The organism is Corynebacterium frankenforstense (assembly GCF_030211955.1).
In the GTDB taxonomy this organism is placed as follows: Bacteria; Actinomycetota; Actinomycetes; order Mycobacteriales; family Mycobacteriaceae; genus Corynebacterium; species Corynebacterium frankenforstense_A.
On the sequence record NZ_JASODI010000007.1, the window covers coordinates 56,691 to 114,361 of the forward strand.

Genomic DNA, 57,671 nt, shown 5'->3' on the forward strand with positions numbered 1-57,671 from the left:
CCGGGGCCAGCCCGCAGGCCAGGGAGCTGACGGTGAACAGGCACATGCCCGCGCAGTACATCGTGCGCGGGCCGAAGCGGTCGCCGAGGCGGCCGGTGAACAGCAGCGGCACGGCGAAGCAGAGCAGGTAGACGGAGGTGACCCAGATGACCTGGTTGTAGCTGGCGGACATCTCCGCCTGGATGTGCGGGGTGGCCACCGCGACGATGGTCTGGTCCAGCAGCATCATGAAGAAGCCGACGCAGAGGACCACCAGCGCCGGCCAGCAGCGCTCGAGCGGCAGGGGCAGGTCCTCGTCACGGACGACGTCGCGGTGGGTGGGGCTCACCCGGCACATTGTGCCAGGCGCGGGGGCGACGGGAGGCGAACGGTCGCGCGGGGTTTCCCTGAGGGGCGGCGGTCTGGGCGGGGTTCTCAGGGGTGAACAGGGGAGGCGACGACCCAGGATCAGTGTGAGCAGAACGGTCACGCGGCGAGTCGAACGTGACGGGCGGCCGCGGCGGAATCGGTCGTAGGAACGGCGGTGTCCAGGGCCCTGAAGCCTCACTTTGGCTGGGAGAAACCGCGCCGAAACTTAAGAAAGCTAGGACCTATTGAGAGCTACCTGAGTCATAAGTTGAGAAAAAAGAGGAAAAACCTGCGACTTAGATAAGAGAAACGCCGCAAAAACGTGAAAAACGTGGAATGTGCAGGGAAAAGCGCCGATTTTCGGCCTTCGCTCTAGCGGTTGCAGGCCAAGAAGGCCGTTGTTACCTTGCCACGCGTCACCCCAGGGTGAAAGGGCGATCCCCGCCACTTCGTACGGTTCAAGCAACACCTGTCACACACAAGCATCCAGCCATCTTCTCAAGCACAGCAAGGAGAATTCATGTCCACCCTCGAAAACCAGATCAACGCAAACGCCGCCTTTGAGGGGCCCATCCAGGCCGAGCGAAACGCCACGCTCGCCCCGATCACCGCGACGCCCGCCATCGTCCTGACCGCTGCGAAGGTCGCGGGCTACGTCGCTGGTGCAGGTGCCGTCACGGGCGCGGCGTACGCGGCCTACCGCCACGTCGCCAACTAACCGACTTCACGCAAAGACTGTCCAGGAGCAAAAGAAGCTCCAGTATCACAAAGCTTCTCCAGAATATTCCGTTTCAAAAGTTTCGTGGAGAATCTTAACTGTTCATCGAGACGGAGGAAGTAGAAAACATGTCCAAGCAGTTCAACACCAACATGACCCGCCTCGAAGAGCTGGTCAACGATAGTCTGATCGATCGCAACGAGCTCCACACGCCGATTCTCGCGACCCCCGCCGCCTTCGCCGCTGCTGCTGTCGCGGGCGCCAAGGGTGCCGGCGCCCTCGTGGCGGCCGCCGGTGTCGGTGCCGCGGTCGCTAAGGCGGCCGGGAACTAACAGCAACTAAGGGGAATAAGCGCTCGAGCGGAATTGCGACGATAATGGTAAACATCCTTTCTAAAGCTTCAAACGTGTACGACCGATACCTAAACGCCGACCCGCTAGTTTCGGTGGAGCGTGCGTGCGCGATCACTGAAACTGTGGCATCGGTCGAGTATCTGAGCACCACCGCCAGCAGGAAACACGGAGGCCTAAACGATTGGAAATACCTCAAGTCGCAATTCCCGCCTGGGGTGGCCACCATCTGGAATAAACTTTCAGAAGAACAGGCCGAAACGATCTTCAAGACAATTCAATGCCTGAGGATCGGTCATAACTTGATTCTAGCATCGCCGATCAAGAACAATAAGATCAGAGCTTGGTGCAATGTCTTTGAAGCAGGTACACACCTGTTCCTTCAGCCCAAACTTCTATATGGAACTGACGGCTCGGACCAGCTGTCGTTCCTAGGCAACGCGGCAGCCGCACTAGGACGAGTCGGAGGAAGTGAGACCACCCGAAAAGCCGCGAGCGACTTCTTGGCTCTACAGGTGATCCTGAGCTACATCGTCGCAGGACTCGCAAAGATGCCTGGAAGCAGATGGGCGAACGGCGATGCGCTCGAAAAAATCATGGGTACCCAGACGTACGGCGACAACAAGCTGTACGGCCTGCTCAGGAAATATCCCAAGCTAGGAAAATCCATCACCAGATCAACGGTGATCATCGAAAGCGCAATGCCTCTGGGGCTGGCGACGAAGGGGAGCACGAAGTTGACGTTGCTTCTATTCGGAATGTTCCACTTGGCTAACGCGAAGTTCATGGGATTGGGCCGCTTCGTGCTGCCGTTCATCTCGACGTATCCTGCAATCTGGTCTCTGCGGACACGACGATGAATTCGCGTAAAACATTGGCCATTGAAGAAAAATACGAAGGCGGACGTTTATGAGAAGTGTCACGGAACCAAAGGTCCTTAAAGCTGCAACAACACTCCTTCTTGGGTGCACGGCATTGGGCACGGGATACGCGGCATTCCAAAACAGCCGCCATGCTCGACCGTATAACGGTTACGAGGTCATCGAAACCAGATCGTCGACCGGAAATATCATCCACGACGCGTACCATCCCGCCAAGAGCGCCGGAAGTCCGCTATTTGTCATCATTCCCGGCCTTTCTTCGTCCGTATCGTCGGTAGCTGGCCTGGGAGACGCCTTGGCGAGTCTAGGCGGCGCGGTGCTGCTGCATAACCGGGCGGGCTACGGAGGATCTCAGGTCTTCAACGAAAAGCCGTTCCACATGGGAGAATGTGTCGAGGACCTCAACGCAGTCATCCGTGACATTCGCGAAAGCCACGATACTTCCTGGAGCGGAATTTGTCTCGTGGGGCATTCATACGGAGGCTTCGTCGCCCATGAATTCGCGAGGCAGAACGAGAGCCTAGTCCACAGCGTCGGCTACATCGATCCTCTGCATCCGAAGGAACTCGTGGACTCTGAAGCGCAAAAGCAGGGCAGTGACGCGGTAGCCCTTGCGCTACGCACTATCCCCCCGTTCATCCGGTTCGGTGTAGCTGCTCTCTACCGTAAGCAGGCAATTGAGTATGCCAGGGAATACAAATATTTCTCCCGGATCAGGGCTGATCTGTTCAGCTCCGACGTGTGGACCGCTTCAAAGCGTGAATGGTCCAGCATCCACCCGTTCCTTCTCGAAGGTCATGCCTTGGAGCCCCTACGCGACGGAATCCGTACCAAGCTGTTTGCCGCGCAGGAAACGGTGGACGCCGAATCGTCGCAGGACAATCTCTACCATGAATACAGCAACGATGTCGTCGTGGTGAAAGAAAGTAACCATCAAACGATCCTCACCGGCCGTAAGGCCGCAAAAGAAATCTCTGAAGGACTTTGGGAGCTGGCAACACGATGAAATCCTATTGGAGACGAGCTTTCGATCATCTCGTCGTAGGGACGTTCGGTGCGTGGCTGGTTGCGACGGTACTGAGCCAGCACCCGGATTCGGCGCTCGATCGCGTCCGTCGATGGGACGACGGCGTGGGGAATACGGTCATCCCGAACTGGAGATTCTTCGCGCCGAATCCGGCTGTCGAGGACGTACGCATTATGTATCGATTCGCTAACAAGGAGCGAACAGAGCATAGTGCTTGGAAAGAATTGCAAACGATATCTCCGCGTTCGATTGCGCAAGTACTTTGGTTTCCGGGGCGCCGTGAAGAAAAGGCCGTGTTCGACGCTCACCAGACGATCATGGTCGGTATGGGTACACTAGCGAGCGGAAAAGATGTCGGTGGCCGACTCGAAAAAGCGGTGAACGATTCGATCACTCTTCTCAACGAGTTCGTCTTGCGGAAAGCCGAAGTCCCGACGACGGCTGACTGCCTTCAGGTTATGCTTGTTCGTTTCGCAGGCAACGACCCTGAGGCAAGGCCAATCTGCGATGCCGTGCTCGATTACTTCGAGATTGAAGATGAGGCCGAATACATTTTAAAGGTTAAGGCGTGAGTAGATTGAACAAGCTAAACCAGGATCCATTTTACTGTAATACGACGATGGTCAAGTTGTATGACGAACTAATGGAGACCGTCGACCCCGATGTGGATCATGTGGGATGGCTGCGCGGAGCCGTCGGCTCCGACTGGCCGCGAGAGATATTGGATTACGGTGCTGGCTCCGGCCGGGTTTTGAAGAAGCTGAGGCGGTCCGGCTGTACATCCACTTTCCACGCGGTCGAGCCTGATGAGAGCTTTGCGAAGCTATTATCCGACGACTCTGAAATCGCCCCGGTCCACGTGGAAAACAATCTTTCGGCGATTGACGCTACAAACATCGGCCTCGTGTTTTGTACCTATGGGTCGCTGCAATACGTATCGGGAATCGAGGCGATTGTCGAAGAGTTGACTGATATACACCGAATCGTCGAGTCCGGTAGCGGCGTTTGCGCGCTCGAGTTGTTTTCGAGCGAGGCTTACGACGAAATCGAAGAGCCCATGACCGTGCCGATCTATCTGGCTGACAAGATGTGGCAAATGACGCTAAACGTCGAACACTTCGACGATGGCCTCATGACTTCAACGACGGAACTGCGGGACGGCGAGGAATTCGCGGTGATGAGGGAGACGGTTCTTCCGGTCTCTGTTGAAACGACTCGCGATTTGTTCGCCGAGGCGAATTTCCAAAATATCTCAGTCAAGCGTCATGGTGCATACAATCGGTGCGTTGCATCATAAGCGATCAGGCTTTCTAGGCCCGTCCACGGCTAGCCGTCGCGTCGGGCGGTGGATACGTGATCCACGCTTTGACAGTCAGGTTAAGGTAAAAGGGGTAATATTTTGAAACAAGTTTGGAATTTGGGCATCGAGGGCCGAAGGGGCCTTTTCGCAATACTGCTGCTGTTCGCTGCCGTCGCCGGCGTAGTCACTGCAACGCAGCCGTTCCTCACCGGCAAGGTGCTGGATGTAGTCGCGAGCAACGACCCCTCTCGAACGCGGACGGTGATCGTTCTACTTGTATGCGTCTTTTTGGCTGACGTGTTTCTTCAAGTCGTTTGTACCTTCCTGAAGGCGCAGCTGGGGGGATCGTTCGCGCAGAATCTGAGGCGCGAAAGTTTGAAAAAATTCGGTTCGAGCCAGATTCTGGGCAAAGGTGCGCTGGAGGGTGCGGACGTTCAGAACCGTACGCTCGCGGATACGGCCTTGGTTGCGGCGCCTTCCATCAACATCCTGCCTGACGCTATTCGGAGCCTGGTGCTGGTCCTCGGTTGTGTGGTCGGTATGGTGGTGCTCTTGCCGGGTACCTTCTTCATTTTGCTTGGAGCCATCGCCGTTTGCGCGGCGTGCGCGTTCCTCGTGGGCAAATGGATCAAGGCTACGACCTACGATGTGCGCAAGACGTCGTCAGCCTACGCAGAGACGATCCTCAACTTCATCACCGGCATCAAGGTCCTGAAATCCCGGAACCTGGTGGGCTGGGCGCTCGGTCGGTGTGAATCCGATTCGGAGAAATTGCGCAAGTCGGGCATTAAGGCGGATATCGCCAACGGGATGCTGATGCCAACCTTGAACATCGGTACTCAGTTGGCTTTGGTGCTGTCGATTGCCCTCGTGACTACCGCGATGTTTACCGGTAAGGCTAGTGCCGGTGAAGGCACTGCATTTCTGATGTTCCTGCTCTACGCCATTTCTCCCTTGGTGGAACTGGGGCTGGCCATCGCTAGTTGGAACGCTGCCCAGGCCTCGAGCGGGCGCCTGCAGGAGCTGTGGTCTGTGCAGCAGGAAACTTCCGGGAACGTAGTTCTTGAAGCCGAGGGAGAAGCAAGCCTGGAACTCCGTGATCTGAATTATCGGTTCCCTGAGGCGGAGGGCTACCTTTTTGAAGACTTCAACCTGAAACTTGATCACCCCGGCCTGTATCTGCTGCGCGGCCCGAATGGATCGGGTAAATCGACCCTTCTGGAGATCGCCAACGGTCTGCTTCCCTCCTCGGAGATGGTCTTCGTCGACGGAACGGACAGCGAGGAAATCGACAAGAGCTCCTTGCGCACGAACGTCCTCCTTGTCGACCAATACCGCGAACCTATTAAGGGCACCCTGCGGGACAACATCGGGGCCGGACTTCGAATCTCGGATGAGGAGCGCCTGGAGGCTTTGCGCAAGTCCGGCTTCGCGAATCACTTTTCCGACCTCGATATGCGTGTCGGCGGGGCCGGCGTCCAACTGTCCGGTGGACAGAGATCGCTGTTGGCCTTGGCCGACGCGTTCGCACGGAATCCGAAAATCCTTTTACTCGACGAGGTGATGGCGGGCGTCGACCGGTCTACCGCTGAGGACGTGCGAGACGCGATCGAGGATTTTGCCGCGGACCACATCGTCGTGGCCGTCGCGCACGACGATTCGTTGGATAGGGTGGCTGCGCGATCGATCAGCATGGAAGAATGCAGCCGATAACCGCATGAATCTAAAGGTGTAGGAGGAATCGAAGTGATCGAATTCCAGTCTGTTTGCAAGAATTTCGGCGAGCGCAGGGTGCTGAACGACCTGAGTTTCCGGGTCGATGCCGGTGAAATCGTCTGCCTACTGGCAGCTAACGGCGGCGGGAAAACTACTGCGATGCGGATAGCTATGGGTTTGATAAGTTCAGTCAACGGGAGAGTGATCCTCGGGGAGAAGACCTCTACTCTCGGTCGAGTGCGTGGCATCGGCTACATGCCCGAGGAGCGTGGTCTCTTCGACGAGGAGAAGGTGCGCCCTCAACTCGAGTATTTGGCGGAATTGCACAAGGTTCCGCGCGGGGATATCAGCGAAAGAGTCTCGGCTACGCTGGAGCTTTTAGGCGCCACCGAGTACGCGGAGACGAAAGTCAAAAACCTGTCGCTCGGGAACAAGCAGCGCGTCCAGCTGGCCGCAGCAATCGTCCACGACCCCGACATCCTGATTCTGGACGAGCCGTTTTCCGGTCTCGACCCGATAGGCGTCGACGGGCTGTTGAAGATTTTTGCCATGTTCGCGCAGCGAAAGAAGACGGTGCTCTTTAGCTCACATCAGCTTGACGTGGTTGATCGCGTAGCGGACAAAATCGTTCTGATGCAGCTAGGCGCGATAACTTTCGAGGGCAACGCGGATGAACTTCGAGGCCTTTCTAATTCCAATCGGATTAAGTTGATCGTTGAATTTGAGAACGGTCGAAGCTTTTCGGATGTTGATTTCTCTCGCTGTGCCGGCGTAACCGACGTCGAGATCGTCGGAAACCAGGTGGAGATGAAAACGTCGGTTGCGAGCCTTCCTCTGAAGACCATCCTGGAGTCCGGGCTTCTCGCGTCTGAGATTGTTGATATCGCCAGGGAGAAGGGCTCCCTGTCGAGTTCAGTGGCCGAGATATTCAGCTCGTCCGACAGACGGACAGGCGATTAGATCCTGGAGAAGCATGCAGCGGCTCCGCCCAGAATATTAGATTGAGTTTCGCTGTCGAGAAGGAGTAGTTGACGGTGGGTTTAAATATAGATGGTCAGTCGATCCGTACGGTCGCGTTACGAGAAGCTCGTCTCGCGTTGGCCAGTCCCGCGGTACTGTCGGTACTGGCGTTGATCATTGTCGGCATGATCGGGTTGGTAATTTTCACTGAACGGAAGGTGGGATCGGTCGATAGTGGTGACGCTGCTGATTTGTTTTTGAGTTGTTTTATTTTGGTCGCGACTTCGATCGTGATCATGATGAACACGACCCTCGTCGGTGCCTCGATTTGTGACGAGAAGGATAAGCGGGTAACCGAGATTCTTCTCTCGGCCGTGAATCCGGCAGAACTGTTCCTGGGTAAAGTTCTTGGTGCGGGCTTTGTCGGTATTATTCAAGTCGCCGTCGCGTGGTTGGCGGTGGTGGTTTCACTGGGCGCTTCAGGCCTGGTTGATTTTGCGGACATGAACTGGTCGATAGCGGCTATCCTTCTGCTGTCGATGGGCGTCGCATATTTCGCTTTCACGGGACTTTTCGCCTTCGTAGGCGCGATGGTGTCTAAGAACGACCAGTACACCGCGGCCCAGCTTCCTGTGTTGATTGTCCTCTTCGGGGCTATGGCGGTTCCGTTTGCTCCGATGCTGGGATGGGGATCCTTTGGCGAAGGGTGGGTTCAGAATATTTCCTGGATTCCTCCCCTTTCGATGGCTGGCGGGCCTATGGAGTACTTTTTCGGTGATGGCCGGGTCTGGCTGTTGGTGGTGTCACTCTTGGGGCTGTTCGCGTTCGCCTGTGTGACGCTTAAGGTGGCCGAGGTTCAATATCGGCGGCGGGTGTTGACCTAGTAGCGTCTTTTTGGGGGATTTTTCGCCGGAAACGGGCTTGGTCTCCGAGGGGTACGCCGCCGTCGTCCTCGCAACGGGCCGGGGTCGGATGACTGTGTTCCCCCCCGTGCCGTTCCCCTGAAGAGGCACGATCGCTGCAGGGCAAGCTTTTGTGTCGGCGATTTGTGTACCCCCGTGTGGGGGTGTTCTCTAAATTGCCGTGAAGGTCGGTAAGCCCGATGTTATTCTTCAGTGGCCCTCAATCATCACTTCTGCCGTAGCGATCGGTTTCATCTTTTAGAAAGGATCTTTATCTTGTCTCCTTACTTCAACGCGTGTCTTACTTTCATGGTGGTCCTCATGATCGCCGGTGTGGGTCTCGATGCATTCGATTCGACGAAGGGTATCGTTGGCGTCGTGATCGGCTCTCTCGGTGCCGCGGTTCTGGTTTATTTTCTTTCGAAGAAGGCTTAGGCGAGCACCGCTGGCTTCTCGCGGAGTGCTTTAATTTCTATCCGTAGGCGCGCTCCTCGTTTTGGCGCACGCCGATGGGGCTTTACTTATCGGCGGCCTAGGGCTACCTCGTTCCCGCGTATTTGGGCGGTTCCGGTTAGCTCCTTTGTCTTGTGGAGGGGTAACGGTGTTCGACTCCGGCGGGCCCGCATGATTTTGAGACGCGTCGTGCGGACGGGAAACAGGCCCTCGAGGTTTTGTCAGGTTTGTCGAGAGGTGAGGGTCGTCGAGCCGCGTCACAATTGATTGGTCGGTCTATATCTGCGAGTGGGTGTGTTTTAAGTGACGAGCTCTGCGGTCGTGGTCGGTTCGGGTCCCAACGGGCTCGCTGCCGCGGTGGCCCTCGCCGATGCGGGTGTGCGGGTAACCCTGTTGGAGTCTGCCGAGTCGGTCGGTGGCGGTCTCCGGAGCGGGGACTTCCTCGTCGACGGGGTGACTCACGATATCTGCTCCGCCGCTCATCCGATGTTGCAGGCGAGCCCTTTTTTCCACCGTTATCGCGACCGGCTATCGGGCCTGGGGCTCAGCTTCGCTTCTCCCGACTACGACATGGTCCATGTTCTCGACGACGCAAGATCGGCGACGCTCTTTTCGGATCTCGATCAGATGCACCGGGGGATTCCTGACAGGGGAGACGCAGAGAGATGGCGTAGCGGCTGCGAGCGACTTTCGGCGAACGCGGACGCTGTCGCCGGGGATTTTCTGCGGCCCGTTTTCGGCGTGCCGTCTTCTCCCCGTTCATTCGCGGAATTCGGCCTAAAGGCGGCCCTGCCAGCGTCGTGGACCTGGCGTAGGTACAGCTCCGACGAAGCTCGCGCGTTGTTCGCCGGCATTGCGGCCCACGCGTTCACGCCGCTGTCCTGGCCCGGTTCCTCGGCTCCGGGCTTTCTGATCGCGGTGGTCGGACATCGGTACGGTTGGCCCGTTGCGGTCGGCGGCTCACAATCGATCGCCGATGCCATGCTGCGGTTGTTCTTGAGTTTGGGCGGGGAGTTTGTCCCAGGAACTCTCGTTGAGTCTTACGAGGAGATCCAGGACGCGGACGTCGTCATGCTGGACACCTCGGTGGAAGCCGCGAGGAAGATTCTGGGCCCGCGCCTCCCTTCGCGCGTCGAGCGGGCGTGGTCGCGTTTCAGGCGAGGTCCTGGTGTCGCGAAGGTCGACTACGTGATCGACGGTGATGTGCCGTGGATCAGTGAACCTGCGCGATCCGCCGGTACCGTTCACCTGGGGGGTAGAGCTGAAGAGGTTGCGGCAGCTGAATCGGAGTGTTGGAAGGGGAGGCTGCCGGACAGCCCCTTCACCCTCGTGGGCCAGCAGTATTTGGCGGACCCGTCTCGGTCGTACGTGGGGGGCGGACGGCGTCTGAACCCGTTGTGGTCGTATTCCCATGTGCCGGCAGGCTGGGGCGGCGATGAGAAGGCTTGTTTTGAGCTGGTGACAAGCCAAATCGAGCGGTATGCCCCGGGTTTCAGGGATACCATCGTGGAGTTTAAAGCGAGCCCTCCTTCGAGGGTCGAGGAGTACAACCCGAATAATATCGGCGGGGACATATCCGGCGGTGCCAACGACCTGGTTCAGTTGATAAAGCGCCCCAGGGTTTCCTCGGATCCCTATTTCACCGGGGTACCGGGCGTGTTCTTGTGCTCTTCTTCTACGGCCCCGGGGGCCGGCGTGCACTTCATGTGTGGCGCAAATGCCGCCCGCGGTGCGTTGAAGCATCTGCATCTGGCCTGACAGGAGCGTTCCGTTCGTGATCCGGGCGGTCTAGGGCAGCGACGTCTCTTGGTCGTGTCGCCGACGCGCGGGTGTGAGGTCGTGTCGCAGCGTCGAGGTGCGGTGTCGCGGAGGTGGGTTTGCGCCTCGAGCTCCGAACGCGTCGGTATTTCAGGCCCGCTCGGCGGTGTAGCCGGCCTCCTCGACGGCGGCGAGTACGTCGGCGTCGGCGACCTCGGTGTCGGCGGTAACGGTCAGGTGGCCGTCGGTGCGCGAGACGTCCACGGCGGTCACGCCGGTGAGCTCGCCGACCTCCTCGCGCACGGCGTTCTCGCAGTGCTCGCAGGTCATGCCGGTGACGGTGTAGTTCTGGGTGGCCATGGGGATCCTTTCCGGGTGAGGGGCCGATTACTTTCTCCACCTGTGGACTATACCCCCTGGGGGTATGTCTCGCCACGGGGAGGGGCGCACCGAGGGGCGCGGCGCGACGTCGGCAATTGAAAGGGCGTCAGCCCTGCATGGGCCAGGAGGTGGTCACCCCGGAGGCGTCGCGCCCGCGGGACTCGAGGTAGGTGCGGAACTCGGTCTGGATCTCGTGGTAGCCCACGGCCTGGAACTCCATGAGCTCCTCGGCGTCCATCTCGACCAGGTCGGGCCAGATACGCACCTGCTTCCAGGCGATGCGCGCGGCGGCCAGCGCGTCCGAGGTCGCCTCGTGGGCGTTGTCGATGCGCACCCCGTAGTGCTCGCACAGGTCGGAGAGCCGACGGCGGCCCTTGCGGTAGCGGTCCTTGATCTTGTCGATGACGAACGGGTCGTAGACCGTGCCGGTGACCGTGAAGTCCCCGGTCAGGTGGCGCAGCACCGTCAGGTCGTAGGTGGCGTTGTAGACGATGAGGTTCAGCCCGTCGCGCCAGCCGTCCTGGATCGTCTCGACGGTCTCGGCGAGCACCTCGTCGTGGGGACGGCCGTGCTCGCGGGCGTACTCGGTGGTGATGCCGTGGACCTTCTGCGCGCCCTCGGGGATCTCGACGCCGGGGTCGGCGAGGATCTCGCTGGGGTGGGCGCCGGAGGAGTCGATGCGCACCATGGCGGAGGTGACAATGCGCGCCTCGTGGGGGTTCGCCGAGGTGGTCTCCAGGTCGAAGGAGAGCATGGCCGCCGGGTCGAAGTTCGTCATGTCGCCCACCCTAGCGGGCGGGTGCGACAGAGCCCGCGGCGCGGCGCAGGGCACGCGTCGGGCGGCGCGGCCCGGTGTGCCCGCGCGGCTAGACTCGGTGCCCGTGACTGAGACAGACACCGACATCCGCGCGACCTGGCAGCGGCTCGCCGACGAGGTGCGCCGGCACCGCGAGCTCTACTACAACGAGCAACCGGAGATCCCGGACGCCGACTTCGACGCGCTGTTCCGCCGCCTGCAGGAGCTCGAGGCCGACCACCCCGAGCTCGCCGTGCCGGACAGTCCGACCATGCAGGTCGGCGCGCCGACGCCCACCGACGGCACCTTCGCCGACGTCGAGCACCCCGAGCAGATGTACTCGCTGGACAACGTCTTCTCCGCCGAGGAGCTCGACGACTGGCTCACCCGCACCCCGGCGGAGACCTACCTGACCGAGTTGAAGATCGACGGGCTGTCGATCGACGTGATCTACCGCGACGGCGTGCTCGAGCGCGCCGCCACCCGCGGCGACGGCCGCGTCGGCGAGGAGATCACCGCCAACGCCCGCGTGATCGAGGACATCCCGCACGAGCTGGCCGCCACCGGGGAGTTCCCGGTGCCGGCGATGGTGGAGATCCGCGGCGAGGTCTTCATCGCCGTCGAGGACTTCGCCGAGATCAACGCCGAGCGTGTCGCCCGGGAGAAGAAGCCCTTCGCCAACCCGCGTAACGCGGCGGCCGGCTCGCTGCGCCAGAAGAACCCGGAGGAGGTGCGCAAGCGCCGCTTGCGCATGATCTGCCACGGCATCGGCGCGCGCGAGGGCTTCGCGCCTGAGTCCCAGCACGAGGCCTACCGGGCGCTCGAGGCCTGGGGGCTGCCCGTCTCGCCGTACACGCGCCCCGTGCACTCGCACGAGGAGGTCCAGGAGCGGGTGGCCTACTGGGCCGACCACCGCCACGACGCCCTGCACGAGATGGACGGCCTGGTGGTCAAGGTCGACTCCTTGGCTGAGCAGCGCTCCTACGGGGCGACCAGCCGCGCGCCGCGATGGGCGATCGCCTACAAGTACCCGCCCGAGGAGGTCACCACCGAGCTGCTCGACGTCCGCGTCGGCGTGGGCCGCACCGGGCGGGTGACCCCCTTCGCCGTGATGAAACCGGTCAAGGTCGCCGGCTCCACGGTCGCGATGGCCACCCTGCACAACCAGACCGAGGTGCGCCGCAAGGGCGTGCTCATCGGCGACACCGTGGTCATCCGCAAGGCCGGCGAGGTCATCCCCGAGGTCCTCGGGCCCGTCGCCGACCGCCGCGACGGCACCGAGCGCGCCTTCGTCTTCCCCACGCTGTGCCCGGCCTGCGGCACGCGCCTGGCCCCGCAGAAGGAGGACGACGCCGACTGGCGCTGCCCGAACACCAGGCACTGCCCGGCGCAGCTCTCCGCGCGCCTGGAGTACCTGGCTGGACGCGGCGCCTTCGACATCGAGGCGCTCGGCGAGCGCGGCGCCCAGGACCTGATCCGCAACGCCGTGATCGCCGACGAGTCCGAGCTCTTCGACCTCGACGAGGAGGCCCTGAAGCGCTCGCAGGTCTACACGAAGAACGACGGCTCGGTGAACGCGCAGGGCGAGAAGCTGCTGAGGAACCTCGCGACCGCGCGCGGGACCGACCTGTGGCGCGTCATCGTCGCGCTGTCCATCCGCCACGTCGGCCCCACCGCCGCGCGCGCCCTGGCTTCGCGCCTGCACTCGCTGACGGCGATTGACGACGCCGCGGTGGAGGCGTTGGCGCAGATCGACGGCGTGGGCGGGGTGATCGCCCAGAGCGTGAAGGACTGGTTCGCCGTCGACTGGCACCGCCGCATCGTCGAGGCGTGGGCCGCGGCCGGGGTCACCGTCGAGGAGGAGCCAGCCGAGACCGCCGAGCAGACCCTCGAGGGCCTGACCGTGGTGGTCACCGGCACCCTGGAGAACTACTCCCGCGACTCCGCCAAGGAGGCCATCATCTCCCGCGGCGGCAAGGCGGCGGGCTCGGTGTCGAAGAAGACCGACTTCGTCGTCGCCGGGCCCGGTGCGGGCTCGAAGGAGACCAAGGCGCGCGAACTGGGCGTGCCGGTCCTCGACGAGGCCGGCTTCGAGAGGCTGCTCGCCGGCGGCGCCGAGGCCGTGGCCGGGGCCGGGGAGGCCGTGGCGGAGGACGCCGAGGCCGGGAGCGAGTAGCCGGGCCGCCTAGTCGGCGGCCGAGAGGATCGCGCCGCAGACCTTGGCCAGGTGGCCGAGCTGGCTGACCTCGCCGGCCAGGTAGTCGGGGCCTGCGGTGCGCGCGACCACGACCACGAAGTCGGTGCCCGGCAGGGGAGCTGCCGCCAGCACGGAGTCGAGCAGTGACCAGGTCTCCGGGATCCAGTCCTCGGTGTCGGGGTTGAGGATGCGCGGCGCGCTGACCGGGATCGACTCGTGTGCCCGCCCGTCGTCGGCGGGCGCCGCCTGCGAGGCGGCCACCCGGGTCACCGGCGCGCTCGCGCGCAGCACCAGCGCCCAGGTCGAGCTCATCGAGCGCGGCAGCACGCCCACGAGCACCTCGAGGGCGCGCCGCGGATTGTCGGCGTGCTCGGCGACCTCGGAAAGCATCACGATCTGCCCGCGGCGGTCCACCCGGCCCGCGAACGGACGGATCGAGTCGACCAGCACCCCCTCGGCGTCCTGCGCGGCGGAGACGATGACGTCGGCCATCACGTCCTTGGGGACCGTCACCACGATGTCGTCCATGACGGTGCCGTCGGGAAGCGTCTCGACGACGTCCACCGAGTTGATGTTGGCGCCGGAGCGGCCGAGCGAGCGGGCGAGCTCGCCGAGGCTGCCGGGCTCGTCGGGGAGGAGCACGCGGATCAGGTAGGACATGGGGTCGACCTTTCGGTCTGTCCCGGGCGCGGGCGCGCCGGGACGCACAGATAAGAGGAATCGTTCGGCCCCCGATCATAACGGAGCGCCCGGCGCCCCGGCGGGATTTGTCCACGGCCTGTCCCGGCACCGGCGGCGGGGTGCATTAGGATGGCCAGGGTCAGAAAGGGACCGGCGCGGCCGGTCAGTCGAGCGAAGGATGGGATTGCACGTGCCTGACATTTCCCGCGAGGAGGTCGCCCACCTGGCGAAGCTCTCGCAGCTGGCGCTGAGTGACGAGGAGATCGAGCACTTCGCCACCCAGATCGACCAGATCGTCGAGACCGTCTCCAAGGTGCGCCAGGTCGACACCGAGGGCGTGGAGCCGATGAGCCACCCCCAGTCGATCACCACCGCGATGCGCCCCGACGAGGTCAAGCCCTCGTTGACGGCCGAGCAGGCCGTCGACCAGGCGCCCAACGCCGAGGACGAGCAGTTCGTCGTCCCGCAGATCCTGGGGGAGGAGTAGTCAGATGAGCGAAGCGACCAACCTGACCGCCATGACCGCCGCCGAGCTGGCGGAGAAGATCCACAACCGCGAGGTCTCCTCGCGTGAGGTCACCCAGGCCCACCTCGACCGCATCGCCGAGGTCGACGGGGACATCCACGCCTTCCTGCACGTCGGCTCCGAGGCCGCCCTGGCCGCCGCCGACGCGGTGGACAAGGCCCTGGACGCCGGCCAGAAGCCGGCCTCCCCGCTGGCCGGTGTGCCGCTGGCCCTCAAGGACAACCTGGTGACCACGGACGCGCCGACCACGGCCGGCTCGAAGATGCTCGACGGCTACCTGAGCCCCTACGACGCCACCGTGACCGCGCGCCTGCGCGCCGCGGGCATCCCGATCCTGGGCAAGACCAACATGGACGAGTTCGCCATGGGCTCGTCGACGGAGAACTCGGCCTACGGCCCGACGAAGAACCCGCAGGACACCACCCGTACCCCGGGCGGCTCCGGCGGCGGCACCGCGGCGGCCCTGGCCGCCAACGAGGCTCCGATCGGCATCGGCTCGGACACCGGCGGCTCGGTGCGCCAGCCGGCGGCCCTGACCGAGACCGTGGGCGTCAAGCCCACCTACGGCCAGGTCTCCCGCTACGGCCTGATCGCCTGCGCCTCCTCGCTGGACCAGGTCGGCCCGGCCGCGCGCTCGGTGCTCGACGCCGCGCTGCTGCACGAGGTCATCGCCGGCCACGACCCGATGGACGCCACCAGCGTCGACCGTGCGGTCCCGGACGTCGTCGCCGCGGCCCACCAGGGCGCGAACGGCGACCTGAAGGGCGTCAAGGTCGGTGTGGTCGCCCAGCTCAACGGCGGCGAGGGCTTCCAGCCCGGCGTGGTGGAGAGCTACCGCGCCGCGCTCAAGCAGCTCGAGGGCCAGGGCGCCGAGCTCATCGAGGTCGACTGCCCGCGCTTCGCGGACGCGCTCAACGCCTACTACCTGATCATGCCGTGCGAGGTCTCCTCGAACCTGGCGCGCTTCGACGGCATGCGCTACGGCCACCGCGGCGGCGACGACGGGCGCCACTCGGCGGCCGAGGTCATGGCCATCTCGCGTGCCGAGGGCTTCGGCCCCGAGGTCAAGCGCCGCATCATGCTGGGCACCTACGCGCTGTCGGTGGGCTACTACGACGCCTACTACCTGCAGGCCCAGCGCGTGCGCACCCTGGTCGCCCGGGACTTCGCCCGCGCCTACGGGCAGGTCGACGTCCTGGCCACCCCGACCACCCCGACCACCGCCTTCAAGCTGGGCGAGAAGGTCGAGGACCCGCTGGAGATGTACGCCTTCGACCTGTGCACCCTGCCGCTGAACCTCGCCGGCCAGGCGGGCATGTCGCTGCCGGGCGACCGTGCCTCCGACACCGGCCTGCCGGTCGGCCTGCAGCTGATGACCCCGGCCTTCGCCGACGACCGCCTCTACCGCGTCGGCGCCGCCTTCGAGGCCGGCCGCAAGTAAGAGATTGCCGACGTCGCGCGTGACCCCGGGGAGCACACCCCGGGGTCGTCGCGTACCCGGCGTGTGTGCGGCGCGTCCGGCGGCCGGCCGGGCCCCACGGGCGCTTTCTAATTTGTGAGGGTAGGGTGGCCTTCCAATCGAAAGGAGGCTCCCGTGAGCGAGACCCAGTCCCAGGCGAGGGCCCAGGCGCCGCGGCCGGGCGGTGCCGGCCGGAGAAGGAAGAGCAGGCGCGCGACACCGGCGACGGTGACCGGGCGCGAGCGCCTCTCGCCGGAGATGATCCGGCTGAGCTGCGCACCTACACGCTGCGCAAGATCGACACCGACAACGGTGCCTTCGACATCGACTTCGTCGTCCACGGCGCGGACGGGGTGGCCGGGCCCTGGGCCGAGCGCGCCGAGATCGGTGAGGTCATCCCCTTCGCAGGCCCCGGAGGGACCTGGGCGCCGCGCCCCGGCGCGGCGCGTCATGTCTTCGTCGGGGACGAATCCGCACTGCCGGCGGTGGCGGCGGGCGTCGGAAATCTCTCCGACGAAGACGTGGCGGATGTCTTCCTGGAGGTCTCCGGTGAAGACACCCACGTTGCCCTGCCGGTGAGAGAATCTGTGCGCGTGCACTGGGTGCACCGCGGCGACGCCACGCCCGGCACCCGCCTGGTCGAGGCCGTGCGCGCCGCCGGCGCCGACGCGGGCGAGGACTGCGAGTGGTTCGTGCACGGGGTCGCCGAAATGGTGCGTGAAATGCGCAGATTCCTCTTCGTCGACGCCGGCGTGCCGCGCGGGCGGGTGAGCATTTCCGGCTACTGGCGCCTCGGCATGGTCGAGGACGAGTGGCAGGCCTCCAAGCGCGAGTTCACCGCCGCGGCCGAGGCCGCCGAGGCGGCGGGCGTGCCGGGCAACCGTTAGACTGTGAGCCATGCGTATTGCCACTCTCACCTCCGGCGGTGACTGCCCCGGACTCAACGCCGTCATCCGCGGAATCGTGCGTACGGCCAACTCCGAGTTCGGGTCCACGGTCGTCGGCTACGAGGACGGCTGGGTCGGCCTGCTCGAGGACCGGCGCGTCCAGCTCTACGACGACGAGTTCATCGACCGCCTCCTGCTGCGTGGGGGCACCATCCTGGGCACCGGCCGTCTGCACCCGGACAAGTTCAAGGCCGGCATCGACCAGATCAAGGCGAACCTCGCGGACGCCGGCATCGACGCGCTGATCCCGATCGGCGGCGAGGGCACGCTCAAGGGCGCGCAGTGGCTCGCCCAGAACGGTATCCCCGTCGTCGGCGTGCCGAAGACGATCGACAACGACGTCAACGGCACCGACTTCACCTTCGGCTTCGACACCGCCGTGGCCGTGGCCACCGACGCCGTCGACCGCCTGCACACCACGGCCGAGTCGCACAACCGCGTGATGATCGTCGAGGTCATGGGCCGTCACGTCGGCTGGATCGCGCTGCACGCCGGCATGGCCGGCGGCGCGCACTACACGATCATCCCCGAGGTGCCCTTCGACATCGCGGACGTGTGCAAGGCCATGGAGCGTCGCTTCCAGCTCGGCGAGAAGTACGGCATCATCGTCGTGGCCGAGGGCGCGCTGCCCGCCGAGGGCACCATGGAGCTGCGCGAGGGCGAGATCGACCAGTTCGGCCACAAGACCTTCACAGGCATCGGCCAGCAGGTCGCCGACGAGATCCACAAGCGCCTCGGCCACGACGTGCGCACCACCGTGCTGGGCCACATCCAGCGCGGCGGCACCCCGACCGCCTTCGACCGCGTGCTGGCGACCCGCTACGGCGTCGGCGCGGTTCGTGCGGTCGAGGCCGGGCAGTTCGGCAAAACCGTCGCTCTGCACGGCGAGAACATCGAGCTGGTCGACCTCGAGGAGGCCGTCGGCCACCTGAAGAAGGTGCCCGAGGAGCGCTACCGCACCGCCCAGGCGATGTTCGGCTGAGTGGCTGAGCTGATTGGCTGATCCGGATCAGCGGCCGGCGGAGCAGGACCCGAAGACGCCGGAAGAAGGGGCCTCGGGTAGAGGTGACTCAGGGCGTGCCCGCTCGCGCAGGCGTGGCCGCGGCCGCCGGGGGAGACGCGGTCGTGGGCGCGGCCGGGCTTCGGTGACTCCGGAGAACGGGGGTCGCGGGTGGCCCGGGGCGCGGAAGTCGGATTCGCGCACGTCTGATCCGCAGCGCTCCGGGCGTCGGAAGCCCGAGCGGGCCCGGGGATCCGGGGATAAGCCCCAGGCCGGCGAGCTGCACGGCGGCTCGCGCGGGCGCGGGGGAGTCAAGAGACGCACCCCCGTGCCGGAGGCCACCAGCGGCGTGCCCGAGGAGGCCCTGCCCGTCGCGCTCACCGGAGGGCCCGCCGAGGGCCCGGAGGGCACCGTCTACTCCGTCTCTGCCGGCTTTGCGGTGGGCCGTAACCGCCGCGGCAAGGTCGAGATGCGCTTTAGCGCCGTCACGCTGATCGACGGCGACGAGTGGTGGTGGTCCACCCGGCGCGTGTGCGACCCCTCGCCCTACCGCTTCCGGCGCGGGCGCCGGCTCAACGTGCTGCGCATCGACGAGTGGCGCAGTTCGCGCAAGCGCCGCCGCGACGGCGAGCCGATCTGGGCGAGCCTGACGTCGATCCTGGCCGAGTGGACCCGGGCGTGCGACCAGCTGCGCGCCATGGGGCTGCGCGTCCACCAGATCGTGGGCAACCTGCTCTACGGCTACACCATCGCCACCCCGGGCGCACTCGAGCGCGGCCGGGCCGCCGCACCGGCCCTCGCGCTGGCGGTTGCCCGCATGCCCGAGCAGGACCGGAGCCTGAGCGCCCTGAGCGGAGGGCGACGCCCGCGCGGGGCGGCCGGCAAGGTCACCTACGACGAGTGGGGCTACCCCGTGGGCGTGACCGGCCTGGAGGAGCGCTACGAGGGCCGCGTGGTCGCCGCCGTGGACGCATCGCTGCTCGACGAGGGCAGCCCGCAGGCCATCTTCGGCGCGGTGGTCAACTCCGAGGGCTGGTGCCGGGTCAAGCAGTTCCCGCACGCGCGCACCAGCAACCGCGCCGAGAAGGAGGCGCTCAGCTGGGCGCTGACCGTCATGCGGCGCCGCTCCGGCACATCCGCCCCGCTGCTGCTGGCCGACAGCGCGGACACGGTGGCCACCACCGCCCCGCCCAAGGGCACCCGCGGCAAGGCCGTCGTTCGCTGGGTGCCCGGGCACCTGGGCCACCCGCTCAACGAGGGCGCCCACCACCTCGCCTTCGGGGCCAACCGGGCGTTCCTGCTCGGCCGCCTCGACGAGTTCCACCGCGAGATCCGCCCCCTGATCGCCGCCGAGGCCAAGCGCCAGTGGCGCCGCTACCGTCAGGGCCAGCCGGTCTCGGTGACGCCCTACCGGAAAATCCTGGAGCGCGCGGGCCTGGTCGAGAAGAACTGAGACCCGCGGGCGCCGGACAGCAGCCTGCCCGACCGGGCATCGCCCGCACCGCAGCGGGGGTGGCCCACCCCCGCTGTACCTTGGGCCGGCAAAATTGTTTTAGACCAGGGGAAACGGCCGCGTGTTGAACAATGACCGCCCAGGTCACCGGGGTCGAAAATTCCGGAAACGCACAGCGCGGAATTAACATCGGCACATGGCTACTCGGAACAGACCAAGCGAGGATCGCGCGGCCTACGTCGCCGCGCTCGGCTTTCCCGTCCTCGTCATTATCGGGGGTCTGGTCGGCTTCGCCTTCCCCGAGGCCGCCCGCACCCTGGCTCCGGCGACGAACTACCTGCTCGGCGTGATCATGTTCGGCATGGGGCTGACCATGCGCGGCGTGGACTTCATCCTCGTCGCCCGCCGCCCCCTCCCGGTGCTCATCGGCGTGGTGGCGCAGTTCGTCATCATGCCCGCCGTCGCCGTGATCGTCGTCCACCTGCTTGGTCTGCCCGCTGAGATCGCCGCCGGCGTCATCCTCGTCGGATGCGCCCCCGGCGGCACCTCCTCCAACGTCGTCAGCTACCTCTCCCGCGGCGACGTCGCCCTCTCGGTGACCATGACCAGTGTGTCTACGCTGCTCGCCCCGGTCTTCACCCCGCTTCTGACCCTGTGGCTGGCCGGTCTGTACATGCCGGTCGACGCCGGCAAGATGGCCTGGTCCATCGTCCAGGTCGTCCTCGTGCCCGTCGTGCTCGGCCTGGTCGTGCGCAAGCTCGCCGGCGGACTCGTCGAGCGCGTCCTGCCCGCGATGCCGTGGGTCTCCGTCGCCGCGATCTCGACCATCGTCGCCATCGTGGTGGCCGGTTCGCGCGACGCGATCACCACTGCCGGGCTGACCGTGCTCCTCGCCGTCGTGCTGCACAACGGCCTGGGCTACCTGCTCGGCTGGGCCACCGGCCGTCTCACCGGCCAGCCCGAGCGCGCCCGGAGAACCATGGCCATCGAGGTCGGCATGCAGAACTCCGGTCTGGCCGCCGGCCTGGCCGCGCAGTACATGAGCCCGCTCTCCGCACTGCCCGCCGCCGTCTTCTCCGTCTGGCACAACCTGTCCGGCGCGCTCGTGGCCGCACTGTGCCGCCGCGTCGACCACGACCACGCCGCGCACACCCCGGCGGAGACCGAGGCGCAGCCCGCGCCCGTCGTCGCCGACTGACCCGTTGAATTTCCGACGCCGCGCCTGCCTCGGGCGCGGCGTTTTCCTTGCGCGCCTGCCCTGCCTGCGGCGGGCGCGGGGTGCGGGGGCGGGGTACCGCCTCAGCCCAGGTTACGCAGGGCCCGGCCGGTGGCCCCGGCCGCGAAGAGCCAGTTGGCGGCGAGCAGCACCAGGGCGATCACGGAGTAGACTTCCCAACCGGCCGCGCCGGTGACCAGGGCGAGCTGGTGGCTGCCCATCACGCAGGTGCCCACCGGGAAGGTCAGGCCCCACCAGTTGGGGTGGAAGTCCATCCCGTGGCGCAGCCCGCGGGCCACGGTCACGTGCGCGTAAGTCCCCAGGACGACGGCGAGGGTGAGCATCACGGTGCCCCAGACCAGCGCCGGGCCGTGCCAGGCGTCGTGGACGGCCGAGATGTGCTGGGCGGCGAAGGTGGACTGCCCGCAGACACCCAGGGGTATGAACGCGGTGCACGAGGCGCCCACCGGCGGAAAGCCCGGCAGCGTGCGCGCGTAGACCACCGCGAACAGCGGTAGGGCCACGCCCGCGGCCACGATGAAGCAGATCACCGCGACCACGCCCATGAAGGCGGGGAAGACGGTGTGCTCGGCCAGCCCCGCCGCCGCGGCCGCGGAGACCATCGGGGTCACCGGCACCAGGCCGTGGGCGAAGACCGGCGGCTGCATTCTCCTGAAGTTGATCGCGATGAGCGCCAGGAAGCCGAAGCCGACCGCCGTGCCCCCGACCCAGCAGGCGAAGTCGACCCACCAAGCCCAGCGGTGGTCGATGATCAGCCCGGTGGCCTGGCCGAGCGCCATGACGCCCATGCCGAGCATCCCCCAGGAGGACAGCGCGGCCGGGGCGAGGTCCTCGGCCAGCTCGTGCGGGCGGCGGGCCAGCCGCCAGCCGAACCCGCCGAGGAGCACCACGGCCACGACCCAGGCGAGCACGAGCACCGGCCAGGCGATCACGGGAAGCCCGTGGGCGTAGGTGGCGGAGGCGAGGATCGAGGTGCCCATGAGCATGCCGAACCATGCGGGGCCTACGGCGGGAAGGTGCATGCCGACCAGTATCTGCACGTGGCGCAGGAATTGGAACGAATGAAATTTTGGGCACCCACAAGCACCCCTTGTGGCTAGACTGCCTGGCATGCTTGACGCCATCCCGGACCTGCGCTCGCTGGCCGTGCTCGTCGCCGTGGCCGACGAGGGTTCCTTCGGCGCCGCCGCGCGCCGGCTGGACACCAGCCAGCAGGCCGTCTCCGAGCGGGTGCGCCGCGCCGAGGCGGCCTGCCGGCTCACCCTCTTCCACCGCACGCCCACCGGCGCGTACCCCACCCCGGTGGGCGCGGACATCATCCGCCAGGCCCGCCGGGTGCTCGAGTCCGCCCGTGAGCTCGCCGAGGTCACCGAGGCCCAGCGCGACCCCGACCACGCCATCGCGCACGTCGCCGCCTCGCAGACCGTGCTCGACCACTACATCCCACGCTGGCTCGCCGCCGCGGGGTCCGGCCACCCCGGGCTGCGCTTCCGGGTCGACGGCGGTAACTCGCGCGCGGTGGCCGAGGCCGTCGCCCGCGGCGAGACCACGCTCGGCTTCATCGAGTCGCTCAGCGTGCCGGCCTCGGCCGCCGGCGAGCTGACCGTCGCCGTGGTCACCGTCGACGAGCTCGTGCTCGCCGTGCCCGCCGGGCACCCCTGGGCCGGGGGAGAGGTGGACCGCGAGACGGTGCGGGCCACCCCGCTGATCGTGCGCGAGACCGGCTCCGGCAGCCGCGAGGTCGCCGAGACCCGCCTGGGGCCCCTGGTGCCGCCGCGCGCAGAGCTGGCCGAGCAGGCCGCGCTGCCCGCGGCCGTGCGCGCGTTGGGCAGCCCGGGCATCGTGCCGGCCGCCGCGCTGTCCGGGGCGGCTGACCTGCGGGCCGTGCGCGTCGACGGGGTGGCCATGACCCGTCCGATCCGTGCGGTGTGGCGCCGGGGCGGGCGCCCGCGCGGCGCGGTGGCGCTGCTTCTCGACGCCGCGCGCACCGTGCGGTGACCGGGCGCTAGACTGTGTGACCATGACTGCCGCGATGTATGACCTGATGGACTTCGACGAGGTCCTGGAGACCTTCGATCCCGTGATGGGCCTGGAGGTCCACGTCGAGCTGGCCACCGAGACCAAGATGTTCTCGGCCTCGTCCGCCCACTTCGGCGCCGCGCCGAACACCCACGTCGACCCGACCTCTCTGGGCCTGCCCGGCGCCCTGCCGGTGGTCAACGCCAAGGGCGTGGAGTGGGCCATCAAGATCGGTCTGGCGCTCAACTGCGAGATCGCCGATTCCTCGCGTTTCGCCCGGAAGAACTACTACTACCCGGACCAGCCGAAGAACTACCAGATCTCCCAGTACGACGAGCCGATCGCCCACGACGGCTACCTCGACGTCGTCCTCGACGACGGCACCGAGTGGCGCGTGGAGATCGAGCGCGCCCACATGGAGGAGGACACCGGGAAGCTGACCCACATCGGCGGCGAGGGCGGCCGCATCCGCGGCGCCACGAAGTCGCTGGTGGACTGCAACCGTGCCGGCGTGCCGCTCATCGAGATCGTCACCAAGCCCATCGAGGGCGCCGGCGAGCGCGCCCCCGAGGTCGCCCGCTGCTACGTCGCCGCCCTGCGCGACCTGGTCAAGGCCCTCGGCGTCTCCGACGCCCGCATGGACCAGGGCTCGATGCGCTGCGACGCCAACCTCTCCCTGCGCCCGATCGGCCAGGAGGAGTTCGGCACCCGCACCGAGACCAAGAACATCAACTCGCTGAAGTCCGTCGAGCAGGCCATCCGCTTCGAGATGCAGCGCCAGGCCGCCGCTATCCAGAACGGCGAGGAGATTGTCCAGGAGACCCGCCACTACCAGGAGGCCGACGGCTCGACCGCCAAGGGCCGCCCGAAGGAGACCAGCGAGGACTACCGCTACTTCAACGACCCGGACCTGCCGCCGGTCATCGCCCCGCGCGAGTGGGTCGAGGAGATCCGCGCCAGCCTGCCGGAGCTGCCCTGGGTGCGCCGCGCGCGCATCCAGGAGGAGTGGAAGCTCTCCGACGAGGAGATGCGCGACCTGGTCAACACCGGCGCGCTCGACCTCGTCGTCGAGACCGTCGAGGCCGGCGCCAGCGCCGATGAGGCCCGCTCCTGGTGGGGCTCCTACCTGACCGGCAAGGCCAACGAGGCCGGCGTCGAGCTGGCTGCCGTCGGCATGGAGCCGAAGCAGGTGGCGCGCGTGGCCGAGCTGGTCCGCGAGGGCAAGCTGACCACCAAGCTGGCCCGCCAGGCCGTCGACGGCGTCATCGCCGGCGAGGGTGACGTCGACGAGGTCGTCGCCGCCCGCGGCCTCGAGGTCGTCCGCGACGACGGCGCGATCGAGAAGGCCGTCGACGACGCCCTTGCCGCCAACCCGGACATCGTGGAGAAGTACCGCGCCGGCAACAAGAAGGTCACCGGCGCCATCGTCGGCGCCGTCATGAAGGCCACCCGCGGCAAGGCCGACCCGAAGCATGTCAACCAGCTCATCGCCAAGAAGCTGAGCTAGGCCCGAATAGCCGCCCGCCCGGCGGCCCTGGCACCGCGCGGGGGCGCCGGGTTCCCGCGTATCAGGGCGCTTTTATGTGGTCTCCGCGCGCCCGCCCGGGAGCGGCGCGTTATCAAATTGTTACAAAATTCAATATGAGTGTCGGTGTCACTGGTCACAACGGTGGATAGGCCTACCAAACCTACTCAAATCCGTGGTGTTAACTGGGTGTTTCATGGGGGCCTCGCTATGGTGAGCCAGGTTGCGCGGGAGCCCGCCGCGCCGACGACGCCTGTTTCTGTTCCCTATAGCGACCCGCGGGCGGGGTCGTACGAGGACTCTTCACCCCAGTGAACGTCAGACGCACAATCTCCATCGCACTCGCCTTCGTCGGCCTGCTGGTCGGCGCCGGCTTCGCCACCGGGGCGGAGGTGATCCAGTACTTCCTCTCGCACGGCTCCGCCGGGCTCTGGGGCGCGCTGATGGCCGGTGTGATCATGTCCGTCGCCGGTGCTGTCATCCTGCAGCTGGGCAGCTACTTCCTGGCCGACCAGCACAACCGCGTCTTCCGTAACGTCGCCCACCCGGTCGTGTCGAAGTTCCTCGACATCTCCGTGATGGTCACCCTCTTCGCCTTCGGCTTCGTCATGCTCGCCGGCGCCGGCTCCAACGTGGAGCAGCAGTTCGGCATCCCGGCCTGGCTCGGCTCGGGCATCATGACCGCCCTGGTGATCTTCGTCGGCATGTTCGACGTCGACAAGGTCAGCGAGGTCATCTCCGCTATCACCCCGGCGATCATCGTCGCCGTGGTCGTCGTCTTCGTCTACACCATGTTCAACCTGCCCGGTGACTTCTCCCTCCTCAACGAGGTCGCCCTGCAGCAGGACTCGCCGATCTCGCCCTGGTGGCTCTCGGCCCTGAACTACTGCGGCCTCGCCCTGATCCTGGGCGTGTCGATGTGCCTGGTCATCGGCGGCAACTACGCCTCCCCGAAGGAGGCCGGCGTCGGCGGGCTGTCCGGCGGCATCCTCTACATGGTCCTGATGCTCATGGCCGCGTCCTCGCTGTACCTGAACATGGCCGCCGTCGGCGACTCCGACGTGCCCATGCTCGCGATGTTCGAGAACATGCACCCGATCGCCGGCTTCCTGATGTCGCTGGTCATCTTCGCGATGATCTTCAACACCTGCATCGGCATGTTCTACGCGCTGGGCAAGCGCATCACCGTCGGCCAGGAGAACCGCTACCGGCCGTACTACATCGTGCTCTGCCTGATCGGCTACGTGGTCAGCTTCGTCGGCTTCGACTCTCTGATGAGCTCCGTCTACCCGATCATCGGCTGGCTGGGCATGGCGCTCGTCGTCGTCCTGGTCGCCTGGTGGATCAAGAACCGCAAGCGCATCTACGAGGAGATCACCCGCCGCGAGCGCATCTACGAGCTCGCCTACAACCGCGAGCACCCCGACGAGGAGTTCAGCCGCGCAGACGCCAGGGAGCTCGACGAGGCACTGGACGATTCCTCGGTCACGTCCGACTCCCTGCGCGAGACCATCGTCGTCGAGGTCGCGGACGACCTGCTCAACGACGACGAGGTCGACTACGAGCCGGAGGGCAAGGTCGCCCAACTGCTCGACGAGTCCGAGAAGTCCGACTTCTCGCTCGAGGACTCCGGGAAGGCCGACGCTGAGGCAGACGCTGACACCACGGCAGAGACCACCACCGACGGCGCGGGGACCGGCGATGACGGCTCGCACGCCGTCGGCAATAAGTAGCGCAACCTCGCGCCGGGCAGTCACCGGCACGCAGACGGTGACGCCGCGGGCGTCGGGAATCGATCGGATTCCCGGCGCCCGTTTCCGCTTTCCGACGCCGCGCGTGGAGACGTCGACAGGAAGTGCGCAGACGGGGACAATGGGTCCCATGACCTATCAACCGAGAAGTGACCGCTACGACGACATGCCCTACCGCCGGGTGGGCCGCTCCGGGCTGAAGCTGCCCGCGGTCTCGCTGGGCTTCTGGCACAACTTCGGCGACGACAAGCCGCTGTACCGCCAGGCCGCCATCATGCACCGCGCCTTCGACCGCGGGGTGACCCACTTCGACCTGGCCAACAACTACGGCCCGCCCAACGGCTCGGCCGAGGAGAACGTCGGGCGCATCCTCGCCCGCGACTTCGCCGGGCACCGCGACGAGCTGATCATCTCCTCGAAGGCCGGCTGGGTGATGAATGACAGCCCCTACGGCTTCGGTGGCTCGCGCAAGTACCTGGTCAGCTCGCTGGACGCCTCGCTCAAGCGCCTCGGGCTCGACTACGTCGACATCTTCTACCACCACCGCCCGGACCCGGAGACCCCGCTGGAGGAGACCATGCGCGCGCTGCGCGACATCGTCGCCCAGGGCAAGGCGCTCTACGTGGGCATCTCCTCCTACGGGCCCGAGCTGACCCGCGAGGCCGTGGAGATCATGGAGCGCGAGGGCTGCCCGCTGACCATCCACCAGCCCAGCTACTCGATCCTGAACCGCTGGGTCGAGCAGCCCGGCGAGGCCGGCGAGAACCTGCTCGACGCGGCGGCCGGCTCCGGGCTCGGGGTCATCGCCTTCTCGCCGCTGGCACAGGGCCTGCTCACCGACCGCTACCTCGACGGGGTGCCCGCCGACTCGCGCGCGGCGGCCGGCAAGTCGCTCAGCTCCGAGATGCTCAGCGAGGACAATCTGGCGATGGTGCGCCGCCTCAACGGGATCGCGGAGAAGCGCGGGCAGACGCTGGCCCAGATGGCGATCGCCTGGATCCTGCGCGACCAGGGCGAGGCCACGGTGACCTCCGCGCTGGTGGGCGCGTCCTCGGTGAAACAGCTCGACGCGAACATCGACGCGCTGGGCAACCTCGAGTTCAGGGAGGAGGAGCTCGCCGAGATCGACGCAGCCGCCCACGACGCCGGCATCAACATCTGGGCCGGTGCGACGGCCTCGCGCACCCACCGCTGAGTCAGCGGCGGGGCCGTCACATGGTGACCAGGCGCCAGACCAGGAAGACGAGGATGACGCCGAAGGCACCGTTGAGCACCCGCCACACCCGCGGGCTGGACAGCGGCCCGGACAGCAGGCCGGCACCGTAGCCGACGCCGACGAACCACACCGCCGAGGCCCCCAGGCAGCCGGTGATGAACCACCACGCGCCCGGGTCGCCGTACTGGTGGGCGATGCCGCCGATCATGACCAGGCTGTCCAGGTAGGCCCCCGGGTTGAGCCAGGTCAGCGCGATCGCGGCGAGCATCGGCTTGAGCCAGACCGGCCGGTGGCCGGCCCCGTGCCCGGCGTCATCGCCCGCGTCGCGCGGCCCCTGCGGGGCGGGGCCCCGCTCGCGGGTGCCCACCGCGGTCGAGCCGGTGCAGTTGCCGTCGACCGTGTCGCCGCTTTCCGACGCCGCGCCGCTCACCGTCGTGCGTGAACTCACGGTGGTGCCCGTGGTCGCCGCGTACCCCTCGGCGGCGACCGCCTCCGGCTCGGCCTCCTCGACCACGGAGAGCGGCTGCTCGCGCTCCTTCTTCGGGCGCAGGCAGTCGCGGAAGGAGGTGAAGGCGAACCAGGAGAGGTAGGCCGCGCCCACCCAGCGCAGCACGTCGAGCGCGGCGGGGAAGGCCTCGGTGAGCTTGCCCACCCCCAGCACGCCGGCGACGAAGAGGACCGCGTCCGAGAAGAAGCAGACGAGGACGACGGCCGTGATGCCCTCGCGTCGGATGCCCTGCTTGATCAGCAGGATGTTCTGTGGGCCCATCGCGACGATCAGCGAGATGCCCAGCAGGAAACCGGCGAGGACGATGGAGGTCGCGGACGTGGTCATGGGCCTTAGTGTGCCGCCGGGGCACATTGAAGTCCAGGTAAGCATCTTGAACCTGGTGAAGAACTGCTTAACTGCGCAGTCCGGGCGCACCCTTTCGCGCTGGCCGGGCGGTCGCGGCGCCGCCGCCTCGGCGCCGATCTATGTCAGAGATCACACCTGTGGATGCACTAGGCTGGCTCGGGTGAACCCGACGCACCTGGAGACCCTCCTCGCACTGGTCGAGGAGGGCAGCTTCGAGGCCGCCGCCGCGGCCCTCGGCGTGACACCGTCCGCGGTCAGCCAGCGGATCAAGGCCATGGAGCGCGACGCGGGCCGCGTGCTCGTGCGCCGCACCAGCCCGGTCGGGGTGACCGACGCCGGTGAGGTGCTCGTGCAGGCCGCCCGCCGCATGGCCCTGCTGCAGGCGGAGGCCGAGTCGCAGCTCAGCGGTCGGCTCGCGCGCGTGCCGCTGTCGATGGCCGTCAACGCCGACTCGCTGGCCACCTGGTTCCGCCCCGTCTTCGCCGCCGCGGCCGCCTGGGGCGACGTCGCGCTGCGCCTTCGCGTCGAGGACGAGGCGCACACGCTCGCGCTGCTGCGCCGCGGCGACGTCATCGGGGCCGTCACCCGCGAGCCGCGGGCCGTGTCCGGCTGTGAGGTCGTCGCCCTCGGGGTGATGCGCTACCGGGCGGTGGCCACCCCGGAGCTGCGGGCGCGCTATTCCACGCACGAGGGAATGGACTGGGCGCACATGCCGGCGCTGCGCTTCGGGCCGACCGACGCGCTCCAGGACGACGACCTGACCGGCAGGCTCGGCCGGCGCGTGCCGCGGCGGCGCCGGATCAGTCACGTACCCAGCTCCGAGGCCTTCGTCGAGGCAGCCCGGGCCGGGCTCGGCTGGGCGCTTCTGCCCGAGCCGCAGGCCCGCCCGCTGCTGCTCGAGCGCGAGCTGGTCGCCCTCGACGAGCAGGTGCTCGAGGTGCCGCTGTACTGGCAGTGCTGGCGCCTCGAGTCCCGGGTGCTCGGTCAGCTGACCGACGCGGTCGTCGCCGCGGCCGCCGAGATGGACTGAGCTTGCCCTAGGCGGACAAGTCCGGGTTCTTGACTTCCTCGCCCGCGGGTACCGGCCCGGGCAGGGTCACGCCCTCGTCGAAGGGGGTGCCGGGCAGCTCCTCGCGCCCGTGCGGGGTGTTCAGCCCGGTCATGTCCGGGCCCAGCGGCACGACGCCAGTGGGGTTGACGTCGGTGTGCACCGCGTAATAGTGCTGCTTGATCTCGAGGATGTCGGTGGTGTCGCCGAAACCGGGGGTCTGCCACAGGTCGCGCAAGTAGCCCCACAGTGCGGGCATCTCGGTGATCTTGTTGCGCGATGCCTTGAAGTGGCCGTGGTAGACGGGGTCGAAGCGCACCAGGGTGGGGTAGAGGTAGATGTCCGCGAGCGTGATGTGCTCGCCGACCAGGTAACGGCGCCCGCTCAGTCGCTCCTCGAGCCAGTCCAGTGCCGTCCACAGCCGGTGGTAGGCGGACTTGTAGGCCTCCTGGGAGCCGGCGAAGCCGCAGCGGTAGACGCCGTTGTTGACCTCGGTGTAGACCCGCTTGGCCACCGCGTCGATCTCTTCGCGCAGCTCGGCGGGGTAGAGGTCCGGCGCGCCCTCGCGCGCCAGCCCGCGCCACTGGTCGTTGAAGTCGACGGGGATGGTGGGGAAGTCGTTGGTGACCACCTTGCCGCTGGCGACCTCGACGAGCGCCGGCACGGTGATCCCGCGCGGGTACTCGGGGAAGCGGGCGAGGTAGGCGTCCTGCAGGCGCGGGACGCCGAGCGCCGGGTCCACGCCCTCGGGGTCCAGGTCGAAGCGCCACGAGCGCTTGTCGTGGGTGGGTCCGGCCAGCCCCAGCGAGATCGCGTCCTCGAGTCCGAGCAGGCGCCGGGCGATGATGGTGCGGTGCGCCCACGGGCAGGCCCTGGCGCCGATCAGGCGGTAGCGGCCGGCCTCGACCGGCCAGTCGAAGGCGCCGTCCTCGCGGGCGCGCGGCGCGGAGCCCGGCGCTAAGTCGGCGGTCAGGCGGTCGGTGATGTAGGTCGTGTCGCGGACGAACTCGCCGTCCGGGGAGGCGTTCTTCGCGTCGCCGGCCCAGTCCTCGTCGTGTGCCATGGTGCAGACTCCCTTCTAGGTGATATGTCAACAAAGATAGCTTGACGACGTCGCGCCTGCAAGGGATGTGCGCGTGATCGAACGGTCGTGCGGGCGGTGGTGCCGCGCGTCGCGCGGCGTTGTTAACGTTCTATTCATCATGAAGAAGTTCCTCACCGCGCTCTCCGCGGTCTTCGTCCTCTCCCTGGTCATCGCGGCCAAGGACGCCCCGCCCCCGGGCGCCGAGCGCGAGGTGCAGACCACCGCCGCGCAGGCGACGGCCACGCAGCCCACGGTGACGGTGACGGAGACGCCGGCCGACGCGACGTCGGAAAGCGGGCCCGCGCCGAGCGTGACGGCGACCCCGAGGCCGTCGACGTCGGAAAGCGAGGAGGCGGACGGTGTCTCTGCGCTGCTCGCGGGCCTGGAGGTCAAGGGCAAGGCGCCGCGCACGGGCTACGAGCGCGAGGAGTTCGGGCAGCGGTGGAGCGACGACGTCACCGTCGAGTTCGGGCACAACGGCTGCGACACGCGCAACGACATCCTGCGCCGCGACCTGCGCGAGCTCGAGGTGCGCCCGGGCACGCACGGGTGCGTGGCGCAGTCAGGGCTGCTCGACGAGCCCTACACCGGCGAGGTGCGCCGCTTCGACCGCGGCACCGACGAGGCCTCGCGCATCCACATCGACCACGTGGTCGCCCTGGCCAACGCGTGGGAGACCGGCGCCCAGTTCTGGGACGCCGAGACCCGGCGCAACTTCGCCAACGACCCGCGCAACCTCCTGGCCGTCGACGGCTCGGCAAACCAGTCCAAGGGCGCGGGGGACGCGGCGACTTGGCAGCCACCGAACAAGGCCTTCCGCTGCGACTACGCCACCCGCCAGGTCGAGGTGAAGGCGGCCTACGGGCTGTGGGTGACCCCGGCGGAGAAGGACGCGCTCGAGCGTGAACTCGGGCGCTGCCCCTCCCGCGCGGCAGCCCCGTGAGAAGGTGTTCACCGCCTAATCTGTGGGACATGAGCGAGAAAAACGACCGGGCCGGATCCCAGCCGCTCGACGACGACTTCGACGACCTGGACCTGCCCACCTACGACCCCGACAAAGACGCCAAGACCTCCCGCCCCGCCCGCGGCTCGACGCGGCTCTCCCGGCGCGACGCCGACAAGGCCGACAAGGCGGACAAGGATGGCAAGGACGGCGAGGCCGACAAGGAGGAGGCCGCGCACCCGCGGCGCCGTCCGCGCCGGACGGACCCTTACGCACGCACCGGCCGGGCCGCGCCCCAGTCGATCCCGCCGCGCTCGCCGGAGCCGGAGAAGCGCCCGGCCGCCGGCACTGACGCCGACTCCGCCGAGACGGAGTTCCTCGACCGGCCGGCCGCCGGTGCCACGGCGCGCCCGGACCGCTCCGAACCGCTGGCCTCCGACGCCCCGACGAGCACCCGCGACGAGGGCCGCGGCCTGCGCAGCCTGCGTAGGCGCCGCGGTGAGGAGGAGGCCCCGGAGACGACGGTCATGCCGGCCGGCGACTCCACCGGGACCCTCGACATCGGACCGACCGCCGTCGGCGCCGCGGGTGCCGGGGCCGGTGCCGCCGGCGCCGCGACCGTCGCTGATGAGCGCGCCCTGGACGACGAGGAGGTCATCGCCCCCGGTGACCTCGGCAGGCTCGAGGAGGAGCCGTTGGACGCCACGCGCCGCGGCACCACCGACTTCGGCCTGTTCCTGCTGCGCCTGTTCGTCTCGGCGTTCCTCATCCTGCACTCGCTGACGGTCTTCTTCCGCCTCGACGGCGGCGAGGGTCTGGCGGGCCTGGAGGCCGACTACGCCAACTACGCCTGGTCGGGCATTCTGTCGGTGGCCGTGCCGGCCGCCGAGCTCGCCGCCGGCGTCTTCCTGCTGCTCGGCCTGATCACTCCGCTGTTCGCCGCCGTGGGCATCGTGGCCGTCGGCTTCTCCGCGCTGCACGCGATCTTCAACGCCGGTGCCGGCCTCGACGTGTTCAACTGGCCGGCCGACGTCTGGCTGCCGCTGGTGCTCGGCGGGGCGCTGATCGCCCTGCAGTTCACCGGTCCGGGCACCTGGGCGGTCGACTACCCGCGCGGCTGGGCCCGCCGCCCGCTGGCCAGTTCGTGGATCTTCATCGTCGTCGCAGTCGTGGCGCTCGGCGCCCTGTGGTGGTTCGGCGCGGGGGTCAACCCGTTCTGATCCGGCGCCTCGTCTGATCCGGTACGTCGAGACGCTCCCGCCGCCGGGCCCCGCGCCCGGGGCAGCGTGAGAAACGCCGGCCCGTTGCGGGCCGGCGTTTTCGTGTGTCCGGGGCGGCCTTCAGCGGCCGCCGGGGAGGGGCAAGGCGGGTCAGCGGGCGGCCGTGGCGCCCGCGGCCTCTGTGGTCTCCGGGGTGCCGGTCGCGGTGTCCGGGCTGCGGACCAGGTGGACGGTGAGCACGGCCAGGAAGGCGAGGGCCAGCCAGACCGAGTCGCTGACGAGGACGCGGGCGAGAAAGCTCAGCTCGGTGAAGTCGATGCCGTCGCCGTAGGCCCACTTCAGCGGCCTGGTCAGAAGCAGCAGTGCCCACAGGCCCACCACGGCGGCCACGCCGCGGGCGGGCCGGGTCGACGAGAGCACCCGGTAGGCGGCCACGGGGAAGAACAGGCCCAGCCAGACCCAGTGGTGCGACCAGCTGATCGGGGAGATCAGCAGCATCACCAGCGCGTTAACCAGCCAGGCGTCGGTGTCCCAGCCGCGTGTGATCAGTCGGTGCATCAGCCAGGCGCCCCAGGCGATCACGGCCAGCGAGAGCACCAGCCAGAGGACGTTGACCAGCGTGTCATTGGCGGTGAGCCACTCGTGCGTCGGCGCGAAGCGCATGATCATCGCCTTGATCGAGCTGTTGGAGGTGTAGGTCGGGTCCACCCCGATCTCGCCGCCGCCGCCCATGCCGAGCAGGATGTCGCCGAAGAACTCCTTGGTCTGGTCCCAGCGGATCACCGCACCGAGCGCGGTGGCGGCCAGCGCGGAGACCGCGGCGGAGAGGATCGGCCGGATCTGACGCTTGACCAGGAAGTACAGCAGCATCGCCGCCGGCGAGAGCTTGATGGCCACCGCCAGGCCGATCAGCCAACCCTGCGGCAGGTACCGCTTGCGCGGCACCAGGTCGAGCACGACGAGCGCCATGATCACGACGTTGATCTGGGCGAACTCGCCGTTGAGCACCAGCGGCTCGAGCGCCATGGACGCGGGCCAGGAGACGGCCGTCAGCGGCAGCACCCAGTCGCGCTCGCGCACCACGGCGCGCAGCACGAGGTGGAGGCACAGCAGGACCAGCAGTCCGGAGAGGACGACCATCAGGTCGCCGGCGGCGCGGTGGCTGAGCCACGTCGGGGCGAAGGGGGAGAGGGCCAGCGCCCCGAAGGGCGGGTAGATGAACGGCAGCTTGATGCCGTCGACGTCCATCATCTGCGAGTAGAGCTCGCCGCCGGAGAGGAACGCGCGCACGCCCTCCCGGTAGACGGCCATGTCCAGCGCGTAGTCGAGGACACGGGTGTCCTCCGGGTAGCCGAAGGCCCGGACGCGTTGGGCGGTGACCGCCAGCCCGGTCGCCATCCCGATGAGGATGATGAGGCGGCGCAGGGCGGCCAGGGGTGCCGTGCGGGAATCCGTGGTGTTCGAGTGAACCGGCATGGGTAGACAGATTACCGCCCGCGGGCGCGTGTCCGCCCACCGGCGCGCGCCCGGGGCAGCGCCCGGGTGGCGGCCGTCGTCGGCCGTCACCCGGCCGTCGCCGGGCGACTAGCGCTCGTCGGGCAGCTGGCGCACGGCGCCCTTGTCGGCCGAGGTGGCCATCGCGGCGTAGGCGCGCAGTGCGCGGGAGACCTTTCGCGGGCGGTCGACCGGGGTCCACGGCTTCTCGCGGGCCTCCATGGCGGCGCGGCGCCTGGCGATCTCGGTCTCGTCGAGGTCCAGGTTGATCTCGCGGCCGTGGACGTCGATGGAGATCGGGTCGCCGTTCTCGATCAGGCCGATCAGGCCGCCGTGGGCGGCCTCCGGGGACATGTGGCCGACCGACAGGCCCGAGGAGCCGCCGGAGAAGCGGCCGTCGGTGATCAGCGCGCACTTCTTGGCCAGGCCCGAGCCCTTCAGGAAGGACGTCGGGTGCAGCATCTCCTGCATGCCCGGCCCGCCCGAGGGGCCCTCGTAGCGGATGACCAGGACCTCGCCGGGGACGATGTCGCGGTTGAGGATGGCGGAGACCGCCTCCTCCTGGGACTCGAAGACGTGGGCGGGGCCGGTGAACTTCCACAGCGACTGGTCGACACCGGCGGACTTGATCACCGCGCCGTCGGGGGCGAGGTTGCCGCGCAGGATGACCAGGCCGCCGTCGGCGGTGTAGGCGTGCTCGACGTCGTGGATGCAGCCGTCGACTGGGTCCAGGTCCAGCTCGTCCCAGCGGTTGTCCTGGGAGAACGGCTCGGTGGTGCGCACCCCGCCCGGGGCGGCGTGGTAGAGCTCGAAGGCCTCGTCGGTGGCCTTGCCGCCGCGGATGTCCCAGTCGTCCAGCCACTCGTCCAGGCTCGGGTAGGCCACGGTGTGGACGTCCTCGTGGAGCTTGCCGGCGCGGCGCAGCTCGCCGAGGAGGGCGGGGATGCCGCCGGCGCGGTGGACGTCCTCCATGTGGTAGTTCGAGTTCGGCGCGACCTTGGACAGGCACGGGATGTCGTAGGACAGCGCGTCGATGTCGGCCAGGTCGAAGTCGACCTCGCCCTCCTGGGCGGCGGCCAGGATGTGCAGGACCGTGTTGGTCGAGCCGCCCATGGCCATGTCCAGCGACATGGCGTTCTGGAAGGCGTGCTTGGTGGCGATCGAGCGCGGCAGGACGGACTCGTCCTCCTGGCCGTAGTAGCGGTCGCACAGCTCGACCACACGGCGGCCGGCCTCCTCGAAGAGGCGGCGGCGCGCGGCGTGGGTGGCCAGCGTGGAGCCGTTGCCCGGCAGCGACAGGCCCAGGGCCTCGGTCAGGCAGTTCATGGAGTTGGCGGTGAACATCCCGGAGCAGGACCCGCAGGTCGGGCAGGCGAAGTTCTCCACCTGGGCCAGGCCCTCGTCGGAGACCTGGTCGCTGGCGGAGGCGGACATCGCGGTGATCAGGTCGGTCGGGGCGTGGGCCACGCCGTCGACGACGACGGCCTTGCCGGCCTCCATCGGGCCGCCGGAGACGAAGATGGCGGGGATGTTCAGCCGCATGGCGGCGTTGAGCATGCCCGGGGTGATCTTGTCGCAGTTGGAGATGCACACCATCGCGTCGGCGGTGTGGGCGTTGACCATGTACTCGACGGAGTCGGCGATGATCTCGCGGCTGGGCAGCGAGTAGAGCATGCCGCCGTGGCCCATGGCGATGCCGTCGTCGACGGCGATCGTGTTGAACTCCTTGGGCACGCCGCCGGCGGCGCGCACGGCGTCGGCGACGATCTCGCCGACGTTCTTCAGGTGGACGTGGCCGGGCACGAACTGGGTGTAGGAGTTGACGATCGCGATGATCGGCTTGCCGAACTCGTGCTCGCCGGTGCCGGTGGCGCGCCACAGGGCGCGGGCGCCGGCCGCGGAACGGCCGACCGTGGTGACTTTGGAACGCAGGGGAAACACTTCAGGGCTCCTGACTGGGGCGGGAGAGGATACGGGTGGGTGTCGGGCGGGCGTGGCGTGCGTCACGCGCGGGGTGCGCGGGCGACGTGTCGCGTCGGGAGGGGGTGCGCGGTGTGCGGGCACACCGCCCGTCCGGGGTCGGTGACGGGCCGTCGGGGGCTAGTCGCGGGGCTCGGGCCGGTCGGCCTCGGCGGGGGTGCGGCGGCCCTCACCGGAGCAGCCGGCCCGGCCTAGGTCCCCGGCCGCCCGGGAGGACCCGGATACTCGGGTGCTCCCGGAGCCGCGGGATACCTCGGTGCCCTCGGACTCCTGGGCGTCGCCGGCGGCGGCCGAAGCCATGGGGCGTACCCGGCCGGCGTCGACGAGCTCGGCGAACTCCTCGCGGGTGACCAGGCGCTGGGTGCCGTCGGCGCGGGTGATGGTGACCATGTCGTCCACGGCCTCGCGCGCGGCGCTCAGCGCGTCGGTAATTCGTCCGCCCGACGCCTCGGCGAGGGCGGGGATCGAGTTGAAGGTGACCGCGGGCAGGACGAACTCGGAGCCGTCCTCGAGGCGGGCCACGGCGCGCGGGCCGGTGAAGCCGACGCCGGCCAGTTCGTCCCAGGAGGCCGAGCGGGCGGCGCGGAAGGCGTGGCGGGCGGTGATCCCCTCGGCGCCGACGCGGGTGCGGGCGCGCAGGATCCACCACAGGTACGCGGCGGGGAAGATGAGGGTCCAGCCGAGCGCCAGCGGCGCCGACCCGATCGGGATGAGCATGATCACGGTCATGATCGCTCCGACGAGCAGGTGCGTGCGCTCGGGACGGAAGTCGACGGGGCGCTCGGCTGCGGAAGTCATGACGGCAATACTAGTCAGCCGTCGCGCCGCCTCCGACTCCGGACCCCGACCGCGCGTCGGAGTCCGCCTGGTCGCCGGTCGGCTCGGTCGGCGCGACGCTGGTCCGGTTGTTCTGGTTCGGGGAGCGGTCCTGCTGGTCGGGCCGCTGCGGCTCGGTCTGCCCGGCGCCCTCGCCCTGGGTGGGGGTGGCCTGGTCCTGCGGGGTCTCCTCGGCGGTGCCGGCGGTGGTGGTCGGCTGCGTGGTCTCCGGGTAGGACTCCTCGACGGTCCGCTCCTGCGTGGTCTCCGGGGTGGAGCTGACCGTCTCGTCGGTGCGGGGGGCCAGCCAGCCGTCGGAGCCCTCCCAGCCCTCGCCGGTCTGCACGGTCGAGGCCCACAGGAAGAGCAGCACCGCCATCGCCACGCCGAGCAGCGTGGTCGAGGGCCGCACCCGCCCGCCGAGGCTGAGCAGCCCGGTGTGGCGCTCGGCGTCGGCCTCCTCGTCGAGGGCGTCCTCGCCGGCCTGCTTCTGCGCGGCCGGGTCGTCCTCGGCGGAGACCGGTGAGACGGGCTTGGCCGGGCCCGAGTGGGCGGGCATGGAGCGCGTCTGCGCGTCGATTTCCGACGTCGCGTCCGCGCCGCCGGAGGCGGCGACGGCACCGTCGGCAACCACCGCACCGTCTCCGGCCACGGTGCCGGGCGCGACGTCGTCAATAACGGGGGAGTCACCGGTGGCGTCGTGGCGCTCGGCGGCGGTGAACAGCGCGGTCGGGGGAGCGGCGTCGCGGTTGTGGGCCAGGTCGTGGTCGATCGGGGCGCCGGTGACACTCGGGGCGGCGCCGTACTCGTCCCAGAACTCGTCGAGGATGGCGGTGCGCATCGCGCGCTCGACGGCCCACTGCGCGCCGGCCGAGGAGGTGACCATCAGGCGGACCGACATCGTCCACGGGGTGCCCACGGTGCTCGGCGGGGTGACGTCGACGGCGGGCTGGACGACGAGCTCGTCGAGGACGTCGTCGCGGATCTCCTCGCGGCGCAGCGCGCGGGTGGCGGCGGCCTCGGCTCGGTCGATCGCCTCCTCGGTCGAGTGGGAGCTGCGCAGCGGGATCGGCATGGTCACCACAGCGCGCGACCAGTACTGCGAGGAGTTCACGCAGACCTTCGGCGTCGAGTTCGGGATGGTGATCGTCTCCTGGGCCAGCGTGCGGATCCTGGTGGCGCGCAGGGTGATGGAGATGACCGTGCCCTCGACCTCCACGCCGGAGCCCTCGAAGCGCACCCAGTCGTTGATGCCATACTGCTTCTCGGTGAGGATGAAGAACCCGGCGAGGAAGTCGGCGATGATGCTCTGGGCGCCGAGGCCGAGGGCTGCGGAAACGACGGTGGCGGGGATGGCCGCGCCGGCCAGCGAGAAGCCGAGGGTGTTGAGGAAGAACACCATCAGCAGGAAGTAGGCGACCAGCTGGCCGATGTAGACCGCCGCGGTGGTCAGCGCCAGCGAGGTCTTGCCCTCCTGCTGCTCCTGGGAGCTCTCGATGCGCGTGTTGATCTCGCGGATGAGGAAGCGCCCCAGGCGGGGCACCATCAGGGCGGCGACGGTGATCAGGGCGAGCGTGATGCCCTTCTCGGCGATCCACGCCCAGATCACCGTCAGGATGTATCCGATCGGCATGGGGCCCACCCTAGCCGGGTACCGGGGGTCTACGGTCCCGTCCAGGCGACTCCCGGGAAACCGGCACGCGGCTTGCGGCGGGCGGGGTACGGGGGTGCCCCCGTTCCCGCGGGGTGACCCGATCTTCCCACCCCGTGGGCCTGCGGTTCCATTCGTCGGGAGTGATTGCTGTCATGTCGCCCGGGGGTGCGTGACATGTCTGATTTTGGGCGGCTCACCGCAATGTGTAGGATGCCTCACATGGACATTATTTGGCTTGTACTCGGAACCGCACGGCGCGTGCCGTAACGGACGTACAAGTCGACCTCGGCTAGCGCCCCCGGAACGCACCGCCACACGGCGGAGACGATCCGGCCGGGCGCTTTTTCGTATTTTGTCCAGCCCCACCCGCGGCCCGCGGGCGGGAGGAAGAGAAGTGAAGTGGTGAGGAGCCAACAAGACGTGAACGTGGAAGCAGACACCAGGCCCACGGCACCCGCCCCGGGAGCGGGAGGGGCCATCACGGGCGCCCAGGCGATCGTGCGCTCCCTCGAGGAGCTCGGCGTGGACGTCGTCTTCGGCATTCCCGGCGGCGCCGTGCTGCCGCTCTACGACCCCCTGTACTCCTCCGAGAAGGTCCGTCACGTGCTCGTGCGTCACGAGCAGGGGGCCGGGCACGCTGCGGAGGGTTACGCGGTGGCCAGCGGGAAGGTCGGCGTGTGCATCGCGACCTCCGGCCCGGGCGCGACCAACCTGGTCACCGCCCTGGCCGACGCGATGCTCGACTCGGTGCCGATCGTGGCGATCACCGGCCAGGTCGGCCGCGGCATGCTCGGCACCGACGCCTTCCAGGAGGCCGACATCCGCGGCGTGACCATGCCCGTGACCAAGCACAACCTCATGGTCACCGACGTCCGCGACATCCCCAAGGCGCTGGCCGAGGCCTTCCACCTCGCCGCCACCGGCCGGCCGGGCCCCGTCCTGGTCGACGTGCCCAAGGACGTCCAGAACGCCACCGCCGAGTTCGCCTGGCCGCCCGAGCTGGACCTGCCCGGCTACAAGCCGGTCACCTCCCCGCACTCGCGGCAGGTGCGCCAGGCCGTCGAGCTGATCGAGCAGGCGAAGAAGCCCGTGCTCTACGTCGGCGGCGGCGTGATCAAGGCCGACGCCGCCGCGGAGCTGCGCGAGTTCGCCGAGCTGACCGACATCCCCGTGGTGACCACCCTGATGGCGCTGGGGGCGATGCCCACCGACCACGAGCTCTACATGGGCATGCCCGGCATGCACGGCTCGGTGCCGGCGGTCGCGGCCCTGCAGCGCTCCGACCTGCTGATCGCCATCGGGTCGCGCTTCGACGACCGGGTCACCGGTGACGTGGACACCTTCGCGCCCGACGCGAAGGTCATCCACGCCGACGTCGACCCGGCCGAGATCGGCAAGATCCGCGCCGTCGACGTGCCCATCGTCGGCGACGCGCGCAAGACCCTGGTCAAGCTCGCCGAGACCTTCCGCCACCGCGAGGCGACCACGGACACCGAGGACTGGCGCGACTACCTCGACGGGCTGCGCGAGCGCTTCCCCCGCGGCTACGACGAGCCGGCCGACGGCTCGCTCTCGCCGCAGTACGTCATCGAGACCCTGGCCAAGACCGTCGGCCCGGAGGCCGTCTACGTCTCCGGCGTGGGCCAGCACCAGATGTGGGCGGCGCAGTTCCTCGACTTCGCCCACCCGCGCACCTGGCTGAACTCCGGCGGCCTGGGCACCATGGGCTACGCCGTGCCGGCGGCCCTCGGCGCGAAGGCCGGCCGGCCCGACGCCGAGGTCTGGGCCATCGACGGCGACGGCTGCTTCCAGATGACCAACCAGGAGCTGACCACCGCCGCGGTGGAGGGCATGCCCGTCAAGGTCGCCCTGATCAACAACGGCAACCTGGGCATGGTCCGCCAGTGGCAGACCCTCTTCTACGAGGGCCGCTACTCGAACACCCGCCTGCGCAACCAGGGCGAGCACGTGCCCGACTTCGTCGGCCTGGCCGAGGCGCTCGGCTGCGTGGCGATCCGGGTCACGGACAAGGACGAGGTCGCCCCGGCCATCGAGAAGGCCCGGCAGATCAACGACCGCCCCGTAGTCATCGACTTCATCGTCGGCGAGGACGCGCAGGTCTGGCCGATGATCTCGGCGGGCGCCTCGAACTCCGAGATCCAGTACGCCAAGGGCCTGCGCCCGCTCTTCGACGAGGAGCACTCGGCGGCGGAGGCCCCGGAGACCATCGACGAGACCATCGGCGAGCACCTCGACACCCGCGCGGAGGAGTCGGCCCAGGCCGGCGCCGCCGACGCGGCGGGTGCGGCCGGCAAGAAGAAGGAGGACTGAGCCCCGTGGCACCCACCGCCAACGTCGCGCCGCAGAAGAAGCGCAACATCCTGAGCGTCCTGGTCCAGGACGTCGACGGCATCATCACCCGGGTCTCCGCGATGTTCACCCGGCGCTCCTACAACCTGGTCTCGCTCGTCTCGGCGAAGACCGCGACCGAGGGCATCAACCGCCTGACGATCGTCGTCGACGCCGACGAGAAGAGCATCGAGCAGATCACCAAGCAGCTCAACAAGATCATCCAGGTGCTCAAGGTCCGCCTCCTGGAGGAGGACTCGACGATCGCCCGCGCGATCCTGATGGTCAAGGTCGACGCCAACAACGAGAACCGGCCCAAGGTCGTCGACGCGGCGAACATCTTCCGTGCCCGCGTCGTCGACGTGGCCCCCGAGTCGGTGGTCATCGAGGCGACCGGCACGCCGGGCAAGCTGCGTGCGCTCCTCGACGTCCTCGAGCCCTTCGGGGTCCGCGAGATGATCCAGTCCGGGCAGATCGCGCTCAACCGTGGTCGCAAGGTGCTGGCGCCCGCGGAATCAAGTGGAAAAAAGTAATCCCACGTGGCGAGACGTCGGAACTGGTAGTTTGCCAAATTATCCCAACCAATGAAATCTCTGGTAGGATGTATTGTAATTCACGTGGTGTCGATCGGAACCCTGAATCAGTCCGATCGGGCGGCACTGAATGCAGACGATCCCTGCCACACACCGTCACCAGAAAGGTGAGTAACTCCAATGGCCATTGACGTTCTCTACGACGCGGACGCTGACCTGTCCATCATCCAGGGCCGCAAGGTCGCCGTCATCGGCTACGGCTCCCAGGGCCACGCCCACGCGCTGAACCTGCGCGACTCCGGCGTCGAGGTCTGCATCGGTCTCCGCGAGGGCTCCAAGTCCGCCGAGAAGGCCCGTGAGGCCGGCCTCGAGGTCAAGTCCAACGCCGAGGCCGCTAAGTGGGCCGACGTCATCATGATCCTGGCGCCCGACACCGCCCAGGCGAAGCTGTTCACCGACGACATCGAGCCGAACCTGGAGCCGGGCAACGCCCTGTTCTTCAGCCACGGCCTGAACATCCACTTCGACCTGATCAAGCCCGCCGACGCCATCACCGTCGGCATGGTCGCCCCGAAGGGCCCGGGCCACCTGGTCCGCCGCACCTTCGTCGACGGCAAGGGTGTCCCGATGCTCATCGCCGTCGAGCAGGACCCGGACGGCAACGGCCGCGACCTGGCCCTGTCCTACGCCGCCGCCATCGGCGGTGGCCGCGCCGGCGTCATCCCGACCACCTTCAAGGCCGAGACCGAGACCGACCTCTTCGGTGAGCAGGCCGTCCTGTGCGGTGGCCTGGAGTACCTGATCATGACGGGCTTCGAGGTGCTGACCGAGGCCGGCTACGAGCCGGAGATGGCCTACTTCGAGTGCTGCCACGAGATGAAGCTGATCGTCGACCTGATCTACGAGGGCGGCATCGGCAACATGAACTACTCCTGCTCGGATACCGCCGAGTACGGCGGCTACCTCTCCGGCCCGCGCATCGTCGACGAGGGCGCGAAGGACCGCATGAAGGAGGTCCTCAAGGAGATCCAGGACGGCACCTTTGTCAAGCAGCTGCTCAAGAACATCGAGGGCGGCAACAAGGACCTCGAGGCCCGCCGCGCCGAGGTCGCCGCGCACCCGATCGAGAAGACCGGCGCCAAGCTGCGCGACCTGATGAGCTGGGTCAAGAACCCGCTCGACGCGACCGCCTAAGGTCCACCGGACCGGCCGCGCCGGCGCCTGTGGCACCGGCGGACGCGCACGTGCCGCACCGCAGGGGCACGCGCGACGTCGTCAATCTCCGACGCCGCGGGGAGTTCACGCTCCCCGCGGCGTCGCCGTATGTGCGGGGTTTGGCGCACGGCGGCGGGGGAGCAACACGCGTTTTCAATACATTTCCAATAAGGCGAAAACTGGGCTATCCTCAGGGGTATGGACGCCACCGCACACGGCCACGGGGCAGACCACCGCCACGGGCGCGCACACGACCACTCGCACGACCACTCACACGACCACTCGCACGACCACTCGCACGACCACTCGCACGCGCCGAAGTCGCTGCGGGCGCTGCTCGGCGTGATCACGCTGACCACCGTGATCTTCCTGGCCGAGCTGATCGCCGGCTTCGTCTCCGGCTCGCTGGCGCTGCTCTCCGACGCGATGCACATGCTCTCGGACTCCACCGGGCTGATCCTCGCGCTGGTGGCGATGCTCATCGGCCGGCGCGCCCCCTCGAAGCGGGCCACCTACGGCCACCGGCGCGTGGAGGTGCTCGCTGCGCTGGTCAACGCGCTGGCCGTCTCCGCGATCTCCGTCTACATCGTCTGGGAGGCCGTGCGCCGCCTGGGCTCGGCCGAGGAGATCGACGTGCCCGTCATGCTGGCCGTGGCCACCATCGGCCTGGTGGCCAACGGCGTCTCCGCGACGATCCTGGTGCGCCGCCAGCACGACAGCCTCAACATGCGCGGCGCCTACCTGCACGTCCTCTCGGACCTGCTGGGCTCGGTGGCCGTCATCGTCGCGGGCCTGGTCATCTGGGTGACCGGATTCACCCCGGCGGACACGATCGCCTCGTTCATCATCGCCGCGCTGGTGCTGCCGCGCTCCCTGCGGCTGCTGGCCGCCTCCGTCAGCGTGCTGCTCGAGCGCGCGCCGGCCGACGTCAACGTCGAGGAGATCGCCGGGGCGCTCGAGGCCGTCGACGGCGTGGTCGCCGTCCATGACCTGCACCTGTGGTCCACCGACGGCACCGACGTGCTGGCGACCTGCCACCTCGTCGTCGACGACGAGGACATGTACGGCTGCGGCGTGCTCGACGAGGCGCAGGATCTGCTCGCCGGGCTCGGGGTGACGCACTCGACCATCCAGCTGGAGCGGCCGGGCCACCAGCGCCACGAACACGTCTGTTGACCGATGTCCGGGCCGGGCTACGATTGGCGCCATGGGATTTTCGACCCCGAGCTACGGACTCTCCGACCTCTTCGCCCGCATCGACCGCGGCGACCTCCAGCTGCCCGACTTCCAGCGTGACTACTCCTGGGACGTCGACATGATCCGCTCGCTGCTGGTCACCGTCCTGCGCGGATTCCCCGTGGGCTGCTTCATGGCCCTCGACACGCGCAACATGCCGCTGCGCTTCCGCCCGCGCCCCATCGAGGGCGCCCCGGACACCGGCAACGCGCCGGGTATGCTGCTGCTGGACGGCCAGCAGCGCCTGACCACCCTGTACCACTGCCTCGGCGGCGACGGCTTCGTCGACACCACCGACTTCCGCGGCCGCCCGGTGCGCCGCAAGTTCTACGTGGACGTGCGCCGCGCCGTCGAAGGCGACCTGGTGCCCGACTCCGCGGTCTTCGCCGTGGGTGAGGACGGCCAGGTCCGCTCGCATTTCGCCCCTGAGATCCCCGGCGGCCTGCCGGACCAGGAGACCGCCCTGCAGCAGGGCTGCATCCCGGTCTCCGCGCTGCTCGGCGACGACGCGATGAACCTGCTCTTCGACCTGGTCGGCCAGGTCAGCGACGACAACCGCGGCCCGGCCAAGGAGTTCTTCAACTCCGTGGTCTACCCGCTGGCGCGCTACTCCATCCCGATGATTCGCCTCGAGCGCGGCACCGAGTCCACCGGCATCGGCTCGATCTTCGCCCAGGCGAACTCGGCCGGCCTGCAGATGGACGTCTTCGAGCTGCTCACCGCGGTCTTCTCCGCCGAGGACCCGGACTTCTCCTTCGCCGAGGACTGGGCGAAGACCGAGAAGACCCTGCGCGAGTACCCGGCCCTCGACGGCATCGGCCGCAACGAGTTCCTCACCGCCGTGGCGCTGCTGGTCAGCGCCCGCAAGGGCCGGGCCGGCGGCCACCGCGAGGACGTGCTGGCCATGTCGCTGGCCGAGTACCGCGAGGCCGCCAAGGTGGTGCGCGTGACCCTGCGCGAGAGCGCCGAGTTCCTGCTGCAGCGCTGCATCCTCTCGCTGTCCCAGGTGCCCTACACCGAGCAGATCATCCCGCTGGCCGTCATCCTGGCGCTGCTGGCCGACCGCGAGGGTCGCGCGCTGTCCAACACCAAGGCCTGGGACCGCATCAACCGCTGGTTCTGGTCCGGTGTCTTCGGCGAGCTCTACGGCTCGGCGGCCGTGCGCAACCGCATGGCGCGCGACGTCAACGAGGTCACCGCGTGGGTCGCCGGCGAGACCGACGAGGAGCCCAAGACCGTGCGCGACGCGACCTTCCACGAGGACCGCCTGCTCTCGGCCCAGCCGGGCAGCCCGCTGCACCACGGCATCTACGCGCTGTTCATGGGCCGCGGCGCCCGCGACTGGCGCACCGGCGCGACCTTCGACCGCTGGTCGTATGACCAGATGCGCCCGCACTTCACCCGCATCTTCCCGGAGGGGGAGGGCGTCGACGAGCTGCGCGGCGAGAGCGTGGTCAACCGCACCCCGATGTCGCGGCGCACCCAGGTCGTCATCGAGAACCAGACCCCGCCGCGCTACCTGCCGCGCGTGCAGTCGAAGTCCCTGATGGATGACGACGAGTTCGACGGAGTGCTGGCCACCCACGAGATCACCCCTATCTACGTGCTGCGCGGCGACTTCGACGCCTTCTTCGAGGACCGCCGCGAGCGCATCATTGGCATGATCGAGTACGCCATGGGCAAGGAGATCATCCGCGACGGCGAGCTGCTCGGCCGCCACGCCGCCGAGGAGGGCAGCGAGGACGAGGAGATTGCCGACGCCGCGACCGTCGCCGGCGCCGCCGAGGGTGCGGCCCGGCGCGGGGGCGCCCACGCCAAGGCCGAGGGCGACCTCGACGAGGCCGCCGAGGCCTCCGCGGTGGCCGACGCCGAGGTCGAGGCCGGGCCCGCCGGGGCGGAGAACGCCGAGGCCGGCTCCTCCGAGGGGTAACCGGGAGATCGGGGGAGAGGCGCGCCGCCGGGGTCGGGCGGCGCGCCATGGGGATGATGCGCCGCACGGGGCGGGCGGCGGGGGCCGGGTGCTTGCCGTTAGACTCACGAGACATGTCGACGAACAAGCGCCGCCTTCTCTTCCGCGCCACCTCCGCCACGGCCGCCGCCGCCATCGCGGCGACGGTGTTGACCGCCTGCTCGGACAGTGGGGAGGGCAACGGGTCGGACTCGGCGGCCGCGACCTCGGCCGCCTCCGTCGAGGAGGCCGCGGAGCAGAACCGCGACCGCCAGGTCGACGAGCGCTTCGGGGATCGCCCGCAGGTACTCGCCGACGCCTCCGGCACCGGCGTGGAGTCCAGCGCCCTCTTCTTCGACTCCGCCGAGTCCGTCGTGCTCACCGGGCCGGACGTGGCCGACCAGCTGCGCGCGGCCTCCGCCGCCGTCGCCGCCCACGCCCCGCTGCTCCAGGTCACCCCCGAGACTGCCGTCGAGATCGCCGCCGAGATCGACCGCCTGGGCGCGAGCATCGCCGTGACCTTCGGCGACGTCAAGGCCCCCGACGTCGAGGGCCTGACCGTCGTGCGCGCCCCGGCCGGCGAGGAGGGCCTGGAGCAGCTGACCAGCCTGAGCTTCGAGCGCACCGAGGTGCCCGCGGACAAGGGCGCGGTGCGCGCGCTGACCGAGTTCGACCCGGAGAACCCGCAGGAGCTCGCCCCCGGCGCCGGGATGGAGAACCCCGCGCCCGCTGAGGCGGCCCCGGAGGGCGCCCCCGAGGGTGGGGCCCCGGCCGAGGGTGCCCCCGAGGGTGAGGCTCTCGCCGCGGACGGCGCGCAGGACGCACAGCCGGAAGAGGATAAGGAGAGGGCCGACGAGGCGAAGGCCTCCGAGGAGCCGGGCGACGCCGAGGGCTCGCTCCCGGTGTCCACCCCGCGCGAGAACCCGCCGGTGGTGCTCGCCACCCCGGAGTCCCCGGTCGTCGACGTCGCCAACGCCCGCGCCTACGGCGCTGACGTCACCGTCCTGGACTACCCGGACCCGCGCGTGAGCGAGGACGCCTCGAAGGCGGTCGCCGGCCTGGCCGACCGCCCGCTGGTCGCCCTCGGCGCCCAGTTCGGCTCCGCCGAGCGCCTCACCGGTGCGATCGAGGCCTCCGCGCGCGAGACCGCGGAGCTGCCCGGCGGCGGCCACCTGGTCTTCCCCGGCCGGCGCATGGTCGCCCTCTACGGCCACCCGTCCGGCGGCGCCCTCGGCGTGATGGGCGAGCGCCCGCCGCAGGAGTCGGTCGACTACGTGCGCGGCATCGCCGAGCAGTACCAGGCCATCGACGGCGACGAGCCGGTCATCCCGACCTTCGAGATCATCGCCACCGTCGCTAGCGAGTTCCCCGGCGAGGACGGCGACTACTCCAACGAGGCCACCCTCGAGGAGCTGACCCCCTGGGTCGACGCGATCACGGACGCCGGCGGCTACGCCGTGCTTGACCTGCAGCCGGGCCGCGGCAACTTCCTGGACCAGGCCAAGCGCTACGAGGAGCTGCTCAAGCGGCCCAACGTCGGCCTGGCCCTCGACCCCGAGTGGCACATGGGCCCGGACGAGCTGCCCGCCCAGCGCGTCGGCTCGGTGGAGGCCCACGAGGTCGACGAGGTCTCCGAGTGGCTCGCCCAGCTGGTCCGCGACAACAACCTGCCGCAGAAGGCCTTCGTGGTCCACCAGTTCCAGGTGCAGATGCTGCGCGACCGCGAGCAGATCAACACCGACCACGCCGAGCTGTCCTACGTGCTCCACGCCGACGGCCACGGTGTCCCGGAGCAGAAGTTCGACACCTGGAACGTGCTGCGCCAGGGCCTCGACCCGGTCTGGAACATGGCCTGGAAGAACTTCTTCGACGAGGACCAGCCGATGTTCAACCCGGAGCAGACCTTCGCCGTCGACCCGCGGCCCTGGTTCATCTCCTACCAGTAGGCGCACGGGCCGGAAGGCCGACCGGACGCAGGGGCGCTGCCCGCGCGCCGCGGGGGTGGGGCGCCCGGTCGCGCCCCGACGCACGGGGGTGCGCCCAACCAGTGGGACGGCGTGTCCCACTTTCTTTCGCAAAGCCGTGCGTGACTTGAGGGGGAACGTACGGCTGACCCCGGGGGTGGTGGGGGGTGAGGTTAACAAGGGGTGGTGCCTGTGATCTGCGATACCGCGCGTAGAGTGAGCGGCGGTCCGTATCGCAGAAACACACCATAGGAGACGAGAAGACGTGAGCCGTCCAGTCGTTCTGATCGCCGACAAGCTGGCCCCTTCCACCGTGGAGGCGCTGGGGGATTCCGTTGAGGTGCGCTGGGTGGACGGTCCGAACCGTCCGGAGCTCCTGGCCGCCGTTCCCGAGGCCGACGCGCTGCTGGTGCGCTCGGCGACGACCGTGGACCGCGAGGTCCTCGAGGCCGCCGAGAACCTGAAGATCGTCGGCCGCGCCGGCGTGGGCCTCGACAACGTCGACATCGACGCCGCCACCGAGCGTGGCGTGATGGTCGCCAACGCCCCGACCTCCAACATCCACTCCGCCTGCGAGCACGCCATCGCGCTGCTGCTGTCGACCGCCCGCCAGATCCCGGCCGCGGACAAGACCCTGCGCGAGGCCGAGTGGAAGCGCTCCTCCTTCAAGGGCGTCGAGATCTTCGGCAAGACGGTCGGCATCGTCGGCTTCGGCCACATCGGCCAGCTCTTCGCGCAGCGCCTGCGCGCCTTCGACGTCGACGAGATCGTCGCCTACGACCCCTACGCCAACCCGGCGCGTGCCGCCCAGCTCGGCGTCGACCTCGTCGAGCTCGACGAGCTGATGCAGCGCAGCGACTTCGTCACCATCCACCTGCCCAAGACCTCCGAGACCGCCGGCATGTTCGACGCCGAGCTGCTGGGCAAGGCCAAGGAGGGCCAGATCATCATCAACGCCGCCCGCGGCGGCCTGGTCGACGAGCAGGCCCTGGCCGAAGCCATCAAGGCCGGCAAGATCCGCGGCGCCGGCTTCGACGTCTACTCCACCGAGCCGTGCACCGACTCCCCGCTGTTCGCCCTCGACGAGGTCGTCGTCACCCCGCACCTGGGTGCCTCCACCGTCGAGGCCCAGGACCGCGCCGGCACCGACGTCGCCGCCTCCGTGCTCAAGTGCCTGGCCGGCGAGTTCGTCCCGGACGCCGTCAACGTCTCCGGCGGCGCCGTCGGCGAGGAGGTCGCCGCCTGGATGGACCTGGCCCGCAAGCTCGGCCGGCTGGCCGGCCGCCTGCTCGGCGAGGCCCCAGACAGCGTGGCCGTCCAGGCCCGCGGGGAGCTGTCCACCGAGAAGGTCGACGGCCTGGGGCTGTCCGCCCTGCGTGGCCTCTTCTCCGCGATCACCCAGGTGCCGGTGACCTTCGTCAACGCCCCGCGCATCGCCGAGGAGCGCGGCGTGGACCTGAAGGTCTCCACCGCCACCGAGTCGGCCACCCACCGCTCCGTGCTCGAGGTCACTGTCATCGGCGCCGACGGCGCGCGCGCCACCGTCATCGGTGCGCTGACCGGCCTGGAGCGCGTCGAGAAGATCGTGCGCATCAACGGCCGCGGCGTCGACATGCGCGCCGAGGGTCACAACCTCTTCCTGCGCTACACCGACGTGCCCGGCGCCCTGGGCAAGGCCGGCGCCCGCCTCGGCGAGGCCGACATCAACATCGAGGCCGCGGCGCTCACCCAGGCCGCCAAGGGTGACGGCGCCACCCTGATCCTGCGCGTCGAGCGCGAGGTGCCCGAGGAGATCGTCGAGGACATCTGCTCTGCCCTAGGTGCCACCGCCGTCCAGCTCAACCTGGGCTAGCACCCGGCCACCCACGGCCACCCGCGCGGCCCCCGCGGCGTCCGCTCCCGGACACCCCGGGGGCCGTGGCGTATCCACCGACGCCACCCCCGAAAATGAGGGTGTGCACGTGCGGCGGCGGCGCACGTTGTAGGGTGAACGAAAGTCCACTAGGTGAGAAAGGAATATCGCAAAATGAAACTGGCAGTGATCGGCGGAGACGGCATCGGCCCGGAGGTCACCGCGGAGGCCCTCAAGGTCCTCCAGGCGGTCCGCGACGACGTCGAGGTCACCGAGTTCGACCTCGGCGCCCGGCGCTACCTGCGCACCGGCGAGCTGCTGCCGGAAGAGGACCTGACCCGCCTGCGCGAGCACGACGCGATCCTGTTGGGCGCCATCGGCTCGCCCGGCGAGGTGCCCCCGGGTGTGCTGGAGCGCGGCCTGCTGCTGGCCATGCGCTTCAAGCTGGACCACCATGTCAACCTGCGCCCCGCCAAGCTCTACCGTCCCGAGGCCTCCCCGCTGGCCGAGCCCGGCGAGATCGACTTCGTCGTCGTGCGCGAGGGCACCGAGGGCCTCTACTGCGGCAACGGCGGCACCCTGCGCGAGGGCACGCCCCACGAGGTCGCCAGCGAGGTCTCCCAGAACACCCGCTACGGCGTCGAGCGCGTCGTGCGCGACGCCTTCGAGCGCGCGAACAACCGCCGCCGCCACCTGACCCTGGTGCACAAGACCAACGTCCTGGTCAACGCCGGCGACCTGTGGGAGCGCACCGTCGCCGAGGTCGGCGAGGAGTACTCGGACGTCACCGTGGACTACTGCCACATCGACGCCGCGACGATCTACATGGTCACCGACCCCACCCGCTTCGACGTGATCGTCACCGACAACCTCTTCGGCGACATCCTGACCGACCTGGCGGGCGCGGTCACCGGCGGCATCGGCCTGGCCGCCTCCGGCAACATCGACTCCACGCGCACCAACCCCTCGATGTTCGAGCCCGTCCACGGCTCCGCCCCGGACATCGCCGGCACCGGCGTGGCCGACCCCTCGGCCGCGATCCTCTCGGCCGCCCTGCTGCTGCGCCACCTCGGCGACGAGACCAACGCCCGCCGCATCGAGGAGGCCGTCGCCGCCGACGCGCTGTCCCGCGAGCCCGGCGCCCCGGTGCGCACCACCGAGGTCGGCGACCGCATCGCCGCCGTCGTGCGGGCCTGAGGCACCCCCGAAATTGCCGACGTCGCGCCCCGCGACGTCGGCTTTTTTGTGCCACGTGGCGTGGCACGCGGCGTCGTCAATCGTGGGTGCGGCGTCAGTGCACGGGCACGCGCACGCGGTCGTCGATGGCGGCGGCCGCCTCGGTGCCCTGGCGGATCGCGCGCTTGGCGTCGAGCTCGGCGGCCACGTCCGCGCCCCCGATGACGGTGACGGCGACCCCGAGGCGCTCGAGGGGCTCGACGAGTCCGCGCTCGGAGACCTGGCCCGTGCACAGCACGACGGTGTCGGCGGCGACGGTGTGCGCGCTGCCGTCGGGAAGGGTGACGTGCACGCCGGCGTCGTCGATGAAGCGGTAGGTCACCCCGGAGATCTGCGCGACGCCCTTGGCGCGCACGGCCGCGCGGTGCACCCAGCCGGTGGTCTTGCCCAGTTTCTTGCCCATCTTGCCCTCGGTGCGCTGCAGCATGGTCACCCGGCGCGCGGGCGCCTCGGGCGCGGGCTCTGTGACGGAGCCGGGGTTGTCCGGGTCGCGGCTGACGCCCCACTCGCGCTCCCAGGCGGCCAGGTCGAGCGTCGGGGAGGCCGTGGTGGTCAGCCACTCGGTGACGTCGAAGCCGATGCCGCCGGCGCCCAGCACGGCGACGGTGCCGCCCGGCTCGACGCGCCCGGAGAGCACGTCGGCGTAGGTGCACACGCTGGGGTGGTCCACGCCCTCGATGTCCGGCACGCGCGGGCGCACGCCGGTGCCCAGCAGGACGTGGTCGAAGTCGTGGAGGTCTTCGGCCTCGACGCGGCGGTTGAGGTTGGCGTTCACACCGGTCTCTTCCAGGCGCACGGTGAAATAGCGCAGGGTCTCGGCGAACTCCTCCTTGCCGGGGATCTCGGCGGCCAGCGCGAACTGCCCGCCCAGGTGGTCGGAAGCCTCGAAGAGGTCGACGCGGTGGCCGCACTCGGCGGCCGAGACCGCCGCGGCCATGCCGGCCGGGCCGGCGCCGACGACGGCGACGCGCGCGGGGCGGCGGGCCCGGGTGAGCCGCAGCGTGGTCTCGCGCCCGGCCTGCGGGTTGACCAGGCAGGAGACGGGCTTGGCGGCAAAGGCGTGGTCGAGGCAGGCCTGGTTGCAGCCGATGCAGGTGTTGATCCGCTCCGGGGTGCCGGCGGCGGCCTTGGCCACGAAGTGGGGGTCGGCGAGCAGCGGGCGGGCCAGGGCGACGGCGTCGACGCGGCCGCGGGCGAGGATCTCCTCGGCGACCTCGGGGGTGTTGATGCGGTTGGCGGCGATCAGCGGCAGGTCGACGACGTCGCGCAGGTTCTCGGTGAAGTCGACGAACGCGGCGCGCGGCACCGAGGTGACGATGGTGGGCACCCGCGACTCGTGCCAGCCGATGTCGGTGTTGATCGCGTCGACGCCCAGGTCCGCGCAGGCCCGGGCGGTCTCGGCGATCTCCTCGAAGGTCTGCCCGTCCTCGACGAGGTCGGCGACGGACTGGCGCAGGATGACCGGGAAGTCGGCCGGCACGCGCTCGCGGACGGCGGAGACGACCTCGAGCAGGAAGCGGCGCCGGTTGGCGGAGCTGCCGCCCCAGTCGTCGGTGCGGTCGTTGGTGCGCGGGCAGAGGAACTGGTTGATCAGGTAGCCCTCGCCGCCCATGATCTCCACCGCGTCGTAGCCGGCGGCCACCGCGCGGGCGGCGGCCCGGCCGAAGGCGGCGATCTCGTGGCGGATCAGAGGCGCGTTGAGCCGGATGTGGCGGAAGGGGTGGATCGGGGAGGGCTCCGTGCCCGGCGCGGTCTTCAGCGGGGTGACCCCGTAGCGCCCGGAGTGTAAGAGCTGGACGGCGATGAGGCCGCCGGCGGCGTGCACGGCGTCGCTGACCCGGCGGTGCGCGGCGACGTCCCCGCGCGAGGTCAGCGTGCCGGCCAGCGGCTGCAGCTTGCCGGTGGCCGAGGGTGCGATGCCGCCGGTGACGATGAGTCCGACCCCGCCGCGGGCACGCTCGGCGTAGAAGGCGCCGAGCCTGCCGGCGTCGCGGTGGCGGTCCTCCAGCCCGGTGTGCATGGAGCCCATCACGGTGCGGTTGGGCAGCTCGATCCCGCCGATGCGCAGCGGGCGCATCAGGTGCGGGATGGGGGTGACGGTCTCGTCCCGGGAATCAGACATGTGACACAGGTTACTTGCTAGGGTTGTCGCATGTCCGCCGAATTGCGCGAGGTCCGCGACTTCCTCGCCGCCCACGAGCCGTTTTCCCGGCTGCCCGCCGAGGAGCTCGACCGCCTGCCGGGGCAACTGACCATGCGCTACGTGCGCCGCGGGACGCAGCTGCTCACCGAGGGCGAGGTGGGCGACGCGATGTACATCCTGCGCTCCGGGGCCGTGGACGTGCTGGCCGGGGAGGTGCTGCTCGACCGCCGCGGCGAGGGCGACTACTTCGGCTACTCCACACTCGTCGGCGAGCCCGAGTCGCTCTACCAGATGGTCACCGTCGAGGACAGCCTGGTGCTGGTCATGGACCGTGAGGTCTTCGCCCGGCTGCACGCCGCACACCCGGTGCTGCGCCGCTACTTCGACTCGGCGACCCGGCGCATGCGCGCCGCCGTCGACGAGCTCAACGACACCCGCTTCCAGGCGCTGTCCACCCCCGTGGCTGAGCTGATGCACCACGGGGCGCACACCGTGGGACCGGGGGAGTCCATCGCGGCGGCCGCCCGGGCGATGGAGGCGGCGCGCTCCTCGAGCCTGATGGTCACCGACTCCGGCAGGCTCGCCGGTATCCTGACCGACCGCGACCTGCGCGGCCGCGTGCTCGCCGTCGGGGTGGACCCCGGCAGCCCCGTGGCCGAGGTGATGACCCCGGAACCGGTGACCGTCACCCCCGACGAGCCTGCGCTGGCGGCCCTGCTGACCCTGGCGCGCCTGGGCGTCAACCACCTGCCCGTCGTCGACGGCGCGGAACTGGTCGGCGTGATCACCACCGGCGACGTCATGGCCCTCATGCGCCAGGACCCCGTCTACCTCGCCGCCGACCTGGCGCGTGCCGCCGGTCCCGGGGACCTCACCGGCGCCTTCAACCACGCCGCCGAGGTCACCGCCCGCTTCGTAGAGCGCGGCACCGGGGGAGCCGAGGCCGGCACAATCATGACCGCCCTGGCCGACGCCGTGGCCGTGCGCCTGTGCGAGCTCGCCGAGGCCGAACTCGGCACCCCGCCGGTCGACTACGCTTTCGTCGTGCTCGGCTCCCAGGGCCGCGGCGAGATGATGCTCGCCAGCGACCAGGACAACGCGCTGATACTGGCCGACGACTTCGACGAGGCCGCCCACAGCGCCTACTTCGCCCGCCTGGCCGAGTACGTCTGCCACGGCCTGCACGCCGCCGGCCAGGTGCTCTGCCCCGGCGAGGTGATGGCGCTCAACCCCGAGTGGCGGATGACCGCACGCGCCTGGGAGGAGACCTTCACCGCCTGGGCCACCGCCCCGGGCCCGGACGCCCTGCTGCACGCCCAGGCCTTCTTCGACCTGCGCGCCGTCCACGGCGACGAGCGCCTGTCCGCCCGGGTACGCGCGAGCGCGGTGAGCGCGGCGAAGGGCTCGCGGCGCCTGCACGTCCACCTGGCCACCCTGGCCGCCCGGCGCCAGCCGCCGCTGAGCTTCTTTCGCGGGCTGGTCGTCGAGCGCGGCGGCGACTACGCCAGCACCCTGGACGTCAAGAAGGGCGGGCTGCACGCGGTGGTGCAGATCGCCCGGCTCAGCGCGCTGGCAGCCGGCTCCACGGCCACCGCCACGCGCAGGCGGCTTTCCGAGGGCGACCTCTCCGAGGCCGGTGCCCGCGATCTCACGGCCGCCTTCGACTGCCTGCAGGCCATCGCCCTGCGCCACCAGGCCGACCAGCTGCGCGCCGGGGAAAAGCCCGACTACCACATCGACCCCGCCCGGCTGGCGCGCACCGACCGCGACGTGCTGCGCGACTCCTTCCAGGTCATCCGCTCCGCGCAGAACGGGCTGGCCACCCGTTACCCGGTGCACGCAGCATGACGGGGCGGGACACCGGGAGCGGGGCGTGGGCGCGCCTCGGCGAGCTCTTCTCCCCGGCGCGCGCCCGCCTGCCGCGCTGCCGCATCGGAGAGCTGCGCTTGCTCGCCGTCGACGTGGAGACCACCGGCCTCGACGCCCGCCGCGACCGCCTCGTCGAGGTCGCCTGGGTGCCCGTCGAGGACCGCGAGATCCGCCTCGGGGAGGCCGGCCGCCTCATCGTGCGCGGCGGCGAGGTGGGCCAGTCCGCCACCGTGCACGGGATTGGCGACGACGCGGTGGCCAGCGGGGTCGAGCCCGCCGCGGCGCGCCGGGCGGTCACCGAGGCACTGCGCGGCCGCGTGCTGCTGGCGCACTTCGCGGCTATGGAGCTGCGTTTCCTGCGCCTGCGCGGGGTGGCCGTGGTCGACACGATGGACCTCGAGCGCACGGGAATGGAGCGGCGCGGCACCTACCCGAGAGGCGAGGACCTGCGCCTGCCGAAGGCCCGGGCGCGCCACGGGCTGCCGGCCTACCGCAACCACGGGGCGCTGACCGACGCCCTGGCCTGCGCCGAGCTCTTCCTCGCCCAGACCGCAGGACGGGAGGACCGCCCGGCGCGCACGCTGGTGCGGTGAGCGGGAAAGCGGCGGGGTCAGCCGCGGGCGGCCAGGATCATCCGGTCGATCTCCTGGAGCACCTCGTCGACCGCCCCCGGGTCCACCCCACGCTCGCGGCGGGCGGACAGCAGCTCCTGCTGGGCGGCACGCAGCGAGGCCAGCCGCATCTTGTGGGCCGCCCCACGCCAGCGCTCGATCTCCTCGTGGTCGGGACCGTGGTCGGACTCGTGCTCGTCGAAGCGCACCCGCACCCAGCGCCCGACCGCCTCGACGGCCTCCACGGGAAGGTCGGCCGTGTGCTCGGCCAGGTAGTCGCGCGCGGCGCGCCGGGCCCGGTCGTGCAGGTGGTCGACCTGCTCGGGGCTTTCCACCAGGTCGAGTGTGCGCATCAGCGCCGGCAGCGTCAGGCCGGGCAGCACCATGGTGAGAAGGAGCACGACGAGGGCGATGACGGCGGCCTCGTGGTGCAGGGTGTCCGAGGCGGTCGCCGGGATGGACAACACGAGTGCCAGGGTGACCAGCCCGCGCATGCCGGACCACGTCATCAGCAGCACCTCCTGGAGGCGCAGCGGGGCGGTGGCGCGCCGGCCGCGGCGGATGTTGATCCGGTAGAGCAGCCACAGCCAGACCGCGCGGATCGCGACGGCGACCACGGCGAGCACCGCTCCGACCCACACGGCGTGCCACAGCTCGGCGCCGACCTCGTCGACGGCGTCGCGCACCGAGAGCCCGATCAGGCCGAAGGCGACACCGGTGAAGAGCATCTCGACGGTGCCCCAGAACGCGCCGCCGGACAGGCGGTCCTCCGCGCCGAGGGAGGCGCGGCTGGTCAGCTCGACGGCGGCGATGACCACGGCGATGACCCCGCTGGCGTGGACCTCCTCGGCGAGCAGGTAGACGGCGAAGGGCACGACCCAGCTCAGGGCGTTTCTCGCGGTGGTGTCGCCGACGTGGTCGGTGAACCAGGCGGTGGCACGGCCGGCGACGAGGCCGATGACCACCGAGGCGATGACGGCCCAGATGAAGTCGAGGGCGCCGGCGGTAAAGGAGACGTCCTCGCCGGCGAGCAGGGCGGCCAGGCCCAGGTGGAAGGTTACGATGGAGGCGGCGTCGTTGAACAGGCCCTCCGAGGCCAGCGCGGAGGTGATGCGCCGGGGGATGCCCACCGGCTCGGCGACGGCGTCGACGGCGACGGGGTCCGGCGGGGCGAGCGCCGCGGCCAGCACGATGGCCCCGGCGAGCCCCAGGCCGGGCATCAGCCACATCGCGGTGCCGGCGAGTGCTGCGACGGTGACGAAGACGAGCAGGACGGACAGCGAGACGATGGTGGACAGCTGGGCGCGGATCGAGCCCCAGGAGGTGCGCCGGGCCAGGGCCCACAACAGGGGCGGCAGGAAGATCGGCAGGATCATCTCGGCGGGCACCTCGAGATCCGGCAGGCCGGGCAGGAAGAGGGCGCCGGCGGTGAGCAGCACCAGCAGCACGGGCCAGGGAAGGCCCGCGCGGTCGCCGACGGCGACGACGATGACAGTGGCCAGCATGAGGCCGACCAGGGCGGCGAGGACAGTCAAGCGGGGGCCTTCTTTCGGCGCGGGGGTGGTCAAAGAGAACACCACTTTTCTACCCCGGCGCCGCCTGCTGTCCCGGACGAGGGCGGCGGGTAGGCTGCCCTGCATGCGTTTCGCCAGAATTGCCACCCCGGAGGGTATGACCTTCGCCGTCATGGACGGTGAAGGCGAGGACCTGACCGCCAAGGCCATTGCGGCCACCCCGTTCACCGCCCCGCAGTACACGGGCAAGGAGTACCGGGAGGGGGAGTACCGGCTGCTCGCGCCGATGCTGCCCGGCAAGGTGGTGGCCATCGGCCGCAACTACGCCGACCACGTCGCCGAGGTGTTCAAGCAGTCCGCCGAGCAGCTGCCGCCGACGCTGTTCATCAAGCCGCCGACGGCCGTCGTCGGCCCGGGCGCGCCGATCCGCATCCCGGACTTCGCCACCCGCGTCGAGTTCGAGGGCGAGCTGGCGCTGATCATCGGCAAGCCGTGCAAGAACGTC

At 69.1% G+C, this 57,671-nt stretch carries 49 protein-coding genes (2 of these 49 cut by a window edge); 36 read left to right on the forward strand and 13 right to left on the reverse strand.

Annotation, left to right across the window (positions count from 1 at the left end; translation table 11 throughout):
• Positions 1-328, reverse strand: partial view of a DHA2 family efflux MFS transporter permease subunit gene (locus tag QP119_RS05035; protein WP_284774095.1) — the beginning only. It extends 1,115 nt beyond the left edge of the window; 328 of the gene's 1,443 nt are visible here — the first part of the coding sequence; its start codon is at positions 326-328; the stop codon falls past the left edge of the window.
• Positions 329-868: 540 nt separating this feature from the next.
• Between QP119_RS05035 and QP119_RS05040 the strand changes: the two genes are divergently transcribed.
• The 11 genes from QP119_RS05040 to QP119_RS05090 all read left to right on the forward strand — a co-directional run bounded on the left by QP119_RS05040 (position 869) and on the right by QP119_RS05090 (position 10,413).
• On the forward strand, positions 869-1,066 hold the full coding sequence (locus tag QP119_RS05040; protein ID WP_284774096.1) for a hypothetical protein: 198 nt from the start codon (positions 869-871) through the stop codon (positions 1,064-1,066).
• Between the two features lie 128 nt (positions 1,067-1,194).
• Positions 1,195-1,398 carry a hypothetical protein gene (locus tag QP119_RS05045; RefSeq protein ID WP_284774098.1) on the forward strand — a complete coding sequence of 68 codons (204 nt, stop codon included), beginning with the start codon at positions 1,195-1,197 and terminating at the stop codon, positions 1,396-1,398.
• A gap of 74 nt (positions 1,399-1,472) precedes the next feature.
• Complete coding sequence (locus tag QP119_RS05050; RefSeq protein ID WP_284774100.1) at positions 1,473-2,276, forward strand: hypothetical protein; 804 nt, start codon at positions 1,473-1,475, stop codon at positions 2,274-2,276.
• A gap of 49 nt (positions 2,277-2,325) precedes the next feature.
• Entirely contained in the window at positions 2,326-3,303 is a 978-nt protein-coding gene (locus QP119_RS05055) for an alpha/beta hydrolase (protein WP_284774103.1), read from the forward strand.
• On the forward strand, positions 3,300-3,896 hold the full coding sequence (locus QP119_RS05060; protein ID WP_284774105.1) for a hypothetical protein: 597 nt from the start codon (positions 3,300-3,302) through the stop codon (positions 3,894-3,896). Before QP119_RS05055 ends, QP119_RS05060 begins: the two co-directional genes overlap by 4 nt.
• 5 nt (positions 3,897-3,901) lie before the next feature.
• Positions 3,902-4,621 carry a class I SAM-dependent methyltransferase gene (locus QP119_RS05065; RefSeq protein ID WP_284774107.1) on the forward strand — a complete coding sequence of 240 codons (720 nt, stop codon included), beginning with the start codon at positions 3,902-3,904 and terminating at the stop codon, positions 4,619-4,621.
• A gap of 102 nt (positions 4,622-4,723) precedes the next feature.
• On the forward strand, positions 4,724-6,337 hold the full coding sequence (locus QP119_RS05070) for an ATP-binding cassette domain-containing protein (protein WP_284774109.1): 1,614 nt from the start codon (positions 4,724-4,726) through the stop codon (positions 6,335-6,337).
• 33 nt (positions 6,338-6,370) lie between these two features.
• Entirely contained in the window at positions 6,371-7,300 is a 930-nt protein-coding gene (locus QP119_RS05075) for an ABC transporter ATP-binding protein (protein WP_284774110.1), read from the forward strand.
• A gap of 74 nt (positions 7,301-7,374) precedes the next feature.
• Positions 7,375-8,184 carry an ABC transporter permease gene (locus QP119_RS05080; protein WP_284774207.1) on the forward strand — a complete coding sequence of 270 codons (810 nt, stop codon included), beginning with the start codon at positions 7,375-7,377 and terminating at the stop codon, positions 8,182-8,184.
• A 294-nt stretch (positions 8,185-8,478) separates the two neighbouring features.
• Positions 8,479-8,637 carry a hypothetical protein gene (locus tag QP119_RS05085; protein ID WP_284774112.1) on the forward strand — a complete coding sequence of 53 codons (159 nt, stop codon included), beginning with the start codon at positions 8,479-8,481 and terminating at the stop codon, positions 8,635-8,637.
• A 321-nt stretch (positions 8,638-8,958) separates the two neighbouring features.
• Positions 8,959-10,413: a phytoene desaturase family protein gene (locus tag QP119_RS05090; RefSeq protein ID WP_284774113.1), complete on the forward strand. Its 1,455-nt coding sequence runs from the start codon at positions 8,959-8,961 to the stop codon at positions 10,411-10,413.
• 150 nt (positions 10,414-10,563) lie between these two features.
• On the opposite strand, the gene QP119_RS05095 is transcribed toward QP119_RS05090, so the two are convergent.
• Both QP119_RS05095 and QP119_RS05100 read right to left on the reverse strand, forming a co-directional pair.
• A complete protein-coding gene (locus QP119_RS05095) occupies positions 10,564-10,773 on the reverse strand; it encodes a heavy-metal-associated domain-containing protein (protein WP_284774114.1) in 210 nt (69 codons plus the stop codon).
• Between the two features lie 127 nt (positions 10,774-10,900).
• The gene (locus QP119_RS05100; protein ID WP_284774116.1) at positions 10,901-11,572 is read right to left on the reverse strand and encodes a 3'-5' exonuclease; all 672 of its coding nucleotides are present in this window, start codon (positions 11,570-11,572) and stop codon (positions 10,901-10,903) included.
• Between QP119_RS05100 and ligA the strand changes: the two genes are divergently transcribed.
• A complete protein-coding gene (gene ligA, locus QP119_RS05105) occupies positions 11,547-13,766 on the forward strand; it encodes an NAD-dependent DNA ligase LigA (RefSeq protein ID WP_423777760.1) in 2,220 nt (739 codons plus the stop codon). The two genes, QP119_RS05100 and ligA, sit on opposite strands and share 26 nt — an antisense overlap.
• Positions 13,767-13,775: 9 nt before the next feature.
• On the opposite strand, the gene QP119_RS05110 is transcribed toward ligA, so the two are convergent.
• A complete protein-coding gene (locus QP119_RS05110; RefSeq protein WP_284774120.1) occupies positions 13,776-14,447 on the reverse strand; it encodes an ACT domain-containing protein in 672 nt (223 codons plus the stop codon).
• A 211-nt stretch (positions 14,448-14,658) separates the two neighbouring features.
• Between QP119_RS05110 and gatC the strand changes: the two genes are divergently transcribed.
• From gatC to QP119_RS05140, 6 genes are all read left to right on the forward strand, one after another.
• Positions 14,659-14,955, forward strand: a complete 297-nt coding sequence (gatC, locus tag QP119_RS05115) for an Asp-tRNA(Asn)/Glu-tRNA(Gln) amidotransferase subunit GatC (protein ID WP_075663982.1) — start codon at positions 14,659-14,661, stop codon at positions 14,953-14,955.
• A gap of 4 nt (positions 14,956-14,959) precedes the next feature.
• On the forward strand, positions 14,960-16,435 hold the full coding sequence (gatA, locus tag QP119_RS05120) for an Asp-tRNA(Asn)/Glu-tRNA(Gln) amidotransferase subunit GatA (RefSeq protein ID WP_284774122.1): 1,476 nt from the start codon (positions 14,960-14,962) through the stop codon (positions 16,433-16,435).
• A 125-nt stretch (positions 16,436-16,560) separates the two neighbouring features.
• Positions 16,561-17,340: a siderophore-interacting protein gene (locus QP119_RS05125; protein ID WP_336620413.1), complete on the forward strand. Its 780-nt coding sequence runs from the start codon at positions 16,561-16,563 to the stop codon at positions 17,338-17,340.
• Positions 17,341-17,350: 10 nt separating this feature from the next.
• Positions 17,351-18,382 carry a 6-phosphofructokinase gene (locus QP119_RS05130; protein WP_284774124.1) on the forward strand — a complete coding sequence of 344 codons (1,032 nt, stop codon included), beginning with the start codon at positions 17,351-17,353 and terminating at the stop codon, positions 18,380-18,382.
• Positions 18,383-18,728: 346 nt separating this feature from the next.
• Positions 18,729-19,853 (forward strand): hypothetical protein, encoded by a 1,125-nt coding sequence (locus tag QP119_RS05135; RefSeq protein ID WP_284774126.1) that lies wholly within the window; start codon positions 18,729-18,731, stop codon positions 19,851-19,853.
• A gap of 196 nt (positions 19,854-20,049) precedes the next feature.
• Positions 20,050-21,051, forward strand: coding sequence for a bile acid:sodium symporter family protein (locus QP119_RS05140; protein ID WP_284774129.1), 1,002 nt, complete (start codon positions 20,050-20,052; stop codon positions 21,049-21,051).
• 101 nt (positions 21,052-21,152) lie between these two features.
• Here the strand turns inward: QP119_RS05140 and QP119_RS05145 are convergent, their stop codons facing one another.
• Positions 21,153-22,112: a hypothetical protein gene (locus QP119_RS05145; RefSeq protein ID WP_284774131.1), complete on the reverse strand. Its 960-nt coding sequence runs from the start codon at positions 22,110-22,112 to the stop codon at positions 21,153-21,155.
• Positions 22,113-22,200: 88 nt separating this feature from the next.
• On the opposite strand from QP119_RS05145, the gene QP119_RS05150 reads away from it, so the two are divergent.
• The 4 genes from QP119_RS05150 to QP119_RS05165 all read left to right on the forward strand — a co-directional run bounded on the left by QP119_RS05150 (position 22,201) and on the right by QP119_RS05165 (position 27,580).
• The gene (locus tag QP119_RS05150; RefSeq protein ID WP_284774133.1) at positions 22,201-23,088 is read left to right on the forward strand and encodes a LysR family transcriptional regulator; all 888 of its coding nucleotides are present in this window, start codon (positions 22,201-22,203) and stop codon (positions 23,086-23,088) included.
• A gap of 22 nt (positions 23,089-23,110) precedes the next feature.
• Positions 23,111-24,616, forward strand: coding sequence for an Asp-tRNA(Asn)/Glu-tRNA(Gln) amidotransferase subunit GatB (gene gatB, locus QP119_RS05155; RefSeq protein ID WP_284774136.1), 1,506 nt, complete (start codon positions 23,111-23,113; stop codon positions 24,614-24,616).
• Positions 24,617-24,945: 329 nt separating this feature from the next.
• Complete coding sequence (locus QP119_RS05160) at positions 24,946-26,367, forward strand: YkvI family membrane protein (protein WP_284774138.1); 1,422 nt, start codon at positions 24,946-24,948, stop codon at positions 26,365-26,367.
• A gap of 139 nt (positions 26,368-26,506) precedes the next feature.
• Complete coding sequence (locus tag QP119_RS05165) at positions 26,507-27,580, forward strand: aldo/keto reductase (protein WP_284774140.1); 1,074 nt, start codon at positions 26,507-26,509, stop codon at positions 27,578-27,580.
• 16 nt (positions 27,581-27,596) lie between these two features.
• Here QP119_RS05165 and QP119_RS05170 read toward each other — a convergent pair whose 3' ends face one another.
• On the reverse strand, positions 27,597-28,436 hold the full coding sequence (locus tag QP119_RS05170; protein ID WP_284774141.1) for a LysE/ArgO family amino acid transporter: 840 nt from the start codon (positions 28,434-28,436) through the stop codon (positions 27,597-27,599).
• A 181-nt stretch (positions 28,437-28,617) separates the two neighbouring features.
• Here QP119_RS05170 and QP119_RS05175 point away from each other — a divergent pair, with 181 nt between their 5' ends.
• Positions 28,618-29,487, forward strand: coding sequence for a LysR family transcriptional regulator ArgP (locus QP119_RS05175; protein ID WP_284774143.1), 870 nt, complete (start codon positions 28,618-28,620; stop codon positions 29,485-29,487).
• A 7-nt stretch (positions 29,488-29,494) separates the two neighbouring features.
• On the opposite strand, the gene QP119_RS05180 is transcribed toward QP119_RS05175, so the two are convergent.
• Positions 29,495-30,568 carry a glutathione S-transferase family protein gene (locus tag QP119_RS05180; protein WP_284774145.1) on the reverse strand — a complete coding sequence of 358 codons (1,074 nt, stop codon included), beginning with the start codon at positions 30,566-30,568 and terminating at the stop codon, positions 29,495-29,497.
• A 139-nt stretch (positions 30,569-30,707) separates the two neighbouring features.
• Here QP119_RS05180 and QP119_RS05185 point away from each other — a divergent pair, with 139 nt between their 5' ends.
• Both QP119_RS05185 and QP119_RS05190 read left to right on the forward strand, forming a co-directional pair.
• Positions 30,708-31,532: an HNH endonuclease family protein gene (locus QP119_RS05185; protein ID WP_284774147.1), complete on the forward strand. Its 825-nt coding sequence runs from the start codon at positions 30,708-30,710 to the stop codon at positions 31,530-31,532.
• Positions 31,533-31,561: 29 nt separating this feature from the next.
• Positions 31,562-32,752, forward strand: coding sequence for a DoxX family protein (locus QP119_RS05190; RefSeq protein ID WP_284774150.1), 1,191 nt, complete (start codon positions 31,562-31,564; stop codon positions 32,750-32,752).
• Between the two features lie 150 nt (positions 32,753-32,902).
• On the opposite strand, the gene QP119_RS05195 is transcribed toward QP119_RS05190, so the two are convergent.
• From QP119_RS05195 to QP119_RS05210, 4 genes are all read right to left on the reverse strand, one after another.
• Positions 32,903-34,228 carry a glycosyltransferase 87 family protein gene (locus tag QP119_RS05195; protein WP_284774151.1) on the reverse strand — a complete coding sequence of 442 codons (1,326 nt, stop codon included), beginning with the start codon at positions 34,226-34,228 and terminating at the stop codon, positions 32,903-32,905.
• A gap of 108 nt (positions 34,229-34,336) precedes the next feature.
• A complete protein-coding gene (gene ilvD, locus QP119_RS05200) occupies positions 34,337-36,187 on the reverse strand; it encodes a dihydroxy-acid dehydratase (RefSeq protein ID WP_284774152.1) in 1,851 nt (616 codons plus the stop codon).
• 159 nt (positions 36,188-36,346) lie between these two features.
• Positions 36,347-37,024, reverse strand: a complete 678-nt coding sequence (locus tag QP119_RS05205; protein WP_284774153.1) for a PH domain-containing protein — start codon at positions 37,022-37,024, stop codon at positions 36,347-36,349.
• A gap of 10 nt (positions 37,025-37,034) precedes the next feature.
• Positions 37,035-38,675 carry a mechanosensitive ion channel family protein gene (locus tag QP119_RS05210; protein WP_284774154.1) on the reverse strand — a complete coding sequence of 547 codons (1,641 nt, stop codon included), beginning with the start codon at positions 38,673-38,675 and terminating at the stop codon, positions 37,035-37,037.
• Between the two features lie 441 nt (positions 38,676-39,116).
• On the opposite strand from QP119_RS05210, the gene QP119_RS05215 reads away from it, so the two are divergent.
• From QP119_RS05215 to QP119_RS05250, 8 genes are all read left to right on the forward strand, one after another.
• A complete protein-coding gene (locus QP119_RS05215; RefSeq protein WP_284774157.1) occupies positions 39,117-41,027 on the forward strand; it encodes an acetolactate synthase large subunit in 1,911 nt (636 codons plus the stop codon).
• A 5-nt stretch (positions 41,028-41,032) separates the two neighbouring features.
• On the forward strand, positions 41,033-41,578 hold the full coding sequence (gene ilvN / locus QP119_RS05220; protein ID WP_284774159.1) for an acetolactate synthase small subunit: 546 nt from the start codon (positions 41,033-41,035) through the stop codon (positions 41,576-41,578).
• A gap of 180 nt (positions 41,579-41,758) precedes the next feature.
• A complete protein-coding gene (gene ilvC, locus QP119_RS05225) occupies positions 41,759-42,772 on the forward strand; it encodes a ketol-acid reductoisomerase (RefSeq protein WP_284774161.1) in 1,014 nt (337 codons plus the stop codon).
• Positions 42,773-42,991: 219 nt separating this feature from the next.
• Complete coding sequence (locus tag QP119_RS05230; RefSeq protein WP_284774162.1) at positions 42,992-43,969, forward strand: cation diffusion facilitator family transporter; 978 nt, start codon at positions 42,992-42,994, stop codon at positions 43,967-43,969.
• 31 nt (positions 43,970-44,000) lie between these two features.
• Positions 44,001-45,959: a GmrSD restriction endonuclease domain-containing protein gene (locus tag QP119_RS05235; RefSeq protein WP_284774164.1), complete on the forward strand. Its 1,959-nt coding sequence runs from the start codon at positions 44,001-44,003 to the stop codon at positions 45,957-45,959.
• 113 nt (positions 45,960-46,072) lie between these two features.
• Entirely contained in the window at positions 46,073-47,923 is a 1,851-nt protein-coding gene (locus tag QP119_RS05240; RefSeq protein WP_284774166.1) for an MBL fold metallo-hydrolase, read from the forward strand.
• A 283-nt stretch (positions 47,924-48,206) separates the two neighbouring features.
• Positions 48,207-49,793, forward strand: coding sequence for a phosphoglycerate dehydrogenase (serA, locus tag QP119_RS05245; protein WP_284774168.1), 1,587 nt, complete (start codon positions 48,207-48,209; stop codon positions 49,791-49,793).
• A 174-nt stretch (positions 49,794-49,967) separates the two neighbouring features.
• On the forward strand, positions 49,968-50,990 hold the full coding sequence (locus tag QP119_RS05250; RefSeq protein ID WP_284774170.1) for a 3-isopropylmalate dehydrogenase: 1,023 nt from the start codon (positions 49,968-49,970) through the stop codon (positions 50,988-50,990).
• A 94-nt stretch (positions 50,991-51,084) separates the two neighbouring features.
• Here the strand turns inward: QP119_RS05250 and QP119_RS05255 are convergent, their stop codons facing one another.
• Positions 51,085-53,151, reverse strand: a complete 2,067-nt coding sequence (locus tag QP119_RS05255; protein WP_284774171.1) for an FAD-dependent oxidoreductase — start codon at positions 53,149-53,151, stop codon at positions 51,085-51,087.
• A 30-nt stretch (positions 53,152-53,181) separates the two neighbouring features.
• On the opposite strand from QP119_RS05255, the gene QP119_RS05260 reads away from it, so the two are divergent.
• Complete coding sequence (locus QP119_RS05260; RefSeq protein WP_284774173.1) at positions 53,182-55,020, forward strand: DUF294 nucleotidyltransferase-like domain-containing protein; 1,839 nt, start codon at positions 53,182-53,184, stop codon at positions 55,018-55,020.
• A complete protein-coding gene (locus QP119_RS05265; protein WP_284774174.1) occupies positions 55,017-55,634 on the forward strand; it encodes an exonuclease domain-containing protein in 618 nt (205 codons plus the stop codon). Before QP119_RS05260 ends, QP119_RS05265 begins: the two co-directional genes overlap by 4 nt.
• A 17-nt stretch (positions 55,635-55,651) precedes the next feature.
• Here QP119_RS05265 and QP119_RS05270 read toward each other — a convergent pair whose 3' ends face one another.
• Entirely contained in the window at positions 55,652-57,187 is a 1,536-nt protein-coding gene (locus QP119_RS05270; RefSeq protein WP_284774176.1) for a cation:proton antiporter, read from the reverse strand.
• Positions 57,188-57,290: 103 nt separating this feature from the next.
• Here QP119_RS05270 and QP119_RS05275 point away from each other — a divergent pair, with 103 nt between their 5' ends.
• Positions 57,291-57,671, forward strand: the beginning of a protein-coding gene (locus tag QP119_RS05275) for a fumarylacetoacetate hydrolase family protein (protein ID WP_284774178.1). The gene runs 417 nt beyond the window's last position; 381 of the gene's 798 nt are visible here — the first part of the coding sequence; its start codon is at positions 57,291-57,293; the stop codon falls past the right edge of the window.

Coding starts and splice junctions, on each gene's coding strand:
- QP119_RS05040 (WP_284774096.1), top strand. CDS start 869: ATGTCCACCCTCGAAAACCAGATCAACGCAAACGCCGCCTTTGAGGGG.
- QP119_RS05045 (WP_284774098.1), top strand. CDS start 1,195: ATGTCCAAGCAGTTCAACACCAACATGACCCGCCTCGAAGAGCTGGTC.
- QP119_RS05055 (WP_284774103.1), top strand. CDS start 2,326: ATGAGAAGTGTCACGGAACCAAAGGTCCTTAAAGCTGCAACAACACTC.
- QP119_RS05060 (WP_284774105.1), top strand. CDS start 3,300: ATGAAATCCTATTGGAGACGAGCTTTCGATCATCTCGTCGTAGGGACG.
- QP119_RS05095 (WP_284774114.1), bottom strand. CDS start 10,773: ATGGCCACCCAGAACTACACCGTCACCGGCATGACCTGCGAGCACTGC.
- ligA (WP_423777760.1), top strand. CDS start 11,547: ATGGCCGCCGGGTCGAAGTTCGTCATGTCGCCCACCCTAGCGGGCGGG.
- QP119_RS05100 (WP_284774116.1), bottom strand. CDS start 11,572: ATGACGAACTTCGACCCGGCGGCCATGCTCTCCTTCGACCTGGAGACC.
- QP119_RS05110 (WP_284774120.1), bottom strand. CDS start 14,447: ATGTCCTACCTGATCCGCGTGCTCCTCCCCGACGAGCCCGGCAGCCTC.
- gatA (WP_284774122.1), top strand. CDS start 14,960: ATGAGCGAAGCGACCAACCTGACCGCCATGACCGCCGCCGAGCTGGCG.
- QP119_RS05130 (WP_284774124.1), top strand. CDS start 17,351: ATGCGTATTGCCACTCTCACCTCCGGCGGTGACTGCCCCGGACTCAAC.
- QP119_RS05140 (WP_284774129.1), top strand. CDS start 20,050: ATGGCTACTCGGAACAGACCAAGCGAGGATCGCGCGGCCTACGTCGCC.
- QP119_RS05145 (WP_284774131.1), bottom strand. CDS start 22,112: ATGCACCTTCCCGCCGTAGGCCCCGCATGGTTCGGCATGCTCATGGGC.
- QP119_RS05150 (WP_284774133.1), top strand. CDS start 22,201: ATGCTTGACGCCATCCCGGACCTGCGCTCGCTGGCCGTGCTCGTCGCC.
- gatB (WP_284774136.1), top strand. CDS start 23,111: ATGACTGCCGCGATGTATGACCTGATGGACTTCGACGAGGTCCTGGAG.
- QP119_RS05165 (WP_284774140.1), top strand. CDS start 26,507: ATGGGTCCCATGACCTATCAACCGAGAAGTGACCGCTACGACGACATG.
- QP119_RS05170 (WP_284774141.1), bottom strand. CDS start 28,436: ATGACCACGTCCGCGACCTCCATCGTCCTCGCCGGTTTCCTGCTGGGC.
- QP119_RS05180 (WP_284774145.1), bottom strand. CDS start 30,568: ATGGCACACGACGAGGACTGGGCCGGCGACGCGAAGAACGCCTCCCCG.
- QP119_RS05185 (WP_284774147.1), top strand. CDS start 30,708: ATGAAGAAGTTCCTCACCGCGCTCTCCGCGGTCTTCGTCCTCTCCCTG.
- QP119_RS05190 (WP_284774150.1), top strand. CDS start 31,562: ATGAGCGAGAAAAACGACCGGGCCGGATCCCAGCCGCTCGACGACGAC.
- QP119_RS05195 (WP_284774151.1), bottom strand. CDS start 34,228: ATGCCGGTTCACTCGAACACCACGGATTCCCGCACGGCACCCCTGGCC.
- QP119_RS05205 (WP_284774153.1), bottom strand. CDS start 37,024: ATGACTTCCGCAGCCGAGCGCCCCGTCGACTTCCGTCCCGAGCGCACG.
- QP119_RS05210 (WP_284774154.1), bottom strand. CDS start 38,675: ATGCCGATCGGATACATCCTGACGGTGATCTGGGCGTGGATCGCCGAG.
- ilvC (WP_284774161.1), top strand. CDS start 41,759: ATGGCCATTGACGTTCTCTACGACGCGGACGCTGACCTGTCCATCATC.
- QP119_RS05230 (WP_284774162.1), top strand. CDS start 42,992: ATGGACGCCACCGCACACGGCCACGGGGCAGACCACCGCCACGGGCGC.
- QP119_RS05235 (WP_284774164.1), top strand. CDS start 44,001: ATGGGATTTTCGACCCCGAGCTACGGACTCTCCGACCTCTTCGCCCGC.
- QP119_RS05240 (WP_284774166.1), top strand. CDS start 46,073: ATGTCGACGAACAAGCGCCGCCTTCTCTTCCGCGCCACCTCCGCCACG.
- QP119_RS05250 (WP_284774170.1), top strand. CDS start 49,968: ATGAAACTGGCAGTGATCGGCGGAGACGGCATCGGCCCGGAGGTCACC.
- QP119_RS05255 (WP_284774171.1), bottom strand. CDS start 53,151: ATGTCTGATTCCCGGGACGAGACCGTCACCCCCATCCCGCACCTGATG.
- QP119_RS05260 (WP_284774173.1), top strand. CDS start 53,182: ATGTCCGCCGAATTGCGCGAGGTCCGCGACTTCCTCGCCGCCCACGAG.
- QP119_RS05265 (WP_284774174.1), top strand. CDS start 55,017: ATGACGGGGCGGGACACCGGGAGCGGGGCGTGGGCGCGCCTCGGCGAG.